This window comes from Staphylococcus sp. HMSC13A10 (genome assembly GCF_001808005.1).
Taxonomy (GTDB): domain Bacteria; phylum Bacillota; class Bacilli; order Staphylococcales; family Staphylococcaceae; genus Staphylococcus; species Staphylococcus pasteuri.
The window spans coordinates 1-57,671 of sequence record NZ_KV791861.1 but is presented as its reverse complement, the minus strand read 5'-3'; the positions used below and the strand labels follow the sequence as shown (position 1 = coordinate 57,671).

At 31.6% G+C, this 57,671-nt stretch carries 64 protein-coding genes, 2 tRNA genes and 1 riboswitch (1 of these 67 running past the window's edge); of the genes, 60 read left to right on the top strand and 6 right to left on the bottom strand.

Annotated features, from left to right (window positions below):
• On the top strand, positions 1-389 hold the end of the coding sequence (locus tag HMPREF3125_RS07905; RefSeq protein ID WP_017636794.1) for an L-aspartate--L-methionine ligase LdmS. It extends 805 nt beyond the left edge of the window; 389 of the gene's 1,194 nt are visible here — the last part of the coding sequence; the start codon falls outside the window, past its left edge; the stop codon is at positions 387-389.
• Positions 390-601: 212 nt separating this feature from the next.
• A complete protein-coding gene (locus tag HMPREF3125_RS07900; protein WP_017636793.1) occupies positions 602-1,267 on the top strand; it encodes a DUF2750 domain-containing protein in 666 nt (221 codons plus the stop codon).
• A 73-nt stretch (positions 1,268-1,340) separates the two neighbouring features.
• Here HMPREF3125_RS07900 and coaW read toward each other — a convergent pair whose 3' ends face one another.
• Positions 1,341-2,150: a type II pantothenate kinase gene (gene coaW, locus HMPREF3125_RS07895; protein ID WP_017636792.1), complete on the bottom strand. Its 810-nt coding sequence runs from the start codon at positions 2,148-2,150 to the stop codon at positions 1,341-1,343.
• Positions 2,151-2,434: 284 nt separating this feature from the next.
• Here coaW and HMPREF3125_RS07890 point away from each other — a divergent pair, with 284 nt between their 5' ends.
• The 3 genes from HMPREF3125_RS07890 to HMPREF3125_RS07880 all read left to right on the top strand — a co-directional run bounded on the left by HMPREF3125_RS07890 (position 2,435) and on the right by HMPREF3125_RS07880 (position 5,845).
• On the top strand, positions 2,435-3,295 hold the full coding sequence (locus HMPREF3125_RS07890; protein ID WP_029056173.1) for a GNAT family N-acetyltransferase: 861 nt from the start codon (positions 2,435-2,437) through the stop codon (positions 3,293-3,295).
• Positions 3,296-3,408: 113 nt separating this feature from the next.
• Positions 3,409-3,936, top strand: coding sequence for a DNA-directed RNA polymerase subunit delta (gene rpoE / locus HMPREF3125_RS07885; RefSeq protein ID WP_070452970.1), 528 nt, complete (start codon positions 3,409-3,411; stop codon positions 3,934-3,936).
• Between the two features lie 301 nt (positions 3,937-4,237).
• Positions 4,238-5,845 (top strand): CTP synthase, encoded by a 1,608-nt coding sequence (locus HMPREF3125_RS07880; protein ID WP_017636789.1) that lies wholly within the window; start codon positions 4,238-4,240, stop codon positions 5,843-5,845.
• Between the two features lie 339 nt (positions 5,846-6,184).
• On the opposite strand, the gene HMPREF3125_RS07875 is transcribed toward HMPREF3125_RS07880, so the two are convergent.
• Entirely contained in the window at positions 6,185-6,706 is a 522-nt protein-coding gene (locus HMPREF3125_RS07875; RefSeq protein ID WP_070452967.1) for a DUF2529 domain-containing protein, read from the bottom strand.
• Positions 6,707-6,923: 217 nt separating this feature from the next.
• On the opposite strand from HMPREF3125_RS07875, the gene fdaB reads away from it, so the two are divergent.
• The 27 genes from fdaB (at position 6,924) to fabZ (ending at position 30,835) form a co-directional block, all read left to right on the top strand.
• On the top strand, positions 6,924-7,784 hold the full coding sequence (fdaB, locus tag HMPREF3125_RS07870) for a class IIb fructose-bisphosphate aldolase FdaB (protein WP_017636787.1): 861 nt from the start codon (positions 6,924-6,926) through the stop codon (positions 7,782-7,784).
• Positions 7,785-8,065: 281 nt separating this feature from the next.
• Entirely contained in the window at positions 8,066-9,325 is a 1,260-nt protein-coding gene (locus tag HMPREF3125_RS07865) for a UDP-N-acetylglucosamine 1-carboxyvinyltransferase (protein WP_017636786.1), read from the top strand.
• A gap of 87 nt (positions 9,326-9,412) precedes the next feature.
• On the top strand, positions 9,413-9,751 hold the full coding sequence (locus HMPREF3125_RS07860; RefSeq protein WP_017636785.1) for a winged helix-turn-helix transcriptional regulator: 339 nt from the start codon (positions 9,413-9,415) through the stop codon (positions 9,749-9,751).
• Positions 9,752-10,090: 339 nt separating this feature from the next.
• Positions 10,091-11,518, top strand: a complete 1,428-nt coding sequence (locus HMPREF3125_RS07855) for an aldehyde dehydrogenase family protein (protein ID WP_029056175.1) — start codon at positions 10,091-10,093, stop codon at positions 11,516-11,518.
• Between the two features lie 249 nt (positions 11,519-11,767).
• Positions 11,768-13,084: a transcription termination factor Rho gene (gene rho / locus HMPREF3125_RS07850; protein WP_017636783.1), complete on the top strand. Its 1,317-nt coding sequence runs from the start codon at positions 11,768-11,770 to the stop codon at positions 13,082-13,084.
• A 112-nt stretch (positions 13,085-13,196) separates the two neighbouring features.
• Positions 13,197-13,454 carry a type B 50S ribosomal protein L31 gene (locus HMPREF3125_RS07845; RefSeq protein WP_017636782.1) on the top strand — a complete coding sequence of 86 codons (258 nt, stop codon included), beginning with the start codon at positions 13,197-13,199 and terminating at the stop codon, positions 13,452-13,454.
• Between the two features lie 291 nt (positions 13,455-13,745).
• Positions 13,746-14,345: a thymidine kinase gene (locus HMPREF3125_RS07840; RefSeq protein WP_017636781.1), complete on the top strand. Its 600-nt coding sequence runs from the start codon at positions 13,746-13,748 to the stop codon at positions 14,343-14,345.
• Positions 14,345-15,421, top strand: coding sequence for a peptide chain release factor 1 (prfA, locus tag HMPREF3125_RS07835; RefSeq protein ID WP_017636780.1), 1,077 nt, complete (start codon positions 14,345-14,347; stop codon positions 15,419-15,421). Before HMPREF3125_RS07840 ends, prfA begins: the two co-directional genes overlap by 1 nt.
• Positions 15,408-16,244, top strand: a complete 837-nt coding sequence (prmC, locus tag HMPREF3125_RS07830) for a peptide chain release factor N(5)-glutamine methyltransferase (RefSeq protein WP_029056177.1) — start codon at positions 15,408-15,410, stop codon at positions 16,242-16,244. Before prfA ends, prmC begins: the two co-directional genes overlap by 14 nt.
• Before the next feature lie 205 nt (positions 16,245-16,449).
• On the top strand, positions 16,450-17,493 hold the full coding sequence (locus HMPREF3125_RS07825; protein ID WP_070453011.1) for an L-threonylcarbamoyladenylate synthase: 1,044 nt from the start codon (positions 16,450-16,452) through the stop codon (positions 17,491-17,493).
• Entirely contained in the window at positions 17,490-17,936 is a 447-nt protein-coding gene (locus HMPREF3125_RS07820; protein ID WP_029056179.1) for a low molecular weight protein arginine phosphatase, read from the top strand. The genes HMPREF3125_RS07825 and HMPREF3125_RS07820 overlap by 4 nt, the downstream gene beginning before the upstream one ends.
• Before the next feature lie 91 nt (positions 17,937-18,027).
• Entirely contained in the window at positions 18,028-18,552 is a 525-nt protein-coding gene (locus HMPREF3125_RS07815; protein WP_017636776.1) for a TIGR01440 family protein, read from the top strand.
• Positions 18,553-18,574: 22 nt separating this feature from the next.
• Entirely contained in the window at positions 18,575-19,813 is a 1,239-nt protein-coding gene (glyA, locus tag HMPREF3125_RS07810) for a serine hydroxymethyltransferase (protein ID WP_070452964.1), read from the top strand.
• A 36-nt stretch (positions 19,814-19,849) separates the two neighbouring features.
• Positions 19,850-20,479 (top strand): uracil phosphoribosyltransferase, encoded by a 630-nt coding sequence (gene upp / locus HMPREF3125_RS07805; RefSeq protein WP_070452962.1) that lies wholly within the window; start codon positions 19,850-19,852, stop codon positions 20,477-20,479.
• Positions 20,480-20,504: 25 nt separating this feature from the next.
• On the top strand, positions 20,505-21,641 hold the full coding sequence (gene wecB / locus HMPREF3125_RS07800; RefSeq protein WP_083279982.1) for a non-hydrolyzing UDP-N-acetylglucosamine 2-epimerase: 1,137 nt from the start codon (positions 20,505-20,507) through the stop codon (positions 21,639-21,641).
• Between the two features lie 161 nt (positions 21,642-21,802).
• Positions 21,803-22,153, top strand: coding sequence for an ATP synthase subunit I (locus HMPREF3125_RS12525; RefSeq protein ID WP_081581205.1), 351 nt, complete (start codon positions 21,803-21,805; stop codon positions 22,151-22,153).
• Positions 22,154-22,178: 25 nt separating this feature from the next.
• Positions 22,179-22,907: a F0F1 ATP synthase subunit A gene (atpB, locus tag HMPREF3125_RS07795; protein ID WP_017636772.1), complete on the top strand. Its 729-nt coding sequence runs from the start codon at positions 22,179-22,181 to the stop codon at positions 22,905-22,907.
• Positions 22,908-22,946: 39 nt separating this feature from the next.
• Complete coding sequence (atpE, locus tag HMPREF3125_RS07790; RefSeq protein ID WP_001048816.1) at positions 22,947-23,159, top strand: F0F1 ATP synthase subunit C; 213 nt, start codon at positions 22,947-22,949, stop codon at positions 23,157-23,159.
• A 95-nt stretch (positions 23,160-23,254) separates the two neighbouring features.
• Complete coding sequence (locus HMPREF3125_RS07785) at positions 23,255-23,776, top strand: F0F1 ATP synthase subunit B (protein ID WP_046466901.1); 522 nt, start codon at positions 23,255-23,257, stop codon at positions 23,774-23,776.
• Positions 23,776-24,315 carry a F0F1 ATP synthase subunit delta gene (locus HMPREF3125_RS07780; protein ID WP_070452959.1) on the top strand — a complete coding sequence of 180 codons (540 nt, stop codon included), beginning with the start codon at positions 23,776-23,778 and terminating at the stop codon, positions 24,313-24,315. Before HMPREF3125_RS07785 ends, HMPREF3125_RS07780 begins: the two co-directional genes overlap by 1 nt.
• Positions 24,316-24,337: 22 nt before the next feature.
• On the top strand, positions 24,338-25,846 hold the full coding sequence (gene atpA, locus HMPREF3125_RS07775; RefSeq protein ID WP_070452956.1) for a F0F1 ATP synthase subunit alpha: 1,509 nt from the start codon (positions 24,338-24,340) through the stop codon (positions 25,844-25,846).
• A gap of 30 nt (positions 25,847-25,876) precedes the next feature.
• Positions 25,877-26,743 carry an ATP synthase F1 subunit gamma gene (gene atpG / locus HMPREF3125_RS07770; RefSeq protein ID WP_017636768.1) on the top strand — a complete coding sequence of 289 codons (867 nt, stop codon included), beginning with the start codon at positions 25,877-25,879 and terminating at the stop codon, positions 26,741-26,743.
• 21 nt (positions 26,744-26,764) lie between these two features.
• Complete coding sequence (atpD, locus tag HMPREF3125_RS07765; RefSeq protein ID WP_017636767.1) at positions 26,765-28,177, top strand: F0F1 ATP synthase subunit beta; 1,413 nt, start codon at positions 26,765-26,767, stop codon at positions 28,175-28,177.
• A gap of 19 nt (positions 28,178-28,196) precedes the next feature.
• Complete coding sequence (locus tag HMPREF3125_RS07760) at positions 28,197-28,598, top strand: F0F1 ATP synthase subunit epsilon (RefSeq protein ID WP_017636766.1); 402 nt, start codon at positions 28,197-28,199, stop codon at positions 28,596-28,598.
• 150 nt (positions 28,599-28,748) lie between these two features.
• Positions 28,749-28,982 (top strand): DUF1146 family protein, encoded by a 234-nt coding sequence (locus HMPREF3125_RS07755; protein ID WP_017636765.1) that lies wholly within the window; start codon positions 28,749-28,751, stop codon positions 28,980-28,982.
• A 111-nt stretch (positions 28,983-29,093) separates the two neighbouring features.
• On the top strand, positions 29,094-30,359 hold the full coding sequence (murA, locus tag HMPREF3125_RS07750) for a UDP-N-acetylglucosamine 1-carboxyvinyltransferase (RefSeq protein WP_017636764.1): 1,266 nt from the start codon (positions 29,094-29,096) through the stop codon (positions 30,357-30,359).
• 35 nt (positions 30,360-30,394) lie between these two features.
• Entirely contained in the window at positions 30,395-30,835 is a 441-nt protein-coding gene (gene fabZ / locus HMPREF3125_RS07745) for a 3-hydroxyacyl-ACP dehydratase FabZ (RefSeq protein ID WP_002451649.1), read from the top strand.
• Between the two features lie 58 nt (positions 30,836-30,893).
• On the opposite strand, the gene HMPREF3125_RS07740 is transcribed toward fabZ, so the two are convergent.
• Positions 30,894-31,334: a YwpF-like family protein gene (locus HMPREF3125_RS07740; protein ID WP_017636763.1), complete on the bottom strand. Its 441-nt coding sequence runs from the start codon at positions 31,332-31,334 to the stop codon at positions 30,894-30,896.
• A gap of 185 nt (positions 31,335-31,519) precedes the next feature.
• Between HMPREF3125_RS07740 and HMPREF3125_RS07735 the strand changes: the two genes are divergently transcribed.
• From HMPREF3125_RS07735 to yidC, 7 genes are all read left to right on the top strand, one after another.
• Complete coding sequence (locus HMPREF3125_RS07735; protein WP_017636762.1) at positions 31,520-31,903, top strand: single-stranded DNA-binding protein; 384 nt, start codon at positions 31,520-31,522, stop codon at positions 31,901-31,903.
• Positions 31,904-32,309: 406 nt separating this feature from the next.
• A complete protein-coding gene (locus HMPREF3125_RS07730; RefSeq protein WP_070452954.1) occupies positions 32,310-33,038 on the top strand; it encodes a transglycosylase family protein in 729 nt (242 codons plus the stop codon).
• Positions 33,039-33,220: 182 nt separating this feature from the next.
• A riboswitch (TPP riboswitch) is annotated at positions 33,221-33,320 on the top strand.
• A gap of 76 nt (positions 33,321-33,396) precedes the next feature.
• The gene (gene tenA, locus HMPREF3125_RS07725; protein WP_017636760.1) at positions 33,397-34,086 is read left to right on the top strand and encodes a thiaminase II; all 690 of its coding nucleotides are present in this window, start codon (positions 33,397-33,399) and stop codon (positions 34,084-34,086) included.
• Positions 34,079-34,900 (top strand): bifunctional hydroxymethylpyrimidine kinase/phosphomethylpyrimidine kinase, encoded by an 822-nt coding sequence (gene thiD, locus HMPREF3125_RS07720; RefSeq protein ID WP_070452952.1) that lies wholly within the window; start codon positions 34,079-34,081, stop codon positions 34,898-34,900. The genes tenA and thiD overlap by 8 nt, the downstream gene beginning before the upstream one ends.
• On the top strand, positions 34,893-35,684 hold the full coding sequence (gene thiM, locus HMPREF3125_RS07715; RefSeq protein WP_070452950.1) for a hydroxyethylthiazole kinase: 792 nt from the start codon (positions 34,893-34,895) through the stop codon (positions 35,682-35,684). The genes thiD and thiM overlap by 8 nt, the downstream gene beginning before the upstream one ends.
• Entirely contained in the window at positions 35,685-36,326 is a 642-nt protein-coding gene (gene thiE / locus HMPREF3125_RS07710) for a thiamine phosphate synthase (RefSeq protein ID WP_017636757.1), read from the top strand.
• A gap of 88 nt (positions 36,327-36,414) precedes the next feature.
• Positions 36,415-37,284, top strand: a complete 870-nt coding sequence (yidC, locus tag HMPREF3125_RS07705; RefSeq protein WP_070452949.1) for a membrane protein insertase YidC — start codon at positions 36,415-36,417, stop codon at positions 37,282-37,284.
• A 39-nt stretch (positions 37,285-37,323) separates the two neighbouring features.
• On the opposite strand, the gene HMPREF3125_RS07700 is transcribed toward yidC, so the two are convergent.
• Positions 37,324-37,968, bottom strand: a complete 645-nt coding sequence (locus tag HMPREF3125_RS07700) for an HD domain-containing protein (RefSeq protein ID WP_017636755.1) — start codon at positions 37,966-37,968, stop codon at positions 37,324-37,326.
• 99 nt (positions 37,969-38,067) lie between these two features.
• Positions 38,068-39,552: a cardiolipin synthase gene (cls, locus tag HMPREF3125_RS07695; RefSeq protein WP_070452947.1), complete on the bottom strand. Its 1,485-nt coding sequence runs from the start codon at positions 39,550-39,552 to the stop codon at positions 38,068-38,070.
• 188 nt (positions 39,553-39,740) lie between these two features.
• Here cls and csoR point away from each other — a divergent pair, with 188 nt between their 5' ends.
• The 3 genes from csoR to HMPREF3125_RS12690 all read left to right on the top strand — a co-directional run bounded on the left by csoR (position 39,741) and on the right by HMPREF3125_RS12690 (position 40,526).
• Positions 39,741-40,034 carry a copper-sensing transcriptional repressor CsoR gene (csoR, locus tag HMPREF3125_RS07690; protein WP_017636753.1) on the top strand — a complete coding sequence of 98 codons (294 nt, stop codon included), beginning with the start codon at positions 39,741-39,743 and terminating at the stop codon, positions 40,032-40,034.
• A 10-nt stretch (positions 40,035-40,044) separates the two neighbouring features.
• On the top strand, positions 40,045-40,251 hold the full coding sequence (locus HMPREF3125_RS07685) for a putative copper chaperone CsoZ (RefSeq protein WP_070452945.1): 207 nt from the start codon (positions 40,045-40,047) through the stop codon (positions 40,249-40,251).
• A gap of 137 nt (positions 40,252-40,388) precedes the next feature.
• Positions 40,389-40,526 (top strand): Lmo0850 family protein, encoded by a 138-nt coding sequence (locus HMPREF3125_RS12690; protein WP_017636751.1) that lies wholly within the window; start codon positions 40,389-40,391, stop codon positions 40,524-40,526.
• Positions 40,527-40,660: 134 nt separating this feature from the next.
• On the opposite strand, the gene HMPREF3125_RS07680 is transcribed toward HMPREF3125_RS12690, so the two are convergent.
• A complete protein-coding gene (locus HMPREF3125_RS07680; RefSeq protein ID WP_046466910.1) occupies positions 40,661-41,851 on the bottom strand; it encodes an FtsW/RodA/SpoVE family cell cycle protein in 1,191 nt (396 codons plus the stop codon).
• A gap of 371 nt (positions 41,852-42,222) precedes the next feature.
• On the opposite strand from HMPREF3125_RS07680, the gene HMPREF3125_RS07675 reads away from it, so the two are divergent.
• The 18 genes from HMPREF3125_RS07675 (at position 42,223) to HMPREF3125_RS07590 (ending at position 57,671) form a co-directional block, all read left to right on the top strand.
• Positions 42,223-43,293, top strand: coding sequence for a D-alanine--D-alanine ligase (locus HMPREF3125_RS07675; protein WP_029056190.1), 1,071 nt, complete (start codon positions 42,223-42,225; stop codon positions 43,291-43,293).
• A 15-nt stretch (positions 43,294-43,308) separates the two neighbouring features.
• Positions 43,309-44,670, top strand: coding sequence for a UDP-N-acetylmuramoyl-tripeptide--D-alanyl-D-alanine ligase (gene murF, locus HMPREF3125_RS07670; protein WP_070452941.1), 1,362 nt, complete (start codon positions 43,309-43,311; stop codon positions 44,668-44,670).
• 300 nt (positions 44,671-44,970) lie between these two features.
• Positions 44,971-46,500, top strand: a complete 1,530-nt coding sequence (locus HMPREF3125_RS07665; RefSeq protein WP_017636747.1) for a degradosome RNA helicase CshA — start codon at positions 44,971-44,973, stop codon at positions 46,498-46,500.
• A gap of 205 nt (positions 46,501-46,705) precedes the next feature.
• A complete protein-coding gene (locus HMPREF3125_RS07660; protein WP_029056193.1) occupies positions 46,706-47,179 on the top strand; it encodes a PH domain-containing protein in 474 nt (157 codons plus the stop codon).
• Positions 47,172-48,704 carry a PH domain-containing protein gene (locus HMPREF3125_RS07655; protein ID WP_070452939.1) on the top strand — a complete coding sequence of 511 codons (1,533 nt, stop codon included), beginning with the start codon at positions 47,172-47,174 and terminating at the stop codon, positions 48,702-48,704. Before HMPREF3125_RS07660 ends, HMPREF3125_RS07655 begins: the two co-directional genes overlap by 8 nt.
• Positions 48,691-49,185, top strand: coding sequence for a PH domain-containing protein (locus HMPREF3125_RS07650; protein WP_070452937.1), 495 nt, complete (start codon positions 48,691-48,693; stop codon positions 49,183-49,185). The genes HMPREF3125_RS07655 and HMPREF3125_RS07650 overlap by 14 nt, the downstream gene beginning before the upstream one ends.
• A gap of 37 nt (positions 49,186-49,222) precedes the next feature.
• Positions 49,223-49,600, top strand: coding sequence for a holo-ACP synthase (gene acpS / locus HMPREF3125_RS07645; RefSeq protein WP_046466914.1), 378 nt, complete (start codon positions 49,223-49,225; stop codon positions 49,598-49,600).
• Positions 49,601-49,648: 48 nt separating this feature from the next.
• Complete coding sequence (gene alr, locus HMPREF3125_RS07640; protein WP_070452934.1) at positions 49,649-50,797, top strand: alanine racemase; 1,149 nt, start codon at positions 49,649-49,651, stop codon at positions 50,795-50,797.
• Positions 50,798-50,888: 91 nt separating this feature from the next.
• Positions 50,889-51,059 carry a type II toxin-antitoxin system antitoxin MazE gene (gene mazE / locus HMPREF3125_RS07635; protein WP_002451626.1) on the top strand — a complete coding sequence of 57 codons (171 nt, stop codon included), beginning with the start codon at positions 50,889-50,891 and terminating at the stop codon, positions 51,057-51,059.
• A complete protein-coding gene (locus HMPREF3125_RS07630; RefSeq protein ID WP_017637331.1) occupies positions 51,056-51,418 on the top strand; it encodes a type II toxin-antitoxin system PemK/MazF family toxin in 363 nt (120 codons plus the stop codon). Before mazE ends, HMPREF3125_RS07630 begins: the two co-directional genes overlap by 4 nt.
• A gap of 323 nt (positions 51,419-51,741) precedes the next feature.
• Entirely contained in the window at positions 51,742-52,743 is a 1,002-nt protein-coding gene (locus HMPREF3125_RS07625) for a SpoIIE family protein phosphatase (RefSeq protein WP_017637330.1), read from the top strand.
• A gap of 94 nt (positions 52,744-52,837) precedes the next feature.
• Positions 52,838-53,164 carry an anti-sigma factor antagonist gene (locus HMPREF3125_RS07620; protein ID WP_029056199.1) on the top strand — a complete coding sequence of 109 codons (327 nt, stop codon included), beginning with the start codon at positions 52,838-52,840 and terminating at the stop codon, positions 53,162-53,164.
• Between the two features lies 1 nt (position 53,165).
• Positions 53,166-53,645, top strand: coding sequence for an anti-sigma B factor RsbW (gene rsbW, locus HMPREF3125_RS07615; protein ID WP_017637328.1), 480 nt, complete (start codon positions 53,166-53,168; stop codon positions 53,643-53,645).
• A complete protein-coding gene (gene sigB / locus HMPREF3125_RS07610) occupies positions 53,620-54,390 on the top strand; it encodes an RNA polymerase sigma factor SigB (protein ID WP_070452932.1) in 771 nt (256 codons plus the stop codon). The genes rsbW and sigB overlap by 26 nt, the downstream gene beginning before the upstream one ends.
• Positions 54,391-54,610: 220 nt before the next feature.
• Positions 54,611-56,761 carry a Tex family protein gene (locus tag HMPREF3125_RS07605; protein ID WP_070452929.1) on the top strand — a complete coding sequence of 717 codons (2,151 nt, stop codon included), beginning with the start codon at positions 54,611-54,613 and terminating at the stop codon, positions 56,759-56,761.
• Entirely contained in the window at positions 56,754-57,212 is a 459-nt protein-coding gene (locus tag HMPREF3125_RS07600) for a SprT family protein (RefSeq protein WP_070452926.1), read from the top strand. The genes HMPREF3125_RS07605 and HMPREF3125_RS07600 overlap by 8 nt, the downstream gene beginning before the upstream one ends.
• Positions 57,213-57,495: 283 nt before the next feature.
• A tRNA-Leu gene (locus tag HMPREF3125_RS07595) sits at positions 57,496-57,581 on the top strand.
• Between the two features lie 16 nt (positions 57,582-57,597).
• Positions 57,598-57,671 (top strand) — tRNA-Gly (locus tag HMPREF3125_RS07590).

Sequence of the window (57,671 nt, the reverse complement as noted above, 5' to 3'; positions counted from 1 at the left end):
GTAGAGAGATTATGTCAATAGGAGTAAGTTTAGGCTTCTTCGGTGTGGCAGGGTTTGACTTGTTATTAGATGAACATAATGATGTTTACGCAATAGATTTAAACTTTAGACAAAATGGTTCTACTAGTATGTTATTACTAGCTGATGAATTAACTAATGGATACCATAAATTTTATAGTTACTTTTCTGATGGTAATAATGACCATTTCTTTAACACTATTCTTAAATACGTGAAAAAAGGAGTATTATATCCATTATCTTATTACGACGGTGACTGGTACGGCGTCAATAAAGTCAATTCAAGATTTGGATGTATATGGCATGGTAAAGATAAAGCATATATTCAACAAATGGAAGAAGCATTTTTAAATGATTTAAAAGTTAAATAAAATAGCGACCCTTGAATTTTAAGTACAATAGCTTAATTTTCAAGGGTATTTTATAAAAAAGAAACACTAATAATATCATTAATTAGTATAAATGATTAATCCAATCAATGAATAAGTACGGTATAGCATCATCGCTCTGTTGACTAACGAAAATGAGTCATTTAATATTTTTATTAAGTGATAAAATATAATATATGAATCGAGGGTGTAAAATGTCTTACAAAGAAGAACCATTTTTCAAAGAAATGTTAATTAATGAACATTTATATTTTGCTTCTAAAAATAAAAAAATAGTACGTTTAACGAAAAATGAACAATTATATGTAACTGTTTGGACTGATGATGAAACGGCGAAACAATATTTAAATGATAATGACATTAGTTATGATAAGATAGTGAAAATAGATTTAGACCGTTTTGTCGCATATGATTTAGATGAATTATTTGATGAAACAGATAAAGTACTCATAGATATAACTAATGAACAGAGTGGAAAACTAGTCAATATTTATGAAATTTCGAGAGAGTTAATGTCTGAACTTGATAAAATTAGAATTAAAGAATTTGTTAAAGATGTTGCTAAATATGACCATGTTTATGGTCTGACAAATAAAAGTGAAAAGAATTTTATCTTAATTGAAGATGATAGAGAAAATAAACCTCAAATTATGCCTGTATGGAGCTTGAAGAAAAGAGCGCAAAAAGTAAAAGAAGAAGATTTTGAAGAATGCGATTTAATTGAGATTGAGACAAGTGTATTTGACGACTGGCTTGATAAATTACGCGATGATGACAAAGCGGTAGGCATAGATTTAAAACCTGGTGTGATTGGTACAGTGGTATCCGCACAAAAACTATCAAATGAAATGACAACCTAATTGAATAGTATATTTGCTAAGATAAAAAGGAGTGAATTGAAATAAATAAGTTTCAATTCACTCCTTTTATGAGTTAATGATCTAATGTTAAATGTAAAGCACCTATAGCTCCAGAGAACGCACCATGCTCAATATAATAAGGTTTAAATCCTCTCAATACAGTATAATCTTCTATGACTTTACGTAATAATGGGTTGTTATTAAATGAAGATCCTATGTAAACTACATTTTCTGTTTGATGTTCTCGAGCAACAGTAATTGCCATTGTGGTAATCACTTCGCCAACAACACCAACTACAGAAGCGAGTTTATTTTCAATTGAAAAATCTTCATTCACATGATGTAAGACATTTCCAAAATTAGCTGCAGTTAAGTCGCCAGGAATAGGGGGTTCACAATCTTTATAGATATGTTTTACTTTCAAGTCTATTGAATCCCTGTCACCATTTTGAGCTAAATCTGTTAATTGTTTATAATCTGTTACTTGGCTTAATAAATAACCTAAACCTTGTATCATTCCGCCACCAGTACCGATACCGCCTACGCGTTGTTGTTGCTCACCGTCATAATAATGAAGAGACGTACCTGTTCCAACATTAGCAAAAATATATTGATTGATGTCATGTCCTTGTTCATTTAGTAGAATTCCAAGCCCTTTTGAAGCAGCATCAAACTCAACATATATTTGTGTTGGTTTGGAGATGTGTTCTGCAATAATACTTGCTTGACCTCCAGTTAAGCTTAAACTTTCAAAATCGATTTCATTTAACCATTTTATTACTTTATCAATATTGACAGTTAATTCAGTGTGATATTCACGTTGGTGTTCAGATTCTTGAACGATTTTGATTAACGTTCCACCAGCATCGATTCCTATTTTCATATTACTCCCACCTCAAATCAAAAATGCATCACCCATAATAGTATAATAAATTAAACGAAATACAAGAGTTTATTTCATATTCAACTTAAAATACAAATTTATCAAACGTATTGCATTATTTATTAAGTTGAAGTTAGGCCTATTAAATGAATTGTTTAATTAAGACAGTTATATTTAAAATGATAATTTAAGTGTAAGTAATTTCGATTAATATGAGAAATAGTATTACAATAGGGTAAAGTAATATATAATAAGTGAGTATTAAATGAATAGGGGATTGACTTATGACTACAAAAAAGCAATTTGAAGATATTACAATTCAAGTTTTTGAAGAGCGATACCGTGAAGATATATTAAATTTTGAATTGAGTGAAAGACAACAAATATATTCTTCCTTGCCTAAATCAGTATTAGAAGAGGCACTTAATGATGAAGACCGAGTTGCTAATATAGCTAAAAATAGCGAAGGGGAAGTTGTCGGTTTCTTTGTTTTACATCAATATTATCAACATGAAGGCTATGATACGCCAGAAAATGTCGTCTATGTACGATCATTATCAGTAAATGAGCGATATCAAGGGCATGGATACGGTACTAAAATGATGATGTATCTACCTCAGTATGTCCAAACACTATTCCCAGATTTTAACCACTTATATTTAGTGGTCGATGCTGAAAATCAATCTGCTTGGAATGTATATGAACGTGCAGGTTTTATGCATGCAGCTACTAAAGAGGAAGGGCCAATTGGAAAAGAACGATTATATTATTTGGACTTGGATTCTAAACATGTATCCTCTTTGAAACTAGAAGAAAATGAGTCTTCAGAAGAGGCGAATATTCATTTAATCAACTTACTTAAAGATGATGAAAAAGTTGGTTTCATAGGTATTGAACAAGTTGAAGACCGTATGCGTATTTCAGGCATTGAAGTAAATAAAACACATCGGAATGAAGGTATTGCTGAAAGCGCGTTAAGACAATTACCAACCTATATACGTAAACATTTTGATAATATTAAAGTATTATCCATTACACTATATGGAGAAAATAACGAATTAAGTCCATTATGTATTAATAGTAATTTTGTAGAAGTAGAACAAGCAGAAGATTATATTTTATTTGAAAAGTATATAAATTATTAACAGAGATTGCGTAAACACCCATTGTCATTTATAATTTATTTTTGTTACTATTAATTAATGAAATTTGACCAACTTATTTAAGATAAAAATCCTTTGAAAGGAAGTATTTTATAATGAAAATTAAAGATTATACAAAAGAAATGGTAGATGAGAAATCATTTATTGATATGGCTTATACGCTTTTAAATGAAAAAGGCGACACAATGAATTTATACGATATTATCGATAAATTTAGAGAATTAGGTAATTATGAATACGATGAAATCGAGAATCGTGTAGTACAATTCTATACTGATTTAAATACAGATGGTCGATTTTTAAATGTTGATGAAAACCAATGGGGTATTCGTGATTGGTACTCAGTAGATGATATTGAAGAAAAAATCGCGCCAACGATTCAAAAATTTGATATTCTTGATGATGATGACGAAGAAGATAAAAACCTTAAATTATTAGGTGAAGATGAAGCGGATGACGATGATGATATTCCAGCAGTCACAGACGATCAAGAAACATTAAATGATCCTGAAGATGAACAAGTTGAAGATGATATTAATGAAAATGATATTGTCATTGACGAAGAAGATGAAGACGAAGATGACTTCGACGATGAGGAAGATGACGAAGAATATCAAAGTTAAATTTCTAATTGACTTTTATCCTAAAAATGATAGAATTTTATTTGGGCTCCTTTAAATAGGACACGTGTATAAATGTAATACGCTCCCCTTACTGATATGTGAGAGGGAGCTTTTTTTATTTTTAATTAAACAAGATTCCAATGAGGTAATTAATATTGTAGAATAAGTATTATTTAAAACGAATGATTAAATAGACTATGATATAAAACGAATCAAAGTAAATCGCACGTATACATCGTTCCTCATAAACTAAATACATACTTAATTTAAATGCTTTATTAAAAATTCAGGAGGTCAAATTATGACAAAGTTTATATTTGTAACAGGTGGCGTAGTTTCGTCTTTAGGTAAAGGAATTACTGCTGCATCATTAGGTAGATTATTAAAAGATAGAGGTCTTGAAGTTACGATTCAAAAATTTGATCCATACTTAAACGTTGATCCAGGTACTATGAGTCCATATCAACATGGTGAAGTATTCGTTACAGATGACGGTGCTGAAACAGATTTAGACTTAGGTCACTATGAACGTTTTATTGATATTAATTTAAATAAATATTCAAACGTAACTGCTGGTAAAGTATATTCTCACGTGCTGAAAAAAGAACGTCGCGGTGATTATTTAGGTGGAACAGTGCAAGTTATTCCACACATTACAAATGAAATTAAAGAACGTTTATTATTAGCTGGAGAAAGTACAAATGCAGATGTAGTTATCACTGAAATTGGTGGTACAACAGGTGATATTGAGTCTCTTCCATTTTTAGAAGCAATTCGTCAAATTAGAAGCGACTTAGGTAGAGAAAATGTAATGTATGTACATTGTACATTATTACCATATATTAAAGCTGCCGGTGAAATGAAAACAAAACCAACACAACATAGTGTTAAAGAATTGCGTGGTTTAGGTATTCAACCAGACTTAATTGTAGTTCGTTCAGAATATGAAATGACTCAAGATTTAAAAGATAAAATTGCATTATTCTGTGATATTAATAAAGAAAGCGTTATTGAGTGTCGTGATGCAGACTCACTTTATGAAATCCCGTTACAATTGAGTAAACAAGATATGGATGACATTGTCATCAAACGTTTACAATTAAATGCTAAATATGAAACTCAATTAGATGAATGGCAGCATTTACTTGATACTGTAAATAGCTTAGATGGTAAAATTACTATCGGTTTAGTAGGTAAATACGTAAGCTTGCAAGATGCTTATTTATCAGTCGTTGAATCACTTAAACATGCAGGCTATCCTTTCAAAAAAGATGTCGTTGTTAAATGGATTGATTCAAGTCTTGTAACAGATGATAATGTTGAGAGTTATTTATCAGATGTAGACGGTATCTTAGTACCAGGTGGATTTGGTTTCCGTGCAAGTGAAGGTAAAATTTCAGCTATTAAATATGCACGTGAAAACAATGTTCCTTATTTTGGTATTTGTTTAGGTATGCAGTTAGCTACAGTAGAATTTGCACGTAATGTATTAGGTTTAGAAGGTGCACATTCAGCAGAGTTAGATCCAAGTACACCACATCCAATCATCGATTTATTACCAGAACAAAAAGATATTGAAGATTTAGGTGGCACATTAAGATTAGGTTTATATCCATGTGCAATTAAAGATGGTACGTTAGCACATTCTATTTACAATGAAAATAATATTGAAGAAAGACATCGTCATAGATACGAATTTAACAATAATTATAGAGAACAATTAGAAGCTAATGGCATGGTATTCTCAGGTACTAGTCCAGATGGTAGATTAATAGAAATGGTAGAAATTCCTGAAAAAGATTTCTTTATTGCTTGTCAATTCCATCCAGAATTCTTATCAAGACCTAACAGACCTCAACCAATATTTAAAGCTTTTGTTGAAGCATCATTAAAACATCAACAAAAATAATACGAAAAACACGCCAGGACATAAATCTCAAAATAAAAGCACTAAGATGATTTATTTTAATCATCTTAGTGCTTTCTTTATACCCAATACTTCGTATTGTATGGCTACACTTTCCGAGGGTACAGTTTCAGCCAGAAATACTACACAGATAAATCTGTGAGAATTTCTAAGGTCTTCAACTAGTACTGTTCCCTCAGGAGTCTTGCCATAAATACTACGTATTTATAAGTAACTTTACATTTAAAATACTAAAAAAGTAATTTCTATATTATTTCAATAGAAATTACCTTTTTTCACTTGTCGAAGAATTTTATGTTCAGCGTTTTTTTGATAAATATTTTATAATTCTAAATCACGTGTCATTTCGATCATTTGTGTATAAATGTCGTAATAAATGTAGTTAAACGCGATAGGGTGAGGTTGAACAATTTTATCGTAGTCTTCAGTGTAAACGATAGGTCTTGGGGTAGATAAATTGATGAAATGCATTAAATGCTCTGGAAAGTCATCGCTTTTTGGGCGATTACATATAAGAACGAAATCAACATCTAAATCAATTAATTGTTGAACATCTTTTTCAACGTCATCGTTGTATGTAGGAGAAAATAAAAATACTCTATCAGTCGTATCTAAATCATTCATATTTTTTAAATCTGCTAATGCACGACTGGATTTTAATTTTTCATTACTATTCAATATAAAGTCTTCGTAAAATTTTAAATCTTCATATCCTTTAATATATACATGACCTTCGCCACCAATAGCTTGGACTAAGCATTGAGCTCCCATTTGTATATCTAAAGACTGTTTTTCGATCCTATCGAAGATGCCAATTAATTGTGTATTGAGTATTTTTGACATAATTAACCTCCATTCTATTCATTAAAATATTTTAAATAAACGTCTCATTGAATGCAATGATTAAAAATAATTTTAATTGTATACGTTTGCAAAATGAGATGTAGTAAGGATTGTGAAAATTGTAAATTTTAAATCATCTATTCGAATGCAATTAAGGATTAAGTTTGTTATAATGAGTTTGAAAAATACGTGCATAAGCACTCAAGGAGGAACTATAATGCCTTTAGTTTCAATGAAAGAAATGTTAATCGATGCAAAAGAAAATGGTTATGCAGTTGGTCAATACAACTTAAATAACCTAGAATTCACTCAAGCAATTTTAGAAGCTTCACAAGAAGAAAATGCACCAGTTATTTTAGGTGTATCTGAAGGTGCTGCTCGTTACATGAGCGGATTCTACACTGTAGTTAAAATGGTAGAAGGATTAATGCATGACTTAAACATCACAGTACCAGTTGCAATCCATTTAGACCACGGTTCAAGCTTTGAAAAATGTAAAGAAGCTATCGACGCTGGATTCACTTCAGTTATGATTGACGCTTCACATAGTGCATTCGAAGAAAATATCGAAATCACTTCTAAAGTGGTTGAATATGCTCACGAAAGAGGCGTATCAGTAGAAGCTGAATTAGGTACTGTTGGAGGACAAGAAGACGATGTAGTAGCTGACGGTGTTATCTACGCAGACCCTAAAGAATGTCAAGAACTAGTTGAAAAAACTGGAATTGATACTTTAGCACCTGCTTTAGGTTCAGTTCACGGTCCATATAAAGGCGAACCTAAATTAGGATTCAAAGAAATGGAAGAAATTGGTGCATCAACTGGATTACCATTAGTATTACATGGTGGTACTGGTATCCCAACTAAAGACATTCAAAAAGCAATTCCTTACGGTACAGCTAAAATTAACGTAAACACTGAAAACCAAATTGCTTCAGCAAAAGCTGTTCGCGATGTATTAAACAATGATTCTGAAGTTTACGATCCACGTAAATATTTAGGACCTGCTCGTGAAGCTATTAAAGCAACAGTTAAAGGTAAAATTAAAGAATTCGGTACTTCAAACCGTGCTAAATAATTAATATCAATGAACAAGCCATTAAACTTAGGTTTAATGGCTTGTTTTTTATGCTATAATTATTACGTATTTTATAAGGCAAACGTCATTTTTAAATAAAAACAAATAAATCGCATGAGGTAAAAGTAAATAACATTTTAATCATATTTATTGGTGTATATTGAATAAAATGGCTATGATGTTTTAATATTTATGAACTATTTTACAAATAAAGTAAAACTATTTTATAATGCAAATAATGTGAAATTTTAATAAACGATAGAAACAAAGGAGATAAAAATATGGCTCAAGAAGTAATCAAAATTAGAGGTGGAAAGAAGCTTAATGGTGAAGTAGAGATAAGTGGTGCGAAAAATAGTGCAGTAGCAATTATTCCGGCTACTTTATTAGCTCAAGGGCAAGTAAATTTAGATGGATTACCACAAATCTCTGATGTAGAAACACTTGTAAGCTTGCTAGAAGATTTAAATATTAAAACTAAATTAAATGGTAAAAAATTAGATATTGATACCACTGAAATAGAAAACGCGCCACTTCCAAATAACAAAGTTGAATCTTTAAGAGCTTCATATTATATGATGGGTGCGATGCTCGGCCGTTTTAAAAAATGCGTTATTGGTCTTCCGGGTGGATGTCCTTTAGGTCCCCGTCCAATTGATCAGCATATAAAAGGATTTAAAGCTTTAGGTGCTGAAATAGATGAATCAAGTAATACATCAATGAAAATTGAAGCTAAACAATTAAAAGGTGCAAATATCTTTTTAGATATGGTAAGTGTTGGTGCCACTATTAATATTATGCTAGCTGCAGTACATGCAGAGGGGCAAACGGTTATAGAAAATGCAGCAAAAGAACCAGAAGTAGTGGATGTAGCTAACTTCTTGATTAGTATGGGAGCACAAATTAAAGGAGCAGGTACAACAACAATTAAAATAACTGGTGTTGATACATTACATGGTACTGAATATCAAGTGATTCCTGACCGTATAGAAGCAGGCTCATATATGTGTATGGCAGCAGCTGCTGGTGAAGAAGTAGTCATCAATAATATAGTTCCAAGACACGTAGAAGCTTTAACTTCTAAATTAAAGGAAATGGGTGTCGATATTGAGTTGAACGACGAAAAGGTTATTATCAGAAAGAATGAACCTTACCAAAGCGTTGATATTAAAACATTAGTATATCCTGGTTTTGCAACGGATTTACAACAACCCATCACACCTTTATTATTTATGACTAAAGGGCCATCTTTTGTAACTGATACGATTTATCCTGAGAGATTTAAGCATGTTGAGGAGTTACAACATATGGGAGCGGACATTAATAAAGATAATGGTACTGCGACGATTAAACCTTCAAAACTTAAAGGAGCAGAAGTATATGCAAGTGACCTAAGAGCAGGGGCTTGCTTAATAGTAGCAGGTTTAATTGCCGAAGGTGTAACGACTATTTATAATGTGAAACATATTTATCGTGGCTATACACAAATCGTTGAGCATTTAAAACAATTAGGTGCAGATATTTGGACTGAAACTATTTAAAAAATGTGGTATAATTAATATACTTAAAATTATAAGCACTTATTTAAGTGCATTAGTATTAAGATATTAGAGTGAGAGGTGAGTATCATGGAAGTTTGTCCTTATTTAGAAGAAACTTTTAAAATTTTAGGACGCAGTTGGAATGGCTTGATTATTAATTATTTATCAAGATGTGAAGATCAATCTGCACATTTTTCCGATTTGAAAAGAGACTTAAAAACAATCACGCCTCGTGCACTAAGTATAAAATTGACTGAATTAGGAGATTGGGGTTTAGTAGAAAAAAGAATAATTTCTACTAGTCCGGTTACTATTATTTATGAACTAACTGATAAAGGACGTTCATTAGCCGCATCTTTAAAACCAATTGAAGAATGGGCTCAAAATAATATAAATCTTGAACCAGAACCTGAAACTGTTAAATAGTACTTATAAATTGTACTACGTATAGTTTCTAAACCATTAAAATACTTAATTGCATATAGTATTTGATGGTGTGATTGATTTTTGAAAGAGATTGGGACATAAACGTTTAGGATTAGAACAACATTATTAAGTGTTTGTTAAAAATCCTGCTTCGGAAAGCATTGATTGTTTGTCTGAAGTGTTGAACTTTTATGTCTCTATCTCTTTTTTTGTTACTTAATTTTAAAAAAAGTGAAAACAAAACAAATCAAGTTCAATTTAATATGATGAGCAGATATGTTTAACTTTTAATAAAAGTGGTTAGAATAGTTGTATAACAATTCTAAGGAGTGAAGTTTGATGAGACAATTCACTAAACAATATATAAATGGTGAATGGGTTGATAGTACTAGCGGTGAAACAATAGATGTAATTAACCCTGCAACTGAAGAAGTTATTGGCTCAGTAGCCAAAGGTAATGAAGAAGATGTTAACAAAGCTGTAGAAGCAGCTGATAATGTATATTTAGATTTCCGTCATAGTACGGTTGAATATAGAAGAGATTTATTAGATAAAATCGTTAAAGAATATGAAAATAGAAAAGAAGATATCATTCAAGCGATTACTGATGAATTAGGTGCACCATTATCAGTTTCTGAAAATGTACACTACCAAATGGGTCTTAACCATTTTACAGCAGCAAGAGACGCTTTAGATAATTTCGAATTTGAAGAACGTCGTGGTGATGATTTAGTTGTTAAAGAAGCGATTGGTGTGTCAGGATTAGTAACACCTTGGAACTTCCCTACAAACCAAACATCACTTAAACTAGCTGCAGCTTTTGCAGCAGGTAGTCCAGTAGTGTTGAAACCATCTGAAGAAACACCATTCGCAGCCGTAATTTTAGCTGAAATTTTCGATAAAGTAGGTATGCCAAAAGGCGTATTTAACTTAGTAAATGGTGATGGTGAAGGTGTAGGTAATCCACTTAGTGAACATCCAAAAGTAAGAATGATGTCATTTACTGGTTCTGGTCCTACAGGTTCAAAAATTATGGAAAAAGCAGCTAAAGACTTCAAAAAAGTATCACTAGAACTTGGTGGTAAATCACCATATATCGTATTAGACGATGTAGATATTGAAGCCGCAGCTAAAGCAACTACTGGTAAAGTTGTTAATAATACAGGACAAGTTTGTACTGCAGGTACACGTGTTTTAGTACCTAATAGTATTAAAGAAGACTTCTTAAAAGCGGTTAAAGAACAATTCAGTTCTGTTAAAGTAGGTAACCCTAGAGAAGAAGGTACTCAAGTTGGTCCTATTATTAGTAAAAAACAATTTGATCAAGTTCAATCATATATTGATAAAGGTATTGAAGAAGGTGCTGAATTATTCTATGGTGGTCCTGGTAAACCAGAAGGATTAGAAAAAGGATATTTCGCACGTCCAACTATTTTCATCAATGTAGATAATAATATGACTATAGCTCAAGAAGAAATCTTTGGACCAGTAATGTCAGTTATCACTTATAACGATTTAGACGAAGCTATTGAAATTGCAAATGATACTAAATATGGTTTAGCTGGATATGTTATTGGTAACGACAAAGACACATTACACAAAGTGGCTCGTTCAATTGAAGCTGGTACAGTGGAAATTAACGAAGCAGGTCGTAAACCAGATCTACCATTCGGTGGTTATAAACAATCTGGATTAGGTCGTGAATGGGGCGACTATGGTATCGAAGAATTCTTAGAAGTTAAATCAATCGCAGGTTATTATAAATAAATAAAGTTTAATCTGAAAAAAGTTTAATATCAATTACGCCAATGTACAATATTGAAGAATATTTGTGCATTGGCATTTTTATATTAACTTTTCAAAAAATCATTTTGTATTTAAATTAAAAATTTGCTATAGTTATTCTAGTATTTAGAAGGTAATGAATTACATTAACGAAAAACTTTGAAATCATTTTCGTTCACTGTTCTATCATCATCTTTTTACCACAAAAAATAAGGAAATGGGTGCAAGTCTATGCCTGAAAGAGAACGAACATCTCCTCAATATGAATCTTTCCACGAACTATACAAGAACAACACTACAAAAGAACTCACTCAAAAAGCGAAATCTTTAAAATTAACTAATTACAGCAAATTAAATAAGAAAGAACTTGTACTAGCTATCATGGAAGCTCAAATGGAGAAAGATGGCAATTATTATATGGAGGGTATTTTAGATGATATCCAACCCGATGGTTATGGTTTCTTAAGAACTGTAAACTATTCTAAGGGTGAAAAAGACATCTACATTTCAGCAAGTCAAATTCGTCGATTTGAAATAAAAAGAGGCGATAAAGTAACAGGAAAAGTCCGTAAGCCAAAAGATAATGAAAAATATTATGGTTTGTTACAGGTCGACTTTGTAAACGATCATAATGCTGAAGAAGTAAAAAAACGTCCTCACTTCCAAGCGTTGACGCCTTTGTATCCAGATGAAAGAATTTTACTAGAAACAGAACCTAAGAATTATTCCACACGAATTATGGATTTAGTTACGCCTATTGGTTTAGGTCAACGTGGTCTTATTGTAGCGCCACCAAAAGCTGGTAAAACATCCTTACTAAAAGAAATAGCTAACGCAATTATTACAAATAAACCAGATGCTAAATTATTTGTTTTATTAGTAGGTGAAAGACCCGAAGAGGTTACAGATATTGAACGTTCTGTAGAATCTGCAGAAGTTGTACATTCAACGTTTGATGAACCACCTCAACATCATGTTAAAGTTGCAGAGCTATTATTAGAAAGAGCAAAGCGTCTAGTAGAAATTGGTGAAGATGTTATTATTTTAATGGATTCTATCACACGTTTAGCTAGAGCTTATAACTTAGTTATTCCTCCAAGTGGTCGTACTTTATCTGGTGGTCTTGATCCAGCTTCACTACACAAACCTAAAGCCTTTTTTGGTGCAGCTAGAAATATCGAAGCGGGTGGTAGTTTAACTATTTTAGCTACAGCACTAGTAGATACAGGTTCACGAATGGACGATATGATTTATGAAGAGTTCAAAGGAACTGGAAATATGGAATTACATCTAGACCGTAAATTATCTGAACGTCGTATTTTCCCTGCCATTGATATTGGTAGAAGCTCAACTCGTAAAGAAGAATTATTAATTAGCAAAGCAGAACTAGATACATTATGGCAACTTCGAAATCTATTTACTGATTCTACTGATTTTACAGAAAGATTTATTCGTAAGTTAAAACGTTCAAAAAATAATAAAGATTTCTTTGAACAATTACAAAAATCAGCTGAAGAAAGTACGAAAACAGGTAAACCTATTATTTAATGTTACAAAGGGTTGCGTTTTACATTAAATACTATTATAATTACACAGTATTGGGTAAAAAACTCACAAATAACTCTGTTCCAGATGGTTCAGGGCAAAGGAGCTGAAAACAATGAAACAAGGAATTCATCCTGAGTATCATAAAGTTATCTTTTTAGATACTACTACAGATTTTAAATTTTTAAGTGGTTCTACTAAAACATCTTCAGAAACAATGGAGTGGGAAGATGGAAATGAATACCCAGTTATTCGTTTAGATATTTCTTCTGATTCACATCCATTCTATACTGGACGTCAAAAATTCGCTGCTGCGGATGGTCGTGTGGAACGCTTCAACAAAAAATTTGGTCTTAAATCAAATAATAACTAATTTAAGTTTAGACTGTCTACGCCATTGTAATGGATTTGTAGGCAGTTTTTTTATTTTATAGTGAGAAATCAATCATGTTAATAATGCATTTTTACCGTAATTAATATATAACTTAAAGTGAGTGAAAAAGTATGATTGTTAATATAACATTTAAATAAGCCAGTCCAGTAAATAAGTTATAAGCAAATTTTCAAAAATGATTTAACGAATCAATTGTTAAAATAGCATTTATGAAATTTCAAAATATGATATAATTAAGCGATTATGTTTTGAAAAAAGGTGGAACGTTTAATGTATGAAACTTATCATTCCGGATGGATCGAATGTATTACCGGAAGTATGTTTAGTGGTAAATCAGAAGAACTTATTCGTCGTTTAAGACGAGGTATTTATGCTAAACAGAAAGTCATTGTTTTTAAACCAGCTATAGATGATCGTTATCATAAAGAAAAGGTAGTTTCACATAATGGAAATGCTATTGAAGCAATCAATATTGCAACAGCTAGAGAAATACTCATTCATGATGTATCACACGTAGATGTTATAGGGATTGATGAAGTTCAATTTTTCGATGAAAATATTGTAAGTATCATACAACAACTTGCAGATAATGGTCACAGGGTTATTGTAGCCGGATTAGATATGGATTTTAGAGGAGAACCCTTTGAACCTATACCTAAATTATTATCTTTAAGTGAGCACGTGACTAAATTACAAGCTGTTTGTGCAGTATGTGGTAGCCCTTCAAGTAGAACGCAAAGACTCATAGATGGGCAACCGGCTAAAGCAGATGATCCAATAATTCTAGTCGGTGCAAATGAAAGTTACGAACCTAGATGTAGAGCACATCACATAGTGGCTCCAAGTGAAAATGAGAAGGAGGAAATGTAGTGTTTGATCAATTAGAAATTGTAGAGGAAAGATATGAACAATTAAATGAAATGTTAAGTGACCCTGATGTCGTTAATGATTCAGATAAATTACGTAAATATTCTAAAGAACAAGCAGATTTACAAAAAACTGTAGATGTTTACAGAAGCTACAAAAGCAAAAAAGAAGAATTAAGTGATATTGAAGAAATGTTGAATGAAACTTCGGATAAAGAAGAAGTTGAAATGTTAAAAGAAGAAAGTGCAACATTGAAAAATGAATTACCAGAAATGGAAGAACAACTTAAATTATTACTAATTCCTAAAGACCCTAATGATGAGAAAGATGTTATCGTTGAGATTAGAGCAGCAGCTGGTGGGGATGAAGCGGCAATTTTTGCTGGTGATTTAATGAGAATGTATTCTAAGTACGCAGAAATGCATAACTTCAAAACTGAAATTGTTGAAGCTTCTGAAAGTGATCATGGCGGTTATAAAGAAGTTAGTTTTTCAGTATCAGGTAATGGTGCGTATAGTAAATTAAAATTTGAAAATGGCGCACACCGTGTTCAACGTGTACCTGAAACAGAATCAGGTGGTAGAATTCATACTTCCACAGCAACCGTTGCAGTATTGCCAGAAGTAGAAGATGTTGAAATTGAAGTTAGAAATGAAGATTTGAAAATTGATACGTATCGTTCTAGTGGTGCAGGTGGACAACACGTCAATACTACCGATTCAGCAGTACGTATTACTCACTTACCAACAGGTATTATAGCTACTTCTTCAGAAAAATCACAAATACAAAACAGAGAAAAAGCTTTAAAAGTATTAAAAGCAAGATTATATGACATGAAGTTACAAGAAGAACAACAAAAATATGCTTCACAAAGAAAATCAGCAGTAGGTACAGGAGATCGTTCAGAACGTATCAGAACATATAACTATCCTCAAAGCCGTGTAACTGACCATAGAATTGGCTTAACTTTACAAAAATTAAGTCAAATCATGGAAGGAAATTTAGATGAAGTTATTGATGCTTTAACATTGTCTGAACAAACAGATAAATTGAAAGAATTAAACAATGGTGAGTTATAAAGATTATTTGGCAAACGCTATTTCTTTAGCAAAAGAGAAGGGTTTTGAACAGACACGAGCTGAGTGGTTATTATTAGATACATTTAATTGGACACGAACAGATTATCTCATACATATGAATGATGAGATGTCTGAGGCTGATAAAGCTAAATTCGGATTGAATTTACAAAGGATGTTATTAGGTGAACCAATACAATATATTGTTGGTTTTCAATCATTTTATGGACAACGTTTTAAAGTTTCTGATCAATGTTTAATCCCAAGACCAGAAACAGAAGAAGTCATGCTACACTTTTTAAATTTATGTCAAAATGACGATACTATAGCTGATATTGGTACTGGTAGTGGTGTTATAGCCATTAGTTTGAAAATGTTAAAGCCTTCTTTAAAAGTTATCGCTACAGATTTATATGAGGATGCATTAGATGTAGCACGCAGTAACTCAGAACAATTTGATGTGTATATTAATTTAATGCAGGGAAATGCTTTAAAACCGTTGATTGAACAAAACATTAAACTAAACGGCCTTATTTCTAATCCACCATACATCGATGTGAAAGATGTAAAAGATATGTCTAAAACAGTTGTCGATTATGAACCGCATCAAGCTTTATTTGCTAAAAGTGAAGGTTATGCGATTTATAAGTCTATATTAGAAGATTTACCTAAAGTGTTACTTCCAAAGGCACATGTTGTTTTTGAAATTGGCTATAACCAAGGGCAAAATTTAAAAGAAATCGTTCATAACATGTATCCTGATAAAGAAGTAGCAGTTTATCAAGATATCAATCAACTTGATAGAATTTTAGAAATAAAATGGTAAATAAAAGTGATAATAGATAAGTTTCGTTGTTATTTTTATTCGTTTTAATATAAATATGCAAGGTTAATCAAAACTTGATGTATATTAAACGTCGTTATTAATGGGGTGGGAATGAGCATTCTTTCATGTATAAAATGAAAGACATAAAGCTATCCCACTCCTTTTTATTTTTAATTTAACTATGGGAAAGAGGTGTGATTTGAAATTGGAAACTAAGATATGGGATTTAAGAGAATATAGTAAAAATATCGAACAATATCCATATATAAAAGAGATCAAAGATGTCGTGTTAAATGGTGGTCTTGTAGCACTACCAACAGAGACAGTATATGGTTTAGGTGCTGATGCTACTAATCAAGAAGCGGTTAGTAAAATATATCAAGCTAAAGGAAGACCATCAGATAATCCGTTAATTGTACACATACATGATATTTCTCAAATGGATCGTTTCATTGATAAATTAGACCCAAAAGTACGACAATTAATGGATGCTTTTTGGCCGGGACCTATATCATTTATCTTACCTCTAAAATCAGGATATTTATGTGAAAAAGTAACAGGAGGTTTAAATTCTATTGCTGTAAGAATGCCTAGCCACTTAATTGGTAGGGAGTTATTACAATTAATTGATAAGCCTATAGCTGCACCAAGTGCAAATATTAGTGGCAGACCATCTCCTACAACCTTTGATCATGTATACAATGATTTAAATGGAAGAATTGATGGCATTATAAATGGTGATCAAAGTGAAGAAGGATTAGAAAGCACTGTATTAGATTGTACACAGTATCCTTTTAGAATTGCACGTCCAGGATCAGTTACACAATCTATGATTGAAACAATTATACCTCATAGTATTGCACAATCAGATTTTAATGAAAGTGCTAAACCTATCGCGCCTGGTATGAAATATAAACACTATTCACCAGATACTCCGGTAACTATTCTTGAAGGATTAAGCCAGAAAATTTCAGATAATGATAAATGGAATCAAACAGCTTTCGTTGTGCCTAAAAGTTTACGTCATTATTTACCTAAAGAATCTATTTTTATTAAATTATGTGAAGATAAAGATGATATCAAACAAGCAAATCATTTATTATATAGTATTTTACATGATATAGATCAGCGGAATGATATTGTTCAAGCATATATTTTTGGTTTTGAAAAAAGTGATAACACTGAAGCTATCATGAATAGAATGTTAAAAGCTGCTGGAAATCAAATTGTTAATGAGGTGTCTTTATGAAATTAATATTTGTATGTACTGGTAATACTTGTCGTAGTCCCATGGCTGAAAGTATTGCGCAATCAGTTTTTAATAAATTAGACATTACCATTGAGTCAAGAGGCATATTTGCTATGGAACAACAACCTATTTCAAAGTTATCTGAAGAAATATTAAATGAAAATGATTTGCCTCAACCTTCATTAACACAGAGTTTTTCTAGAGAAGATATAGATGCTAATATTATTCTAACAATGTCTAAATCGCATAAGGACATTATATTGTCTCAATATGGTACTGATGCTCTTCCAAATGTATTTACTTTGAGTGAATTTGTAGGGGAAGTAGATGATATTTATGATCCTTATGGTGGAGACAAGTTTACTTATCAACAAACATTTAACCAAATTTATGACTTAATTATGAAAATCGACCCAAAAGTTCTGTTAGAGAATTATATATAATTAGTATATGTTACGCTTTAAATACGTTATAATAAGGGAGTATAGCAATTTTGCTATGTTCCTTTTTATTTTTTTAGGGGGTGGGTTTCAAATGCAAGATTTTTCAATGTTGTTAGACGAATTAAAAGCAATGTCCTTTTTTAATGAAAATGAGATATGCTTGATTGGTTGTTCAACTTCTGAAGTTATTGGTCAGCGAATTGGTTCTGTTGGATCAATGGAAGTGGCTGAATCAATATTTAAAGAGTTAGAAAAAGTGAAACAACAGACAGGTGTTTCATTCGCATTTCAAGGGTGTGAGCATATTAATAGAGCAATCACTATTGAAAGATCCGATTTTAATCCACTAACAATGGAAGAAGTTACAGTTGTACCAGATGTTCATGCAGGTGGTAGCTTAGCTACATACGCATATCAACATATGGAAGACCCAGTTGTTGTTGAACATATTTCAGTTCCGAAAGGTATAGATATTGGTCAAACATTAATAGGCATGCACATTAAACATGTTTGTGTGCCAGTTAGAACTAGTATTAAGCAAGTGGGGGAAGCAATCGTTACTATTGCTACATCAAGACCTAAAAAAATTGGTGGCGAACGTGCAAAATATAATTAATTAGTTGAAAGAAGGGGATTATATGTCTTACATCGAAAAGCAAGATAAAGTGATTTTTGAAGCTATTGAGAAAGAGTTTAATAGACAAAATAATAATATTGAGTTAATTGCATCTGAAAACTTTGTTTCAGAAGCTGTTATGGAAGCACAAGGATCTATATTAACTAATAAATATGCGGAAGGTTATCCAGGCCGTCGTTATTATGGTGGCTGTGAATTTGTAGACGTTACAGAATCAGTAGCAATCGACCGTGCTAAAGCATTATTTGGAGCAGAACATGTTAATGTTCAGCCTCACTCTGGTTCTCAAGCTAATATGGCAGTTTATTTAGTAGCATTAGAATATGGAGATACTGTTTTAGGCATGAATTTAAGTCACGGTGGTCATTTAACTCATGGTTCACCAGTTAATTTTAGTGGTAAATCTTATAATTTTGTCGAATATGGTGTAGATAAAGATACAGAACTTATTAATTATGACGAAGTACGTAGATTAGCAATTGAACATAAACCTAAATTAATTGTCGCAGGTGCATCTGCTTATTCACGTCAAATTGATTTCAAAAAATTTAAAGAAATAGCTGATGAAGTTGGCGCTAAATTAATGGTGGATATGGCTCATATTGCTGGCTTAGTCGCTGCAGGTTTACACCAAAGCCCAGTTGAATATGCTGACTTTGTTACTACAACAACACATAAAACATTACGTGGACCACGTGGTGGCATGATTTTATGTAAAGAAGAATACAAAAAGGCAATTGATAAAACGATTTTCCCTGGTATTCAAGGTGGGCCTTTAGAACATGTTATCGCAGCAAAAGCAGTAGCATTTGGTGAAGCTTTAGACAATAATTTTAAAGTTTATCAAAAGCAAGTGATTAAAAATGCACAAACATTAGCGGATACCCTTTCAAAAGAAGGATTTAGAATCGTTTCAGGTGGTACAGATAATCACTTAGTAGCTGTAGACGTTAAAGGTTCTGTAAATATTACTGGTAAAGTTGCAGAAGAAACACTTGATAGCGTTGGCATTACTTGCAATAAAAATACTATTCCATTTGATCAAGAAAAGCCATTTGTTACAAGTGGTATTAGATTAGGAACACCAGCGGCCACTACTCGTGGTTTTGATGAAAAAGCATTTGAAGAAGTAGCAAAAATTATTGGTTTAGCTTTGAAAAATCATGAAGATGAAGCTAAATTAAAAGAAGCAAAAACGCGTGTTTTAGCGTTAACTGAAAAATATCCTTTATATCAATAAAATACAAGGATATACAGAATATTGGAGGAAATGAAAATGAGTAAAGTACATGTATTTGATCATCCATTAATTCAACACAAATTGAGTTACATTCGTGATGCTCGTACTGGAACTAAAGAGTTTAGAGAACTAGTAGATGAAGTTGGTATGCTTATGGCATACGAAGTTACAAGAGATCTAGAGTTACAAGATGTTGAAATTGAAACTCCAGTAACTAAAATGACAGCTAAACGCTTAGCAGGTAAAAAATTAGCAATTGTACCTATTTTAAGAGCTGGACTAGGCATGACTGAAGGTATTTTAAGTTTAGTTCCTGCAGCAAGAGTAGGGCACATCGGTTTATATCGTGATCCTGAAACACTTAAAGCAGTAGAATACTTCTCTAAAATGCCTCAAGATATTGATGAACGAGAAATCATCGTTGTGGATCCGATGTTGGCAACAGGAGCATCTGCAATTGAAGCTATTACTTCATTGAAAAACAAAGGTGCTAAAAATATTCGTTTCATGTGCTTAATTGCTGCCCCAGAAGGTGTTGAAAAAATGAAAGAAGCTCATGATGATATTGATATTTATATTGCAGCATTAGATGAGAAACTTAATGACAAAGCTTATATTACACCTGGATTAGGTGACGCAGGAGATCGATTATTCGGTACGAAATAGATATTGAAAACGGAGATAGATACGTTTGAAGAAAAAAATTATGACTATATTTGGAACTAGGCCGGAAGCTATTAAAATGGCGCCACTAGTTAAAGCAATTGAAAACGATGAGCAGTTGGAAGTATGTGTGGTTGTTACGGCTCAACATAGAGAAATGCTAGACGCTGTATTAAAAACTTTTGATATTGTTCCTGATTATGATTTGAATATTATGAAAGAAGGACAGACACTTTCAGAAATAACTTCAAAATCAATGATTGAATTGGAATCTATCATCAAACATGTTAAACCTAATATGGTATTGGTACACGGAGATACAGCGACTACATTTTCAGGAAGTCTAGCAGCGTTTTATAATCAAGTACCAATAGGTCACGTTGAGGCTGGATTACGAAGTTATGATAAATATTCACCTTATCCAGAAGAAATGAATAGACAAATGGTAGGCGTACTAACTGACATTCATTTTGCACCGACTTTCAATGCTAGGAAACATTTGCTTGACGAAGGTAAGGATATAAACTCAGTTGTGGTAACTGGTAATACAGCGATTGACGCATTAAATTATACAGTTAATGACGATTATCATTCTGACATTTTAAATAGACATAAGAATAAAAGAATATTGTTATTAACTGCACATCGTCGCGAAAACATTGGTGAACCAATGGAACATATTTTTAAAGCTGTTAGAAAGCTTGTAGATGAAGATGAGTCACTCGTATTTGTTTATCCAGTGCATATGAATCCTAAAGTTCGTGATATTGCACAACATATTTTAGGCAACCATGACAGAATAGAACTTATTGAACCTTTAGATGTTTTAGATTTTCACAATTTTGCTAAACAAGCGCATCTCATTTTGACAGACTCTGGAGGGATTCAAGAAGAAGCCCCTTCATTACACAAACCAGTATTAGTATTAAGAGATAATACTGAGAGACCTGAAGGTGTTGAAGCTGGTACATTAAAAGTAGTTGGTACTTCGATGAATAATGTCTATAAAGAAACCAAAAAATTGTTAGAAGATAAAAACCTTTACAAGAGTATGAGTGAGGCAAATAATCCATATGGAGATGGAAGCGCTTCTGATAGAATTGTAAATCATATCAAATATTATTTTGATTTAATAAGTGAAAAACCAAAAGATTTTAAACAATAAAAGATGTATACCGTTTAAATGTGGCTAATTTGTGACAATTTTAGCTTAAAATTCAACAACAATTTGAATAGAATTGACACCGTTGTAGGCGCTATATTATCATTTAGATTGTATGAGTGGAACGGTTTACATGATTGTATAAGACACTCGGAGGCAAACAAATGGGTCGTTTCTACATCATTTTCAAACAATATATACAATATTATCTCTATTTATTGATATTATTAGGTATATTGTATCTCTTTTCACCCCATCCTTTTTTATTAGGTTTGATTATTGGTACATGTGGATCTTTAGTTAATACATACATCTTTGAGATTTATTTATTTCATGCACAAAAAGCTGAGTCAAACCATATATCAACAGGAAATATGTGGAGATATTTAGTGGCTATTGTCGTGTGTATAATATGGTTTTTCTTTAAAGATCACATCAATATCATTGGGGTGTTAATAGGGCTAATGATTTCTTATATCGTAATCATCTGTCGCCCTCTACTTAATAGGGAGTAAAATTTAAAACGAAAGAGGTGAGAATATGGATCATAAAGACCCGAAAGTAAGTTTGGATATTTTCGGTTTTGACCTTGTATTTAACATGGCAAGTGTAATGATGGTGTTAATTACAGCAGTTCTCGTTTTTTTACTAGCAATTATTTGTACACGTAATTTAAAGAAACGACCAACTGGTAAACAGAACTTTATTGAATGGGTTTTTGACTTTGTTAGAGGCATCATCGAAGGTAATATGGCATGGAAAAAAGGTGGACATTTTCACTTCTTAGCAGTGACATTAATTTTATACATCTTCATTTCTAATATGTTAGGTTTACCATTTGCAATAGTAACTAAAGATCACTACTTATGGTGGAAATCACCTACCGCAGATGCAACAGTTACATTGACATTGTCAACTACTGTTATTCTATTAACACATTATTATGGTATTAAAATGCGTGGTACAAAGAATTATTTCAAAGGTTATGTTCAACCGTTTTGGCCACTTGCAATTATAAACGTGTTTGAAGAGTTTACTTCAACATTAACACTTGGACTACGTTTATATGGTAATATCTTTGCAGGTGAACTATTACTAAGCTTATTAGCTGGATTATTCTTCCAAGAACCAGCATGGGGTTGGATAATTAGTATACCTGGTTTAATTGTTTGGCAAGGATTCTCAATCTTTGTAGGTACAATACAAGCATATATCTTCATTATGCTTTCAATGGTTTACATGTCACACAAAGTGGCAGATGGACACTAAATTTAAAAATTATATACAATCTTAGGAGGAAAATTTATTATGAATTTAATCGCAGCGGCAATCGCAATTGGTTTATCAGCATTAGGTGCAGGTATCGGTAACGGTCTTATCGTATCTAGAACAGTAGAAGGTGTAGCACGTCAACCAGAAGCTCGTGGTCAATTAATGGGTATTATGTTCATTGGTGTTGGTTTAGTTGAGGCTTTACCTATCATCGGTGTTGTAATTGCATTCATGACATTTGCTGGATAAGACATTTATTTAAGGCGAAGTCTAATAGACTCTCGCCGTTCGTTTTATTTTTTATTGCTTAATGATTATTTTGACGAAAGGAGTGTCATGATCCCGTGACTGCAACAGCTAATATGTTCGTTATCGGTGCAGCTTCAGGCGTTGAATGGGGAACAGTGATAGTTCAAATTGTTACTTTCATTATCCTATTAGCGTTATTGAAAAAATTTGCTTGGGGTCCATTAAAAGAAATAATGGATAAACGTGAACGTGATATCAACAAAGATATCGACGATGCGGAACAAGCTAAGTTAAATGCACAAAAACTTGAAGAAGAAAATAAACAGACACTTAAAGAAACTCAAGATGAAGTTCAAAAAATTCTAGAAGATGCGAAAGTTCAAGCACGTAAACAACATGAAGAAATCATTCATGAAGCAAACGTTAGAGCTAATGGCATGATTGAAACTGCTCAAAGCGAAATTAATAGTCAAAAAGAACGTGCCATTGCAGATATTAATAACCAAGTATCTGAATTATCAGTTCTTATTGCTTCTAAAGTTCTTAGAAAAGAAATTTCAGAGCAAGATCAAAAAGAATTAGTTGAAAAGTATCTAAAAGAGGCAGGCGATAAATAATGACAAAAATCGCTGACAAATACGCAAAAGCATTGTTTGATGTTTCTGCAGATACAAATCAATTGGATAGCATTTATGAAGAATTAGAAACAATTAGCCATTCTTCATTCGATTACATTAATGATTTAAAAGCCATTGATAGCAATCCTAAACTTACATTACAAAAGCGTCAAAACTTTGTAGATGAGGTTTATGGTAATGCTAATCAGTACATTGTTAATATGTTGAAAGTGCTAGCGGAAAATCGTCATCTTTCACACATTGAAGATGTCTTTAAAGCTTTTCAATCACAGTATAATCAACATAACAATCAAGATTTCGCATTAATAGAATCAACATATGATTTAAATGATGAAGAAATATCAAAAATCGTTGAACTAGTTAAACAACAAACAAACTTATCTAAAGTAATTGTTAGTACTAAAATTAATCAAGATTTAATTGGTGGTTTTAGAGTTAAGGTCGGCACGACTGTTATGGATGGCAGTGTTAAAAATGATCTTATTCAATTACACCGTAAATTTAAAAGAGCAAACTAATTAATAAAGAGGAGTGACATAGATGGCCATAAAAGCTGAAGAAATCAGTGCATTACTTCGCTCACAAATTGAGAATTATGAGTCAGAAATGTCCGTAACAGATGTTGGTACAGTATTACAAATTGGTGATGGTATCGCATTAATTCACGGATTAAATGACGTTATGGCTGGTGAGCTAGTAGAATTCCAAAACGGCGTGCTCGGTTTAGCACAAAACCTTGAAGAATCTAATGTTGGTGTGGTTATCTTAGGACCATACACAGATATTAGTGAAGGTGACGAAGTTAAACGTACAGGACGTATTATGGAAGTACCTGTAGGTGACGAACTAATTGGACGAGTAGTAAATCCATTAGGTCAACCTATCGATGGACAAGGTCCTATCAACGCAACAAAAACAAGACCGGTTGAGAAAAAAGCAACTGGAGTAATGGATCGTAAATCAGTTGATGAACCATTACAAACTGGTATTAAAGCTATCGATGCATTAGTTCCAATTGGACGTGGTCAACGTGAGTTAATCATTGGTGACCGTCAAACAGGTAAAACAACTGTTGCAATTGATACAATCTTAAACCAAAAAAATGAAGATACAATTTGTATCTATGTAGCTATTGGTCAAAAAGATTCAACTGTAAGAGCCAATGTAGAAAAATTAAGACAAGCTGGCGCTTTAGATTATACAATCGTTGTATCTGCATCAGCAGCTGAACCAGCGCCATTATTATATATCGCTCCATATTCAGGTGTAACAATGGGCGAAGAGTTCATGTTTAACGGTAAACATGTTTTAATCGTTTATGATGATTTAACTAAACAAGCATCAGCTTACCGTGAACTTTCATTATTATTACATAGACCTCCAGGCCGTGAAGCATACCCTGGTGATGTGTTCTATCTACATAGTAGATTACTTGAAAGAGCAGCTAAGTTAAATGATGATTTAGGTGGCGGATCTATTACTGCGTTACCAATCATTGAAACTCAAGCAGGAGACATTTCAGCTTATGTTCCAACAAACGTTATTTCAATTACTGATGGACAAATTTTCTTACAATCTGATTTATTCTTCTCAGGTGTAAGACCTGCGATTAACGCTGGACAATCAGTATCACGTGTTGGTGGTTCTGCTCAAATTAAAGCGATGAAAAAAGTAGCAGGTACTTTACGTTTAGACCTTGCTTCTTATAGAGAATTAGAATCATTTGCTCAATTTGGTTCTGATTTAGATGAATTCACAGCTAAAAAATTAGAACGTGGTAAACGTACTGTTGAAATCTTAAAACAAGATCAAAATAAACCACTTCCTGTAGAAAACCAAGTATTAATTATCTTTGCATTAACTAAAGGATATTTAGACGATATTCCTGTTGAAGATATTACTCGTTTTGAGGATGAATTAAACCACTGGGCAGCTTCAAATGCGACAGAATTACTTTCTGAAATCAGAGAAACTGGTGCTTTACCAGATGCTGATAAATTTGATTCTGCAATTACCGAATTCAAAAAAAGCTTTAGTAAATCAGAATAATAAAGAATAGTAATTAAAGGTGGTGAGATAGTGGCTTCTCTAAAAGAAATAGATACACGTATAAAATCAACCAAAAAGATGAAACAAATCACTAAGGCGATGAACATGGTTTCAAGTTCTAAATTACGTAGAGCTGAAAACAATACTAAACAATTCAAGCCTTATATGGATAAAATGCAAGATGCTATTACAGCAGTAGCTGGTTCTAACAAGAATTCAAACCATCCTATGCTTCGTCAAAGAGATGTAAAACGTAGTGGTTATCTTGTCATAACAAGTGATAAAGGATTAGCGGGTGCTTATAGTGCCAACGTTCTTAAAAAATTAATAAGTGACATCAAAGAAAAGCATAATGATAGTAGTGAATATAGCATTGTTGTTTTAGGTCAACAAGGTGTTGACTTCCTTAAAACACGAGGCTACGAAATAGAAAATTCATTAGTTGAACTACCAGACCAACCTTCATTTAAATCTGTTCAAGCGCTAGCAAAACACGCAATTGATTTATATAGTGAAGAAAATATTGATGAATTGAATATTTACTATAGTCATTATGTCAGTGTATTAGAAAATAAACCTACTACTAAAAAGGTTCTTCCATTATCTCAAGAAGATTCAAGTCAAGGTCATGGTCATATGTCTACATATGAATTTGAACCCGATAAAGAATCTATCTTAAGCGTCATCTTACCGCAATATGTTGAAAGTTTAATATATGGTACGATTTTAGATGCTAAAGCAAGTGAGCATGCGTCACGTATGACTGCAATGAAAAATGCTTCTGATAATGCTACAGAACTTATTGATGACTTATCATTAGAATATAACAGAGCTAGACAAGCAGCAATCACACAACAAATCACTGAAATTGTTGGTGGTTCGGCAGCACTTGAATAAAATTAAAAGGAGGAAAATAGCATGGGAATTGGCCGTGTAACTCAAGTTATGGGTCCTGTCATTGATGTTCGTTTTGAACATAACGAAGTCCCTGATATTAATAATGCCCTTATTATTGAAGTTCCAAAAGAAGAAGGAACAGTTAGCTTAACACTAGAAGTTGCACTACAATTAGGTGATGACGTTGTTCGTACAATCGCAATGGATTCAACTGATGGTGTTCAAAGAGGCATGGATGTTAAAGATACAGGTAAAGACATTAGTGTACCTGTTGGTGACGAAACACTAGGAAGAGTGTTTAACGTACTAGGCGACACGATTGACTTAGAAGAAAAACTTGATGATTCAGTTCGTCGTGATCCTATTCATAGACAATCACCTGGATTTGATGAATTATCTACTGAAGTAGAAATTCTTGAAACAGGTATTAAAGTTGTAGATTTATTAGCACCTTACATTAAAGGTGGTAAAGTTGGATTATTCGGTGGTGCCGGAGTAGGTAAAACAGTATTAATTCAAGAATTAATTAACAATATTGCTCAAGAACATGGTGGTATTTCAGTATTCGCGGGTGTTGGTGAACGTACTCGTGAAGGTAATGATTTATACTATGAAATGAGCGATAGTGGCGTAATTAAGAAAACAGCAATGGTATTTGGTCAAATGAACGAACCACCTGGCGCACGTATGCGTGTTGCTTTATCTGGTTTAACAATGGCAGAATACTTCCGTGATGAACAAGGACAAGACGTTTTATTATTCATTGATAACATTTTCAGATTTACGCAAGCAGGTTCAGAGGTATCAGCGTTATTAGGTCGTATGCCTTCAGCCGTTGGTTACCAACCTACACTTGCTACAGAAATGGGTCAATTACAAGAACGTATTACGTCTACAAATAAAGGTTCTGTAACATCTATTCAAGCAGTGTTCGTACCAGCCGATGACTATACTGACCCAGCACCAGCAACAGCATTTGCTCACTTAGATTCAACTACAAACTTAGAGCGTAAATTAACAGAAATGGGTATCTACCCAGCTGTTGACCCATTAGCTTCAACTTCTAGAGCATTAGAACCTTCAATAGTTGGACAAGAGCATTATGAAGTTGCACGTGATGTACAATCTACATTACAAAAATACAGAGAATTACAAGATATTATTGCGATTCTAGGTATGGATGAATTATCTGAAGAAGATAGACAAACAGTAGAACGTGCACGTAGAATTCAATTCTTCTTATCACAAAACTTCCACGTTGCTGAACAATTTACTGGTCAAAAAGGATCTTATGTTCCAGTTAAAACAACTGTAGCTGATTTCAAAGATATCTTAGAAGGTAAATATGATCATATTCCTGAAGATGCATTCCGTTTAGTAGGTAGCATGCAAGATGTAATTGCGAAGGCTAAAGACATGGGTGTTGAAGTCTAATAATTAGGAGGTATGGATAATGAATACATTAAGCCTAGAAATTGTCACTCCTAATGGTTCTATCTATGAACGAGATGATGTAGAACTAGCTGTTTTACAAACTACAGCTGGCGAAATGGGTGTGATGAATGGACACATTCCAACCGTTTCTGCATTAAAAACTGGCTACGTAAAAGTGAATTTTCATAATGGAAATGAATATGTAGCTGTTAGTGATGGGTTTGTAGAAGTTAGACAACATCAACTATCAATTATTGTCCAAACAGCTGAAACTGCTACTGAAATCGATGTTGAAAGAGCTAAATTAGCGAAAGCAAGAGCAGAATCACATTTAGATAATGATGATAATAGTGACATAAATAGAGCCAAAAGAGCGTTAGAACGTGCAAATAACCGTTTACGTGTGGCTGAACTTAAATAAATTATAAAAGGCTTGGAAATTCACCATTTAAGGTATTTCCAAGCCTTTTAATATACATACAAATCTTCTGTTTTTGCAGTTAATAGTAGTATCATTATTATGTTATTTCATGTACAATGTTATACAGTAATCAATTCTAAGGAGTAAAATATGGATTATCTAGGACAATTTGCGATAATACATTTAATTTTACATGTGATATGTATATGTATAGCTTACTGGGCATTAAATGCAATTCGCCTCGATCAATTTTTTAAAAAAGGTTATACGAAACAAATTCAAATATGCATGATATTTTTTGCTATATTATTAGGTACTAGTGTTAGTAATTTTATAATTGATTTGTTACAGTTTTCCACTCAATTAAAATATATAATGAAATAGTTCTTTTTTAGTTTTTTCATAATGAAAAACGGATATAATATATTATTGAATGATAAATTTTATATAGTAGGGAAATGTAAATAACTAGGAGATTTAAGTGGAGGATTTAAGATGGATAAAATAGTAATTAATGGTGGTAACCAACTAAAAGGTGAAGTTAAAGTAGAAGGTGCTAAAAATGCAGTTTTACCTGTATTAACAGCTTCATTATTAGCTTCAGAAGGTACTAGTAAATTAGTAAATGTACCAGCATTAAGCGATGTAGAAACTATAAACAACGTATTATCAACTTTAAATGCTGATGTTACGTATAAAAAAGAAGAAAATGCGGTAGTAGTTGATGCTACTAATACATTAAATGAAGAAGCACCATATGAATATGTGAGTAAAATGCGTGCAAGTATCTTAGTAATGGGACCTTTATTAGCTCGTTTAGGCCATGCAATAGTGGCTTTACCAGGTGGATGTGCAATTGGAAGTCGTCCAATTGAACAACATATTAAAGGATTCGAGGCATTAGGTGCAGAAATTCATTTAGAAAATGGAAATATTTATGCAAATGCTAAAGATGGTTTAAAAGGTGCTTCTATACATTTAGATTTTCCAAGTGTAGGCGGTACTCAAAACCTAATCATGGCTGCTTCATTAGCTTCAGGAAAAACAGTATTAGAAAATGCTGCAAAAGAACCAGAAATTGTTGACTTAGCTAATTATATCAATGAAATGGGCGGTAAAATCACTGGAGCAGGTACTGATACGATTACAATTCATGGTGTCGATCATTTAACTGGTGTAGAACATTCTATTATTCCAGATAGAATTGAAGCAGGTACATTATTAATCGCTGGCGCAATCACTCGTGGAGACATCATTGTACGTGACGCAATCAAAGAACACATGTCTAGTTTAGTTTATAAACTTGAAGAAATGGGAGTTAACTTAGAATATTTAGAAGATGGTATCCGAGTATCTGCTGATGGAGATTTAAACCCAGTAGATGTTAAAACATTACCACATCCAGGATTCCCTACAGATATGCAATCTCAAATGATGGCTTTACTATTGACTGCAAATGGTCACAAAGTAATCACAGAAACAGTGTTTGAAAATAGATTTATGCACGTTGCTGAGTTTCGTAGAATGAATGCAAACATCGATGTAGAAGGTAGAAGTGCTAAAATTGAAGGTAAAAGCAATCTTCAAGGTGCACAAGTTAAAGCGACTGATTTAAGAGCGGCTGCTGCATTAATTTTAGCTGGTTTAGTTGCAGAAGGAACAACACAAGTAACTGAATTAAAACACTTAGACAGAGGCTATGTAGACTTACATGGTAAATTAAAATCATTAGGTGCAGATATCGAACGCATTAATGATTAATTAATTTTTCATTCAAATATGGAGGTTTAAACATCATGGAAACAATTTTCGATTATAATCAAATAAAACAAATCATCCCTCATAGACAACCATTTTTATTAATAGATAGAGTAGTTGAATACGAAGAAGGTAAACGTTGCGTTGGATTAAAACAAGTTTCAGGTAATGAACCATTCTTCCAAGGGCATTTTCCAGATTACGCTGTTATGCCTGGTGTATTAATTACTGAAGCATTAGCTCAAACTGGTGCAGTAGCAATGTTAAACAGTGAAGAAAATAAAGGTAAAATAGCTTTATTCGCAGGTATTGATAAATGTCGATTTAAAAGACAGGTTACACCAGGAGATACACTAATGTTAGAAGTAGAAATAACTAAAATTAAAGGACCAATTGGTAAAGGAACTGCAAAAGCAACTGTAGATGGCCAATTGGCTTGTAGTTGTGAACTAACATTTGCAATACAAGATGCAAAATAAATCATAAACTAAAGCCTACAATCAGGATATTCTGACTGTAGGCTTTTAATATGCGTCATTATCTTTCAAATTTTTCATCTTTAAGTTTAGGTTTAGATTGCATCATACGGTTGAATGTTTTTTTCAATTCTTCACCAGTTAATCCATCATCGACAAGTTCTTCTAATAAACTTTCGGCATAAACTTGACGTAAAGTATAGATATGGCATTCAAATACGACTGACATTGTTTTATCAAATTGCTTAACACTTTTAACAGTGGCATCAAATAATGCAGGATCATTTGCAGGTCTAGTAATTACGACACGAATATCTAATAATTTATCATTATCTATATAGTCTTTAAACGTGTGATAATGTTCATTTGAAATTACAATTTCTAGTAACCAACCAGTGCCACTACCTTCTTTATTAATAATGACACCATCTTCTAACTCATATTCAGTCACACCACCGTTTTCACTTACGATTTGAAAACGTACAGCTTTAAATGTCTTCATAAAGTCACTTCCCATTTGTTTTATATTTACAAAAAATGATTTATTTTTAATTGGAGTATACAATTTTTGATTATTTTCTTTAAATATATCAAAAATTAAGGGTAAATAGCTATATATTTTGAAAAAATAGCATTTTGACGGTAATGAGAGAAATAATTATTATAATAGGTAAGAGGAGGTGACACATGTTAAACAAAATAGTTATAGTTGGCAGACTTACTAAAGATGCCCAAATTTATGAAAAGGAGGACGGTAATAAAGTAGCAACTTTTTGTGTAGCTACTGAAAGAAATTATAAAGATCAAAATAATGAGATTGCATGCGATTATCTATATTGTAAAGCTTTTGGCAAAACTGCAAGTAACATTGAAAAATATACACATCAAGGTTCACTAGTAGGAATAACTGGTCAAATGCGATCGCGAAAATATGAAAAAGATAACCAGACTCATTTTGTAACAGAACTATATGTAGAAACAATTAAATTTATGTCCTCTAAGGCAAAAGAATCCAATATCCTCTCTAACGAATATGATGAAGAGTCAAATGAACTCTTTAATATAGGTTAGACATCCATTAATTATTCAATAACTCCCAATTATTTATACTTTATCCTATCTTAATATAAATTATCATCTTTCAATTATACTCGAGCGACCTTTTTTAAATTAATATTAAAAAAGGTCGTTTATTTATTAGTTTATACAGGAAAATTGATTCAATTCACGTCAGAATTATCTGATAGATTTCAATTGTATTACAAACACATCACAGACACATGTATTATATAAACTGTCATGGCAGTTTTCATAAAGGATAAAATTTAAAATTACACTAAAATATAATGTAATTCGCACGTAAAAAACTAGCTTTCATTTTTATTTGGCTGTAACCTGCAAGGAATTTATGGATGTTACAGTAGTATTTGTAAATTAGTTAAAGAAAACAAATCACTTTTAGGAGGATTTTTTAATAATGAAAAAAACAATTATTGCATCATCACTAGCTGTAGGATTAGGCGTTGTAGCAGGTAATGCTGGACACGACGCACACGCAAGCGAAGCAAATATTAATGAAGCAGAATTAGCTCAAAAAGCTCAATCAAACGATCAAACATTAAACGAAAGCCCTATCCAAGAAGGTGCTTATAACTATACATTCGATTACAATGGTTTCACTTATCACTTTGAATCAGATGGTACAAACTTCTCATGGGGTTATCACCAATCTGGTCAATCAACTGAAGCTTCAAATACTCAAGCTCAACCACAACAAGATGTAAGTGAACAAGCTTCAGCATCAACTAACGAAACTTCTGCACAAGAAGTAAGCAATCAACAACAATCAAAATCAGCTCAACCTGAACAAGTTTCAGCACCACAAACTGAGCAAACTCAACAACCACAACAAGAAACTACTTCAAATAATCAATCAAGCTCAAGCGAAGCTTCAAGTGGTTCATCAGTAAACGTAAATGATCACTTAAAACAAATCGCTCAACGTGAATCAGGTGGCGACATTCATGCTACAAACCCATCAACTGGTGCTTCAGGTAAGTATCAATTCTTACAATCAACTTGGGATTCAGTAGCTCCATCTGAATATCAAGGTCAACCAGCTTCAAGTGCTCCTGAACATGTTCAAGACGCTGCAGCTCAAAAATTATATGATACAGCTGGCCCAAGCCAATGGGTAACTGCATAATATAAGATATTTCTTTCACCCTATTTTGATAGGGTGAATTTTTTTATCATAAAAATGACTTAGTTTAAAAACGTGGAAATTTCAATTGTCTATGAATTGTTATTAAATTAATAAATGAAACTTTTAGATAATTGATTTCATGTATTTATTTTGCTAATGTTATATATGACAGTAATTAAAAAGAAAACTACTAGGGGAGCCTTATGGCTGAGATGAATTTTATTCAGACCCTTACAACCTGATTTGGTTAGCACCAACGTAGGAAAGTAGTATTTATTATTAAAGGCGCATATTAACCTTGATATTAACTACTTTCCTATTTGGGAAGTAGTTTTTTATTTCAAGGAGGCAATTTGTGATGAGTTTTTCTAAAGAATTAAGGGTAGCTGCAGAACCAATTATTGAAGATATTTACAACGATGGTTTTATTCAAGATTTATTGCATGGTGAATTATCGAAACAAGCCGTTCGACAGTATTTACGTGCAGATGCTTCGTATTTAAAGGAATTTGCTAATTTATATGCATTATTGATACCTAAAATGTCAGAATTAGAAGATGTGAAATTTTTAGTTGATCAAATAGAATTTATGTTAGAAGGTGAAGTGGCCGCTCATGAATCTTTAGCTGCTTTCATAAATGAACCATATGATGAAATTGTTAAAGAAAAAGTATGGCCACCAAGTGGAGATCACTACATCAAACATATGTATTATAATGCTTATGCACATGAAAACGCTGCTTATACGATTGCTGCAATGGCGCCATGCCCTTATGTTTATGCCGTTATTGCTAAAAGAGCAATGCAAGATCAAAATTTAAATCGTGATGAAAAAACAGTTGATTGGTTTGAATTTTATAGTACAGAAATGGATGAATTAGTCCGTGTCTTTGATGACTTGATGGATCGTTTAACTCAACAATGTACTGAAAATGAAAAAAATGAAATTAAAGAGAACTTCTTGCAAAGTACACTACATGAGAGAAACTTTTTCAATATGGCTTATATAGATGAAAAATGGAATTATCGAGGTGATAAATATGAATAAGCCTAAAATAGCTTTAACAATTGCTGGTACAGACCCAACAGGTGGAGCAGGTGTTATGGCAGATCTTAAGTCATTCCATTCTTGTGGTGTGTATGGCATGGCGTCAATAACTAGTATTGTCGCTCAAAATACATTAGGGGTTCAGCATATTCATAATCTTGAGACATCATGGGTAAAAGAACAATTAGAAAGTATATTTAATGATGAGTTACCTCATGCAATTAAAACAGGAATGATTGCAACTGAAGATACAATGCATTTAGTACAAAGTTACTTACGACAATATCCCGAAATTCCATATGTTATTGATCCAGTTATGCTTGCTAAAAGTGGAGACTCTCTTATGGATGATGAAACCAAACAAAAACTTCAAGATACTTTATTGCCATTAGCAGATGTCGTTACTCCAAATATACCAGAAGCTGAAGAAATAACTGGTATCAAGATTGATACAGAAGAAAATATACGTAAAGCAGGTAATATCTTTCTTAATGAAATTGGAAGTAAGGGCGTAGTTATTAAAGGCGGGCATTCTGCAGATTTAAATAATGCTAAAGATTTTCTGTTTACGCAAGATGGTGTTTATACATTTGAAGATGAACGTTTTGACACTAAACATACACATGGTACTGGTTGTACATTTTCAGCAGTAATAACAGCAGAATTAGCCAAAGGTCGCTCTATATATGAAGCGGTAGAAAAAGCTAAAAAATTTATTTCATTAAGTATCAAATACACACCAGAGATAGGTAAAGGTCGTGGCCCTGTTAATCACTTCGCATATCTTAAGAAAGAAGGGTTAGATGATGAATAATTTAGAAAAACTTAGAAATGAAAATCCACTAATCGTTTGTTATACCAATGATGTTGTAAAAAATTTTACTGCTAATGGGTTATTAAGTATAGGTGCAAGTCCAGCAATGAGTGAAGCACCTGAAGAAGCGAGAGATTTCTATCAAGTTGCGGGTGGTTTGCTCATAAATATTGGGACTCTTACACATAATAATGAAGATGATTTAATAAAAATTGGTAAAATTGCTAACGAATTAGAAACTCCTATTGTTTTTGATCCAGTCGCAGTTGGAGCATCACAGTATAGAAAAGATTTTTGTAAACGCTTTTTAGACGAAGTGGATGTATCTGTAATCAAAGGAAATGCTTCTGAAATTTTAACACTAGTCGATTCAAATACAACAATGAAAGGTACAGATGGAGACAGTGAATTAAATGTATTAGACATTGCAAATGATGCATATAAAAAATATCAAACTGCTATAGTAATTACAGGTGAACATGATATTGTGATGCAAGATAATAAAATGACAAAACTTTCAAATGGCTCATCTATGTCAGCTAAAATTACAGGTGCAGGTTGTTTATTAGGTGGTATCATTGCGAGTTTCTTATTCAGAAATACTAAACCTAAACATGAAACGCTTGTCGAAGCAGTAAGCTTTTATAATATAGCAGGTGAAATTGCTGCAAGTGAAGATAAAGTAAAAGGTCCGGGTTCATTTTTACCTGAATTATTAGATCAAATGTATTTACTCGATTATAAGACTTGTGAAAAATATGTTAAAAAAGAAGAGGTTGATTAGGTGGAATTTAAAGCGTCACAATTAAAAATATATTTTATCTGTGGAACTCAAGATATACCTGAACAAAAATCAATAAAAACTGTTTTAACCCAAGCACTTGAGGCTGGAATAACTATGTTTCAGTTTCGAGAAAAGGGCGAGAATGCTTTGAAAGATAATGAAAAAGAGAAATTAGCAAAAGAATTACAATCATTATGTCAATCTTATCATGTACCTTTTATTGTTAATGATGATGTATCACTAGCAAAAAAAATTAATGCTGATGGTATACATGTAGGACAAGATGATGAAGACGTGAAAGCTTTTGCCTATGACTTTCAAGACAAAATTATCGGACTTAGTGTTGGTAATATAAGTGAATATGAAACGTCTGATTTAACAAATGTTGATTACATAGGTGTAGGTCCTATGTTTAATACACCTTCAAAAAGTGATGCAAGTGAACCAGTTGGTCCAGAGATGATTAAACAGTTAAGACAAAGAATTGGTGCATTTCCAATAGTTGCAATTGGTGGCATTACTGAGGAAAATGTTAAGTCTATTGCAGATGCTAATGCAGACGGTATATCAATTATTTCAGCTATAAGTAGAAGCCAGAATATTGACAACACTGTTAATGAATTTAAGAAATATTTCAATTAATCATTAATTTTTTCCACTTTTTGTTTTATACCATGGTATGAGTATGATAGAATAAAACCTATGTGAATATTACAATAGAGGTGGAAAAATGAAGAAAAAAGCGTTGCTACCTTTGTTTTTAGGTTTAATGGTCTTTTTAGCAGGCTGTGACTATTCTAAACCTGGAGCTCGTAGTGGATTTTTCTATAATACGTTCGTTGAACCTATGAAACACTTATTACAGTGGTTAGGTAACGATGTTTTAAACAATGATTATGGTTTAGCTATTATCATTTTAGTACTAGTTATACGTTTAGTGTTACTACCATTCATGTTATCAAACTATAAAAATAGTCATATGATGCGTGAAAAAATGAAAGTTGCAAAACCTGAAGTAGATGGTATTCAGGAAAAAGTTAAGCGTGCTCGTACTCAAGAAGAGAAAATGGCTGCTAACCAAGAATTAATGGAAGTTTATAAAAAATATGATATGAATCCAATGAAGAGTATGCTTGGTTGTTTACCAATGCTCATTCAAATGCCGATTATCATGGGATTATACTTTGTTCTAAAAGATAAATTAGTTAGTGGTTTATCAGTACATCCACATTTCTTATGGTTTAATTTAACTAAACCAGATATTTGGATTACTATTATTGCAGGTGTTTTATACTTTATCCAAGCTTATGTATCAAGTAAAACAATGCCTCAAGAACAACGTCAAATGGGATACATGATGATGATTGTGTCACCAATTATGATTATTTGGATTTCATTAAGTTCTGCTTCAGCATTAGGTTTATATTGGTCAGTCAGTGCGGCATTCTTAGTTGTGCAAACACACTTTGCTAATATGTACTATTCTAAACTTGCTAAAAAAGAAGTTGAACCTTTACTACAAAAATTTGATCAAGACGGTAAGTCATCAAATAAAAAAGGTAAAAATACTCAAGTAGTATCCAAAAAAAATAAAAAATAATAATAAAAAGCGACAAATCAATGATTTGTCGCTTTTTTTCTATAATTGATGCCACTCGGATAAGAATTGTGAAACAAAATGTTCCATAAAATCATGACGTTGAATAGCGATTTGTTTAGCAGTATTCGTGTGCATTAAATCTTTTAATTTAAATAATTTTTCGTAAAAATGTTTAATTGCTGAAGGTGATAAAGTGGATAAAGTATCATCATTAAAATTTTTGGGTAATTTAGATTCAGTCCACATTGGTTCTTTAAAGTGGCCTGCAAATTGAAAAGTTCTAGCTATACCTATGGCACCAATAGCATCTAAACGATCAGCATCTCTAACAACTTGTCCTTCTACTGTTAATTCAACATGATTGTTAGCACCATTTTTATAACTCATATTTTCAATGATATGAAGAATATGAGATTGATCTGAATGAGTTATTTCAAGTTTATCTAAAAATTGATTTAAATGTTGTTTAGCCGACGTTGTATCTACTAATTTTGCATCAATAGTATCATGTAAAAGACTGGCTAATTCGATTATTAAAGTGTTGCTGATAGCTTCATTGTAAGCAATATGTTTTGCCATTGAATGTACTCTATAAACATGTGCAATGTCATGACCGCTATAGTCAGTTTTATGAAATGATTCCATATACTGGCTAGCTAGACTGATTCGTTCTTCATCTTTCATACAGACATCCTTTCCTTTTCATAATGAAACCTGAGACTTTCACACTTTTACGTCTCAGGTTAACTTTGATTATGATCTATCTTTAGGGCTAAATACCTCCTATAAAATTGGAGACAATAATTGAGAAATACCTTCTTTAAACTTAATCCATAAACTACGTTGTTCATAAATTTCTTTTGTTAATTGATCTGATACCTTTAAATCTTCAATAAAAGCTTGTTTTAGTGATCTAGCTATACCTTCATCATATATAAAGGCATTTACCTCGAAATTAAGTGTGAAACTTCTATGATCCATATTTGCAGTACCAACACTAGCAACTTCATCGTCAATAATTAATGTTTTTGAATGTAAAAATCCATTATTATACTGATAAACGTTAACACCAGCTTCGAGTAGTGATGCTACATTTTTTAAAGTTGCCCAAAAAACAAAGGGATGATCTGGCATATTAGGTATCATAATATTTACTTCAACGCCACCTAAGGCAGCAATTTTTATAGAGTCTAAAAATGCTTGATCAGGTATAAAATACGGTGATTGAATATATATAGATTTTTTGGCTGAAGAAATCATTTTGAGATAGCCATATTTAATTTGTTCCCACTCCTCATCAGGTCCACTAGAGGCAATTTGTATACCTATAGTTCCACCTGAATTAACATCGGGGAAGTAGCGTTCTTCATACGTAATATTGTCACGTGTAGATTGTGAATTCCAATCAAGTATAAATCTTAATTGTAGTGCATTAACTGCGTCACCTTCGACACGGAGATGAGTATCTCTCCAATAACCAAATTTTTTGGATTTACCTAAATATTCATCACCAACATTAAATCCGCCTACATAACCTATTTTGCCATCTATAACAACTATTTTACGGTGATTACGATTATTCATACGCAAGTTGATTAAGGGAAGTTTAGAAGGGAAAAATGCTTCTACATGGCCACCTTTTTCTCTGAAAGACTTTAAATCTTTCTTTCTTAAATCTCTTGACCCCATATCGTCATACAGCATTTTAACTTCAATGCCAGATTCAACTTTATCTTCTAATGCTTTTAAAATCGTTTTACCTAATTCATCACTGTGAAAAATATAGTATTGTATATGTATATAGTCTTTAGCATTTTTAATATCTTCTAGTAGATCATCAAATTTTTGATTACCATCTGTATAAATTTCAACTTCATTATCTGTCGTTAAGAATGCGGCATTATTGTATAACAACATTTGAACCATTTCTTTAAATTTAACGATTTGGTGATTTCCTTTTGAAAAATCTTTATCTTTAATCGCTTCAAGTTGTTCATCCACAATCATTTCAAGTCCGACTTTATCTTCTTTATCTAATGTGAAAATATGGTCTCTTTGAATTTGACGTCCAAACAATAGATATAATATGAAACCTAATAGAGGCAAAAATACTAGAACTAATAACCAAGCCCATATTGAATTAGCAGTGCGTCTTTCCATAAATATAATTGTAAAAGCGAAGGCCAAATTTAATACAAATGCACCAATCAAAACAATATTAATAATGAGGTTAGATTGAGCAAGTGTCATAGTGAATATTTCGAACATAAAATGCCTCCTTATTGTTTTATATTTTTAGTAAAAATAAAATCTTTTAAAAAAGTTTTTAACTATATAATTGTACCATGAAGTCATATATTTATCATTATACTGTTGAGAGATTTGAAAGGGCTACAATTGACTAATTTGTTATAGAGAAGTAGGATAAAATGGAAATCATTTAAGAGGTGACGAAAGTGACAGAACAAGATCATGCACATCACTCAGAACAAATTAAAACAAATTTGAAATCAAGATTAAATAGAATTGAAGGACAAGTTCGTGCTATCAACCGAATGATAGAAGAAGATGTTTATTGTGATGATGTTTTAACACAAATTAGAGCAACACGTTCAGCTTTAAATAGTGTAGCTACTAAATTATTAGAACAACATATGAAGAGTTGTATAACTGAAAAAGTCAATAATGGTCATCAAGAAGAAGCCATGGAAGAGTTACTTGTAACTTTTCAAAAATTAATGAAAGATTGAGGGAAATAAAGTGCAACAAAAAATCGTTTATACTTCAGGAATCAAAACGACTGAACAAGGTAACAAAATGGAAACAATATTAAAGGAAATGATAGGTGTATATGATGCAAATGTAGATTTAAGCAATGGTCACATTTCAGTTGAATTTGAGACACCTGCTAATTTAAATAGTATCGAAAAAGAAATTTATGATTCTGGATTTAAAGTGCTTTATTAATCATTAGTATTATATATTAATATGACTAAGTTTAAGTTATAAAAGTTAAAGATTATAATAAATTTTTAAAATCATGTAGTAAAGTGATGTTGTTTGGGGTATGATGTATATGAAGTCAACCAAACGAGGTGTTATTAGTGAAGAATTCAGAGAAAATTCAAAATGTGGTTAATTTATTATCATCGTTAGGTGTAAATATTAAAAAAACTAAATCTCGTTTAGACATTATTAATACATTGCCTGCAACAAAACAAATCAGTCACGAATGTAAATAAGTGAATTGGATTTAGGTCAGTAAGCGCATTTTAATTGTGAGATGAAGTCGTCATTGAAAAATGGCGTCTTTTTTTATTTAAAAATAGAGTCAGTCCTTGTTTATAGGATTTGACTCTATTTTTTGTGTATTCTGTTACTTTTCAATAGATTGGTATTTTTTAGGTTCATGGTAATAGATAGCTAAAATAACACCAATACCTGTCATTAAACTCCAAAGTGAGCTACCACCATAACTTATAAATGGTAATGGGATACCAGTTATTGGAAGTAATTGAACCGTCATACCAATATTTTGTAATATATGGAATACGATTAAAGATACATATCCAATAATAAATACTTTGTTATATTGGTCATTAATTCGGCTAGCTAATCTAATTAAATGAAAAATTAACACTAAGAATAATAATATAAGTACAACTGAACCAATAAAGCCCATTTCTTCTCCAATTACTGAAAAAATAAAATCGGTATGGTTTTCAGGAATATAGACTTCACCATGATTATAACCTTTACCAAATAATTGACCTGAACCAATAGCTTTTAACGATTCAGTTAAATGATAACCATCTCCACTACTATATGAATAGGGATCTAACCATGAATTAATACGTCCCATTTGATACATCTTTATACCTAATAAATTTTCTATTAAAGAAGGTTTAAATATAATAGCAAGAATTATAGAAGCACCAATAACTATTGCTGAAATAAAGATAGGCGCTAGCAATCTCCAAGTGATTCCACTGACTAACATGATGCCTGCAATAATTGCACAAATAACTAAAGTTGTACCTAAGTCATTTTGTAATAAAATCAATGCCATAGGAATAATCGATACACCTATGATTTTGAAAAATAACATTAAATCAGATTGAAATGACTTGTTAAACGTAAATTGGTTATGACGTGCTACTACTTTTGATAATGCTAATATAAGAATAATTTTCATGAATTCTGATGGTTGGATACTTATAGGTCCTAAACTATACCAACTTTTAGCGCCATTAATCACAGGTGTTATAGCTGTTTCGGGTAATATTAATAGACCTACCAGTAAAATACAGAAAATTGTGTAAAGCAAATATGTATAATTTCTTATTTTTTTAGGTGAAATGAACATAATGATAATGGCCATTATAGTACCTAAAATATAGTACATGATTTGTCTGATACTAAAGTTAGCACTATACTGTCCGCCGCCCATGGCAGAACTAATTAATACGACACTAAATATTGCTAACAATGTAATAATTGCTACTAATATCCAGTCTACTTTAAGTAGCCAATGTTTGTTAGGCTCTTGACGGGATGAATATTTCATATTTTACTCCTTTTATAACACGTTATAAGATAATTATTTTTGTCTCATCTAAGATGTAGGCATCAATATTTTATCCATATTTATATAACGATTTTACATGACTTTTTTGAAATTTGCTAGAATATCAAGTTTGAAAACGATTCCTTATTTTTGAAAAGTTAATGTGAAGTTTAGTTCAAGGTTTAGAAAGGTTATTTAATTCGTCAGAGATACTCGTTACATTATTATATTATAAAATGCAAAAGTCATAGCAAATATGATAATATTAAGTTTCAGAGAAGTGCATGTATAGACTAAATACATATAATTAAATAGTGAAAATTTTAAAATGATATAACGCTGAAGATGAGCGTTTATTGGAGGAAAACGAAATGACAAAAGAGAATATTTGTATCGTTTATGGAGGAAAAAGTGCAGAACATGATGTTTCTATTTTAACTGCCCAAAATGTATTAAATGCAATAGATAAAAATGAATATCAAGTAGATATTATTTATATAACAAATGATGGCGAATGGAAAAAACAAGATAATATTACTCATCATATTGAATCAACTGATGAATTACGTATTAATGACATTCCAACAGGAGAAATTTCACAATTGTTAAGCAATGGTAGTTTAGGCAAATCATACGATGCTGTATTCCCATTATTACATGGACCTAATGGTGAAGATGGTACAATCCAAGGTTTATTTGAAGTACTGGATATTCCATATGTAGGTAATGGGGTATTAGCAGCTTCAAGTTCAATGGATAAATTAGTAATGAAACAATTATTTGAACATAGAGGTTTACCTCAATTACCATATATAAGTTTCTTAAGAAGTGAATACGAAAAATATGAAAATAATATTCTTAAATTAGTTAATGACAAATTAACTTACCCAGTATTTGTTAAGCCTGCAAACTTAGGATCAAGTGTTGGTATAAGCAAATGTAATAATGAAGAAGAATTAAAATCAGGTATTGAAGAAGCTTTCCAATTCGACCGTAAGTTAGTTATTGAACAAGGAATAGACGCAAGAGAAATTGAAGTAGCTGTTTTAGGTAATGACTATCCAGAAACTACTTGGCCTGGTGAAGTAGTTAAAGATGTTGCATTCTATGATTACAAATCAAAATACAAAGACGGTAAAATTCAATTACAAATCCCTGCTGACTTAGATCAAGATGTTCAAATGACATTAAGAAATATGGCTTTAGAAGCTTTTAAAGCAACTGATTGTTCAGGGTTAGTACGTGCGGATTTCTTTGTTACAAAAGACAATCAAATTTATATTAACGAAACAAACGCTATGCCAGGCTTTACTTCATTTAGTATGTATCCAAGTTTATGGGAGAATATGGGCTTATCTTATGCTGATTTAATTTCTAAATTAATAAGCTTAGCTAAAGAACGACACGAAGATAAAAAGAAAAATAAATATAAAATCGATTAAACGGAGTTGCTTTAGATGATAAACGTAACGTTAAAACAAATTAAAGAATGGATTGATTGTGATATAGATGAACAATATCTTGATCATTCCATTCATGGTGTCACTATAGATTCCAGAGCGATAAAAGAAGGTATGCTCTTTATACCTTTTAAAGGCGAAAATGTAGACGGTCATCGTTTCGTTGAACAAGCACTTAATGATGGTGCAGGTGCATCATTTTATCAAAAAGATGTTACACCGCCTGAACAAGTAAATGGCCCAATTATTTGGGTTGAAGATACATTAAATGCATTACAAGATTTGGCTAAAGCTTATTTAAAACATGTAAATCCAAAAGTAATTGCAGTTACTGGTTCAAATGGTAAAACGACAACTAAAGACATGATAGAGAGTGTTTTAAATACAGAATATAAAGTGAAAAAGACACAAGGAAACTATAATAATGAAATTGGAATGCCTTTAACCATTTTAGATTTAGATATAGATACTGAAATTTCAATCTTAGAAATGGGCATGTCAGGTTTCCATGAAATAGAATTATTGTCTTCAATTGCAGAACCGGATATCGCAGTAATTACTAATATTGGGGAATCACATATGCAAGATTTAGGTTCTCGTGAAGGTATTGCTCAAGCTAAATCAGAAATTACTATTGGTCTTAAAGCACAAGGCACATTTATATATGATGGCGATGAACCGCTTTTAAAACCTCATGTTGATAAAATTAAACAAGCTAAATGTATAAGTATTGGTTTAGAACAAGATAATACATTAGTGTGTCAAGTTGATGATAACGTTTCAACTGAAGGTATTGCTTTTACAATAAATCAAGAACAACATTATGAATTACCCATTTTAGGTATTCATAATATGAAAAATGCAGCTATAGCAATTGCTGTAGGACAAGAGTTAGGTTTATCCTATAACGTCATTCAAAACAATATAAAAAACGTTAAGTTAACTGGTATGAGAATGGAACGACATGAAACTGAGAACCATATAACTGTTATCAATGATGCTTATAATGCTAGCCCGACTAGTATGAAAGCAGCAATAGATACATTAAGTAATATGGAAGGCCGCAAATTGTTAGTACTAGGTGATGTTCTAGAATTAGGAGACAATAGTAAACAAATGCACGAAGAAGTTGGAAATTATTTACACGATAAAGATGTCAACCAATTATTTACGTTTGGTAAAGAAGCGGCATTTGTTCATAGTGCAGGCAAACAATTTGTGGGCGAGGCTTATCATTATGAAGATAAAAATAAACTTATTTCTCATATTACTGATATCGTTCAACCAAATGATAAAGTTTTAATTAAAGGCTCAAGAGGCATGAAATTAGAAGATGTAGTCGATGCACTAATTAAATAAAAAGTATTACATTCCAATAGTAAGACATATGTTAATTTCTAAGTTAAATGGGAATAACATAGTAGTCTTACTATTTTTATTTAAAAAATAAAATATATTTATGGAACGCTTTCAATATATGCACGTCACCATTTTAAAAGGAAATGTTTCATAATTAAGAGTCATTATTCACCACTATATACCAACTGCTTTATTGCTATAATAAATGTTAGGTGGTACTATTAAGAAGTTGATAAAACATAAATGAACATATATGCAAATAAGTATATTGAGAAATAAACAGGTAAAAGGAGAATTATTTTGCAAAATTTTAAAGAACTAGGGATTTCGGATAAAACGGTTCAAACACTTGAATCAATGGGGTTTAAAGAGCCAACTCCTATCCAAAAAGATAGTATCCCTTATGCGTTAGAAGGATACGACATCCTTGGACAAGCCCAAACAGGTACTGGTAAAACGGGTGCGTTTGGAATACCTTTAATTGAAAAGGTAGTTGGAGAACAAGGTGTTCAATCATTAATTCTAGCGCCTACTAGAGAATTAGCGATGCAAGTTGCAGAGCAATTAAAAGTATTTAGTAAAGGTCAAAATGTACAAGTCGTTACAGTATTTGGTGGTATGCCAATCGAACGTCAAATTAAAGCACTAAAAAAAGGTCCACAAATTGTTGTTGGTACTCCAGGACGTGTTATTGACCATTTAAATAGACGTACATTAAAAACTAATGATATTCATACACTTATTTTGGATGAAGCTGATGAAATGATGAACATGGGATTCATCGACGATATGAGATTTATTATGGATAAAATTCCAGCTGAGCAACGTCAAACGATGCTATTCTCAGCAACAATGCCTAAAGCTATCCAAACTTTAGTACAACAATTTATGAAAACACCTAAAATTATTAAAACAATGAATAATGAAATGTCAGATCCTCAAATCGACGAATATTATACAATTGTTAAAGAATTAGAAAAATTCGATACTTTCACAAACTTCCTAGATGTACATCAACCAGAATTGGCAATTGTATTTGGACGTACAAAACGCCGTGTTGATGAATTAACAAGTGCATTATTATCTAAAGGATATAAAGCTGAAGGTTTACATGGTGATATTACTCAAGCTAAACGTTTAGAAGTATTGAAAAAATTCAAAAATGATCAAATCGACATCTTAGTTGCAACAGACGTAGCAGCGAGAGGATTAGATATTTCAGGCGTAAGTCACGTTTATAACTTCGATATTCCACAAGATACTGAAAGCTATACTCATAGAATCGGTCGTACAGGTCGTGCCGGAAAAGAAGGTATCGCTGTTACTTTTGTGAATCCAATTGAAATGGATTATATTCGTCAAATCGAAGATGCTAACAATAGAAGAATGAATGCTTTAAGACCACCCCATCGTAAAGAAGTCTTAAAAGCACGTGAAGATGACATCAAAGAAAAAGTTCAAAACTGGATGTCTAAAGAAAACGAACCACGTTTACAACGAATTTCAAGTGAATTACTTGAAGAGTATAACGATGTTGAACTAGTTGCATCATTATTACAAGAATTAGTTGAAGCAAACGATGAAGTAGAAGTTCAATTAACATTCGAAAAACCATTATCACGTAAAGGACGTAACTCTAAAGGAAATAATAATTCTAGAAGAGGCAATAATAAACGTGGTGGCGGTAAATTCGATAATAAAAATAGACGTTCATCAAAAGGTTTCTCTTCAAAGAAAAATAATAATAAAAAGTTTGATCGTAAAGATAAATCATCTCAAAACTCAAACAAAACAATGAAAGGTCGCACATTCGCTGACCATCAAAAATAAAAATTTATCAATACTCAATATATAATTTGTTTTCTAAAGAAGCACACAATTAATTTAAATTAATTGTGTGCTTCTTACTTTTGTCTTGGCGAATAGAAAATAAAAGTAATTTTTAAGTGATGAACGTTAATAAAAATGAAGCGACATTTAGAAGAAAAATTGACTATGCTATAATGTGGTTAAAAATTATAAAGGAGCTAAATTAATGAATAGTACATTTCATAAAAGTCCAAAAAATGCTTTAACATACTACTTCTTAACAGCGGGACTCAGTTTTATTATTGAAATAATTATCTATGCTATTCTTTTTTATCTTTGGTATCAATTTAATTGGTGGCACTTTATTATATACATATACATAGTGTTATGGATCGTAAGTTTAATTAGATTGATTTCAAGTCCTTTACTTAAATACAATTATTTATTTTATAGAATTCAAAATAATGTCATAGAAGTTAAGTCAACTTTTTTCTTTAAACATCAAGATATTTCTAAAATTGAAAGACTACAATTTTTACAAATAAATACTAATCCTTTAGCGAGAAAGTTTAAAATTAATGAAATAACATTTGTTTCTGCTGGTCATAGTTTTGAACTTCCATTTGTATCCGAAGAAGAAGCAGAATTTATACAAGAACAGATATTTAGTCAATTGAGAGGAGCAGAATATGATGTATAGTCCGCAAAAATTGCATCCGATATCATATGTTTCCGGATTGATAGAAGCTTTCAAACAAAATTTTATAGTTATCATTATCTTTTTAGTTTTTAATTTTAAAGATTTTGATTTTACTAATTTACGTGAATATATTGTTCCCGCATTATTAACTATCTTTTTCTTAATATCGTTTATTGGTCAAATTTTAAAAGTATATAATACTCGGTATTGGATAGAGAACAATCATTTCATATTGACTACAGGAATATTTAATAAAGAACGTAAAGAATTAGATATAAGTCGTATTCAATCTGTAGACACTTCTCAAGATATAATTAATCAGATTGTTGGTGGTGTGCAGTTACAGATAAAAACACCTAGTGATGGTTTAGAACTTTCAACCATCTCAAAAACACAAAGTATTGAAATAGAAAACACAATTAAAGACATACAAAATCAATTAAGTAATAATGATGAAAAGGATGTTAATCTTGTTTCTTATTTAAATGTGGATTCAAGCGTCGATAACATTCAAGGGAATTTTGAAAATGATATGCCAGGTCAACGAAAACGCGTGTTTAAATTATCATTTAAAAATTTAATATTAATGTCTTTATCAAGCGGAGCTATAGGAGTTGCATTAGCGACTATTTCACCAATTGTAGGTAGTTTTTCTAATCTTATTCCATGGAATAGAATTACAAATGAATTATTCAGTTTTGCTAATGCTATAGCGATTGTAATAAGCATAGTAGTAGGATTGATTTTGATATTAAGTTACATAGTGGGGGCATTAATCAATTTAATTAGATATTATGGTTACACCATGACACAAGAAGGACATCAATTAAAAATTCAATATGGATTATTAACAAAAAAGAATATAACTGTACCTACAAATCGCATACAAGCTGTTATTGAACGTCAATCTTATATTAGAAAATTATTCGGTTTTACAGCTATACACGTATTAATAACTAGTGATATTGATGAAAAACTTGAAGACGACACTAGTAGTGATGGTGAAATAATGATCATTCCTTTTATAAAGCGCAAAATGGCTTATGAGATTATTCATGATTTAATACCTGAAATGGCGTTTAAAACTGCAAATTTAGGTATGCCATGGAAAGGATTTCATAGACATTTCTTAATTCCATCTATCATATTAGTTATCATTGGGATAATAGGCAGTTACTTTTGGTCTGCATGGTCATTTTTCTTTATAGGTATTATCATTATAGCTTTAATTATACAAGCTTTAATTTATATTAAATTATCAGGCTTAAAGCTTAAAAATGATGAATTAACAATTCAAAAATCAAATTTATTCAGTATCAAAAGATATTATGTAAAATATGACAAAATCATAGGTATGGAAATTGATGCACATCCACTTTTAATTAGAAATCAACTTGGCAATTTTGCATTTTTAATTGCAAAAGGAGCCAGTCATCAATCAATAGGGTTAAAATTTAAGGATGAAAAAACAATTAAATATCTAAAATCTTGGTATGTAGGAGGTGACCAACATGTCGAATTATAATTATATGGATGATAAAGCTAAAAAAGTGATGATAATGGCTAATCTAATATGGTTAAGTATACTCTTTGTTATTCTCATTATTACTTTAGTTTTAAACTGGAAATTCTTTCATATATCAGACTCTTGGTCACTAATAATTGGAGAAATTGTATTGTTTATTATATGCTGTGTTTTAGCATTGATAATCATTCCTATATTTAGATATAAAAACTTTAGATATAAAATTGATGAAAATGAAATCCATGTTAGAACAGGTATATTTTTCATAAATACGAATATCATTCCTTTCTTTAGAATTCAGAATATTGATGTTAATGAAGGTTTAATAATGAGGAAATATAACCTTGCAACAATTACTTTATCAACAGCTGGTGGCAATTCTGAAATGTCTTTAATAAATATTAAGAATGCTCAGCAAATAAAACGATTAATTAAAGAAAGACGAAATAATCAAAATAATAATCAATATGATGTAAAATAAAAAAGTAATGTAGCATCTAAAATAATGAGGCGGAAAAATGATATATGGAATAGGTGTAGATTTAATAGAGATAGAAAGAATTAGAAAAGTATATAATAAACAAAAGATGAAATTTGTGGAAAGAATTCTTTCAGAAGATGAATTAATGACGTTTAATCAATTCACACAGGAAAAACGTAAAATAGAATATTTAGCTGGAAGATTTTCAACTAAAGAAGCGTTTAGTAAAGCGCTAGGAACTGGTTTAGGGAAAACAATAGCTTTTAATGATATCAATTGTTATAACAATAACTTAGGTAAACCGTGTATTGATTACAAGGGTTTTCGAGTTCATGTCAGTATTACTCACACTGATAATTATGCAATGAGCCAAGTGTTATTAGAACAATTAGATGATAATAAACAATTCAAATAGGTGAAGTTTTGAAATGAGTTGTTAGGCTTTAAAGGAGGAAATAAGATTATGTCAGAAAAATTTTATAGATCGACATATTTAAATATAGACTTGAATGCAATCTTATCCAATTATCAGACTTTTGATAAATTGCATGCTAATAAAACTGTTATCTCAGTAATTAAAGCTAATGGATATGGTTTAGGAAGTGTTAAAATCGCTCAACATTTAATGGAGCATGGTGCTTCTTTCTTTGCAGTAGCAACCTTAGATGAAGCAATCGAACTACGTATGCATGGTATTAAAGCTAAAATCTTAATATTAGGGGTTATTCCACCTACAGATATTAATAAAGCTATACAACATCGTGTTGCATTGACTGTTCCAACGAAAGCATGGTTAAAAGAATCAATTAAGAATATTTCTGATGAAAATGACAAAGCGTTATGGCTGCATTTAAAACTTGATACTGGTATGGGCAGATTAGGAATGAAAGATGTAGAAGAGTATCAAGAAGTCGTAGATATTATTAGTAAATATGAAGATTTAGTGTTCGAAGGCGTTTATACACATTTTGCTAGTGCTGATGAACCTGGTGATTCTATGGCTAACCAATACCAACTGTTTCAAAATATAGTTAATCAGGTCGACAAACCACCATATATTCATGCTCAAAATTCTGCTGGTTCATTATTAATGGATGGACAATTTTGTAACGCCATTCGTCTAGGTATATCACTTTATGGATACTATCCATCCGAATATGTAAGTCAAAATGTTAAAGTTCATCTAAAGCCAAGTACACAATTAGTCAGTGAAATTGTTCAAACAAAAATATTAAATGAAGGTGAATCTGTTAGTTACGGCAGCACATTTACTGCAACCGAGCCAACAAGAATTGCTATTTTACCTATAGGATATGCAGATGGTTATTTACGTTCAATGCAAGGAGCTTTCGTCAACGTTAATGGGAATCAATGTGAAGTGATTGGTAGAGTCTGTATGGATCAAACAATTGTAAAAGTCCCAGACACAGTTAAAGTTGGTGATAAAGTTATATTATTAGATAATCATTCAGATACGAATCAATCTGTTGAAGCATTAGCTAAGAAACAAGATACGATTAATTATGAAGTCTTATGTAATTTATCAAGAAGATTGCCACGTATTTATTATGAAAATGATAATACTGAGATAACTAATGAATTATTAAAATAAGTATAGTCACTGTTTTCAAAATTTGTTATTATTAAGATAAATCAATAAACCTTAAAAAACGCTACTTTTGAAACCAATGGAGGTTCTTTGTATGTTATCTTTTAATCAAAATAGAAGTTACAGTTTAGAGCAATCTTTAAAAGAAGGTTATGCACAAATGGCTGATTTAAATCTCTCCCTAGCAACCGAAGCTTTTCCAATTGAATGTGAAGCGTGCGATTGCAATGAAACATATTTAACTTCTAACGCTAAGAATGAATGATTAGAAGAGGAGATGTTTATCTAGCAGATTTATCACCTGTTCAAGGGTCCGAACAAGGGGGAGTAAGACCCGTCGTTATTATTCAAAATGACACAGGTAATAAATATAGTCCAACAGTAATTGTTGCAGCAATTACTGGAAGGATTAACAAAGCTAAGATACCCACACATGTAGAAATAGAAAAGAAGAAGTATAAACTTGATAAAGATTCTGTAATCTTACTTGAACAAATTCGAACGTTAGATAAAAATCGTTTGAAAGAAAAGCTCACATATTTGTCAGAAAACAAAATGAAAGAAGTAGATTACGCCCTAGACATCAGTCTAGGTTTACATAATTTTAATCATCCAAAGACTTAAATTATTGTATGTATTTAACAAATACAAATAAAATAATGAAATAAAAGACAATAACTTTATAATAATTATAACTGCATGAATGTTTAACTAATTAATTTATTTTAATTGTTAAACCATGCATTTTTAACATATTAAGAGCAATGATAGTTATTTCGAAGGACTATTTATTATAAAAGGATGTCTTAAGTTTAGTTATATGGCTTTAGGTATTCCACTCCTAAAGTCTTTTTTAGATAGTTAACAAAACTGTGTAATGCTATTAAAAAACATAAATGTAGCGATTGGGAAACAAGTATTAATGTTGTAGTTAGGAGGCAAAAATCGTGGAAGAATTTAAAAAAGATTATAAAAAATTGATAGATGAAAGCTTAAGCACGAATAACAAAACACAATTAATAAAGAAGTGTGAAGAATTCACTAATGAAGTTATAAAAAAAGATATTTTGCCAGAAGATATTGTTGAAATACATAAAAATTATATTTCTTCATTAGACATAGCTGAACATGAGGCACTTAACACATTAGATGTTTTACAGGAAGTTGTTAAAGGATTTGGATATAGTTATAGAGACTATCAAAAATTAGTCAATAAACTACAATACCACGATAAAGAAATTGATTTAGCTTCTAGACTACAACAAACTATGTTAAAAACAGATATTCCTCAGTTTGATAGTATACAAATTGGCGTTATTTCAGTTGCTGCTCAAAAAGTAAGTGGAGATTATTTTAACTTAATTGATCATAATGATGGAACTATGAGTTTTGCCGTTGCAGATGTCATTGGGAAGGGAATTCCAGCTGCATTAGCTATGAGTATGATTAAATTTGGTATGGATTCTTATGGACATTCACAATTACCAAGTGAAGGTTTAAAGCGACTTAACCGTGTTGTTGAAAAAAACGTAAATCAAAATATGTTCGTTACAATGTTCTATGGTTTATATGAAGAAATGAACCATTTATTATATTGTAGTTCAGCTGGACATGAACCTGGATACGTTTATCGTGCTGAAACTGAAGAATTTCAAGAAATAGAAGTAAGAGGACGCGTGTTAGGTATTAGTCAACAAACACGGTATAGCCAACAAGAAATTCCTATTTATATTGATGATTTAGTAATAATTCTTACGGATGGCGTAACTGAAGCTAGAAATAAAGAAGGCGAATTTATAAAAAAAGAGACATTATTGAATCTTATTAAAAAATATAAGCATATGCACCCACAGGACATAGTTCAAATTATTTATGAAGCTATTTTAAAAGTACAAAATCCTCATAAAAAAGATGATATGACCATATTGATTATAAAACGAGTGAATTAAACTTTAATTTATGATTAAGGAATTATGACAATGGGTATAATTATTCTTGAATAGTAAACTAGAAGAATCGAAATACAATTAGGAGTGTAATTAAATGAATCTTAATATTGAAACTGTCACACATGATACATATTATGAAGTTAAAGTTGGCGGAGAACTTGATGTTTATACAGTACCTGAACTAGAAGAGGTACTTGTGCCAATGAGACAAGAAGGTACACATGACATCCATGTAAATTTAGCAAATGTAAGCTATATGGACTCAACAGGTTTAGGTCTATTTGTAGGAACGCTAAAAGCATTAAATCAAAACGATAAAGAGCTTTATATCTTAGGAGTGTCTGACCGTATTGGAAGACTCTTTGATATTACTGGATTAAAAGATTTAATGCATGTTAATGAAGGAACGGAGGTAGAGTAACATGCAATCTAAACAAGATTATATTGAAATGCGGTTACCAGCTTCTGCCGAATATGTAAGTTTAATTAGATTAACACTGTCTGGTGTGTTTACCAGAGCAGGTGCATCATATGATGATATAGAAGATTCAAAAATTGCGGTTAGTGAAGCTGTAACTAATGCAGTAAAACATGCTTATAAACATAATCCTGAAACAGGCATGATTAATTTGTGCTTTGAAGTATTTGACGATAAAATTAAAATTGTTATTTCAGATCAAGGTGAAAGTTTTGATTATGAAACTACTAAGTCTAACTTAGGACCATACGATAATAACGAAAATGTAGATTTCTTACGTGAAGGCGGATTAGGTTTATTCTTAATTGAATCCCTTATGGATGAGGTTACTGTTTACAAAGAATCTGGTGTTACGATAAGTATGACTAAGTATATTAAAAAAGAGCAGGTGCGAAATAATGACGAAAGAGTCGAAATCAGTTAATGATGTATCACCTGAACAGATTAACCAATGGATTAAAGAACACCAAGAAGACCAAAGTAGTGGCGCTCAAGATAAATTAGTTCGTCATTACCGAAAACTAATTGAATCATTAGCTTATAAATACTCTAAAGGTCAATCACATCATGAAGATTTAGTTCAAGTGGGAATGGTTGGTTTAATAGGTGCTATAAATAGATTTGATTTGTCATTTGATCGAAAATTTGAAGCATTCCTAGTGCCAACAGTTATTGGTGAAATTAAAAGATATTTGAGAGACAAAACATGGAGTGTTCATGTTCCAAGACGTATAAAAGAAATTGGTCCTCGTATAAAGAAGGTTAGTGATGAACTTACAAATGAATTAGAACGCTCACCATCAATTAGTGAGATTGCTGAACGTTTAGAAGTTACTGATGAAGAAGTTCTTGAAGCTATGGAAATGGGCCAAAGTTATAATGCGCTAAGTGTAGATCATTCAATCGAAGCAGATAAAGATGGTTCAACAGTTACATTGTTGGATATTATGGGTCAACAAGATGATAATTATGACCTTACTGAAAAACGAATGATTCTAGAAAGAATTCTACCAATATTATCATATAGAGAAAAAGAAATCATACAATGTACGTTTATCGAAGGTCTTAGTCAAAAAGAAACTGGTGAACGTATAGGTCTGAGCCAAATGCATGTATCACGATTACAACGTACTGCAATCAAAAAGTTGCAAGAAGCAGCTAATCAGTAAATAATTAAATTTAAAATATTATAACAAAAATGAGGTTATTATTTTTTCAGTAAAATGTAGATACTAAATGAGTACTATATTTATGAAGAAGTAGTAATCTCATTTTAATTTAAACAAGGTTTTAAAAAGAATTTTATTAATGAAACCTATCTAAGCAATATGAAATTAACGGATTATGTTAAAATAAAAAAATAAATTAAAGAAAAAGTGTGGTAGAACAATGGACAATCATTTAATTAAATCAATCATCGAAAAGTACAATTTTTCTGAAAAACAAATTACATCAGTACTAAAATTATTAGAGGATAAAAATACTGTTCCTTTCATAGCAAGATACCGTAAAGAACAAACAGGTGGCTTGGATGAAGTTGAAATCAAACAAATTTCAGATGAATATCAATACATGGTTAACTTACAAAAGAGAAAAGAAGAAGTCATTCATAGTATCGAACAACAAGGCATGCTATCTGATGAACTGAAAAATGATATTCTAAAACAAACAAAATTGCAACGTGTAGAAGATTTATATAGACCATATAAACAAAAGAAAAAAACACGTGCTACTGAAGCTAAAAGTAAAGGATTGGAACCTTTTGCTACTTGGCTTTTACAACCTCAACTTGACGAAGCGGTTGAAGCTAAAGCTAAAATTTACATTAATGAAGAAGTTGAAAGTATTGACGAGGCAATTCAAGGGGCACAAGATATTATTGCTGAACAAATTTCTGACAACCCCAAATATCGTTCAAGAATCTTGAAAAATGTTTATCACCAAGGTCAAATAGTTACTACTAAGAAGAAAAAAGCTGAAGATGAAAAAGAAATTTTCGCTATGTACTATGATTATGCTGAACCTATTAAAAAAATGGCTAATCATAGGGTATTAGCAGTTAATAGAGGCGAGAAAGAAAAAGTATTAACTGTAAAAATTGAATTTGATACTACGCAAGTAGAAAAAGATATCGAAAAACAAGAAATTAAAAAAGAAACTGAAGCTACATATATTGTTAAAGATGCAATCAAAGATAGCTTAAAAAGGTTAATTATGCCTTCGATAGAAAGAGAAATAAGAGGCGATTTAACTGAAAAGGCTGAAAATCATGCCATTGATGTGTTTAGTGAAAATTTAAGAAATTTACTTTTACAACCACCTATGAAAGGTAAACAAATATTAGGTGTGGATCCAGCGTTTAGAACTGGTTGTAAATTAGCGGTGATTAACCCTTATGGTACTTTTGTAGCTAAAAATGTGATATACCCACACCCACCTGTAAATAAATTAGATAATGCTGAAAAAGTAATCGTTAAGATGATTAATGATTATAGTGTTCAACTTATTGCAATTGGAAATGGTACAGCTAGTAGAGAAACAGAACAATTTATAGCTAATGTTATACAAAAATATAAATTGAATGTTCAATTCATAATAGTAAATGAAGCGGGTGCATCAGTTTATTCTGCTTCTGAAATTGCAAGAGCTGAATTTCCTGATTTCCAAGTTGAAGAAAGAAGTGCAGTATCAATCGGAAGAAGGGTTCAAGATCCGTTAAGTGAACTTGTTAAAATTGACCCTAAATCAATTGGTGTAGGTCAGTATCAACACGATGTTAACCAAAAAGAACTAGAAAAAGCATTAACATTTGTAGTAGAAACAGCGGTTAACCAAGTAGGAGTGGATGTAAATACAGCATCTCGTTCATTATTACAATATGTATCTGGTCTGACTTCACAAATAGCACAAAATATTATTGAATATAGAGAAGAAAATGGAGCTATCAAGCACCATAAAGAGATTGCAAAAGTAAAAAGACTAGGCGCAAAAACTTTAGAACAAAGTATTGGATTTTTGAGAATAGTTGATGGTACAGAACCGTTAGATAATACATCTATTCACCCTGAAAGCTACAATGCAACATATGAGTTACTTAAACAATTAAATCTAAAAGTTAAGGATTTAGGTAACGATACATTAAAAAATAAACTAGATTCGGTTAATATAAAAGAATTGGCTGAAGAACTTAATATAGGTGAGCCAACACTCGAAGATATTATAAATTCTCTAAAAGCACCTAATAGAGATCCACGTGATGAATTTGAAACACCAATATTAAAATCCGATGTACTATCTATTGAAGACTTAAAAGAAGGTATGAAACTTAGTGGTACCGTTAGGAATGTTGTGGATTTTGGAGCATTTGTAGATATTGGAGTAAAACAGGATGGACTCGTTCACGTTTCAAAACTATCTAAAAGGTTTGTAAAAAATCCTATGGATATAGTTAGTGTTGGGGATATAGTTGAAGTTTGGATATTGAGCATTGATAAACAAAAGGATAAAGTTGCATTGACAATGATTAACCCAAATGAATAATCAAGAACTAAAAAACTTAGTGTGTGAAATATCCATTGAATATTTTAAAATTCCTTTTCAACATGATGCATACTTTAATAGTCGACTAAGAACTACTGGCGGCAGATATATGTTAAAATCTCATAACATTGAAGTTAATCCTAAGCAATATGAAAAATATGGAAAGAAAGCAATTATTGATATAATAAAACATGAATTATGCCATTATCATTTACATTTAACTGGAAAAGGTTATAAACATAGAGATAGTGACTTTAAAGTTTTGAGTAGTAAAGTAGGGGCACCAAGATTTTGTACACCTACAAAATTTTATAAAGAAAGAGCTAATTATATATATTCATGTAAAAATTGTTTTACAAAATATTTAAGAATTAGGAAAGTAGATGTAAATAAAATGAGATGTGGAAAATGTGGAGGAAAATTAAAACTATCTGATCACATTTCTAAATGAGTTACAAATATCTAAATGCAAATTAATAGTATCAAATATAACAAGGAGTACTATGGTTAATATATTGCTATAGTACTCTTTTTGAAATTTTAATAATTTTTATTATTGACATAGTCTTTACAATGATTTATTATAAATAACGTTGCGTTAACAAAACACATCACTTTATAAGTTAATTAAGATTATTAATTTAATATTAAAAACTTGTTGACATAACATTTCAAATGTTTTACAATATATTATGCTATTAAAAAGTAGTTCGATATTTTAAAGCGTTTTGCCAGCGGTCGTGGCGGAATGGCAGACGCGCTAGGTTGAGGGCCTAGTGGGAGAAATCCCGTGGAGGTTCAAGTCCTCTCGGCCGCACCAAATAACTTAATTACATGCGGGTGTAGTTTAATGGCAAAACCTCAGCCTTCCAAGCTGATGTTGTGGGTTCGATTCCCATCACCCGCTCCA

Excerpts from the sequence above, each read along its gene's own strand:
- HMPREF3125_RS07900 (WP_017636793.1), top strand. The coding sequence starts at position 602 with ATGTCTTACAAAGAAGAACCATTTTTCAAAGAAATGTTAATTAATGAA.
- coaW (WP_017636792.1), bottom strand. The coding sequence starts at position 2,150 with ATGAAAATAGGAATCGATGCTGGTGGAACGTTAATCAAAATCGTTCAA.
- HMPREF3125_RS07890 (WP_029056173.1), top strand. The coding sequence starts at position 2,435 with ATGACTACAAAAAAGCAATTTGAAGATATTACAATTCAAGTTTTTGAA.
- rpoE (WP_070452970.1), top strand. The coding sequence starts at position 3,409 with ATGAAAATTAAAGATTATACAAAAGAAATGGTAGATGAGAAATCATTT.
- HMPREF3125_RS07880 (WP_017636789.1), top strand. The coding sequence starts at position 4,238 with ATGACAAAGTTTATATTTGTAACAGGTGGCGTAGTTTCGTCTTTAGGT.
- HMPREF3125_RS07875 (WP_070452967.1), bottom strand. The coding sequence starts at position 6,706 with ATGTCAAAAATACTCAATACACAATTAATTGGCATCTTCGATAGGATC.
- fdaB (WP_017636787.1), top strand. The coding sequence starts at position 6,924 with ATGCCTTTAGTTTCAATGAAAGAAATGTTAATCGATGCAAAAGAAAAT.
- HMPREF3125_RS07865 (WP_017636786.1), top strand. The coding sequence starts at position 8,066 with ATGGCTCAAGAAGTAATCAAAATTAGAGGTGGAAAGAAGCTTAATGGT.
- HMPREF3125_RS07860 (WP_017636785.1), top strand. The coding sequence starts at position 9,413 with ATGGAAGTTTGTCCTTATTTAGAAGAAACTTTTAAAATTTTAGGACGC.
- HMPREF3125_RS07855 (WP_029056175.1), top strand. The coding sequence starts at position 10,091 with ATGAGACAATTCACTAAACAATATATAAATGGTGAATGGGTTGATAGT.
- rho (WP_017636783.1), top strand. The coding sequence starts at position 11,768 with ATGCCTGAAAGAGAACGAACATCTCCTCAATATGAATCTTTCCACGAA.
- HMPREF3125_RS07845 (WP_017636782.1), top strand. The coding sequence starts at position 13,197 with ATGAAACAAGGAATTCATCCTGAGTATCATAAAGTTATCTTTTTAGAT.
- HMPREF3125_RS07840 (WP_017636781.1), top strand. The coding sequence starts at position 13,746 with ATGTATGAAACTTATCATTCCGGATGGATCGAATGTATTACCGGAAGT.
- prmC (WP_029056177.1), top strand. The coding sequence starts at position 15,408 with ATGGTGAGTTATAAAGATTATTTGGCAAACGCTATTTCTTTAGCAAAA.
- HMPREF3125_RS07820 (WP_029056179.1), top strand. The coding sequence starts at position 17,490 with ATGAAATTAATATTTGTATGTACTGGTAATACTTGTCGTAGTCCCATG.
- HMPREF3125_RS07815 (WP_017636776.1), top strand. The coding sequence starts at position 18,028 with ATGCAAGATTTTTCAATGTTGTTAGACGAATTAAAAGCAATGTCCTTT.
- glyA (WP_070452964.1), top strand. The coding sequence starts at position 18,575 with ATGTCTTACATCGAAAAGCAAGATAAAGTGATTTTTGAAGCTATTGAG.
- upp (WP_070452962.1), top strand. The coding sequence starts at position 19,850 with ATGAGTAAAGTACATGTATTTGATCATCCATTAATTCAACACAAATTG.
- HMPREF3125_RS12525 (WP_081581205.1), top strand. The coding sequence starts at position 21,803 with ATGGGTCGTTTCTACATCATTTTCAAACAATATATACAATATTATCTC.
- atpB (WP_017636772.1), top strand. The coding sequence starts at position 22,179 with ATGGATCATAAAGACCCGAAAGTAAGTTTGGATATTTTCGGTTTTGAC.
- atpE (WP_001048816.1), top strand. The coding sequence starts at position 22,947 with ATGAATTTAATCGCAGCGGCAATCGCAATTGGTTTATCAGCATTAGGT.
- HMPREF3125_RS07780 (WP_070452959.1), top strand. The coding sequence starts at position 23,776 with ATGACAAAAATCGCTGACAAATACGCAAAAGCATTGTTTGATGTTTCT.
- atpA (WP_070452956.1), top strand. The coding sequence starts at position 24,338 with ATGGCCATAAAAGCTGAAGAAATCAGTGCATTACTTCGCTCACAAATT.
- atpD (WP_017636767.1), top strand. The coding sequence starts at position 26,765 with ATGGGAATTGGCCGTGTAACTCAAGTTATGGGTCCTGTCATTGATGTT.
- HMPREF3125_RS07760 (WP_017636766.1), top strand. The coding sequence starts at position 28,197 with ATGAATACATTAAGCCTAGAAATTGTCACTCCTAATGGTTCTATCTAT.
- HMPREF3125_RS07755 (WP_017636765.1), top strand. The coding sequence starts at position 28,749 with ATGGATTATCTAGGACAATTTGCGATAATACATTTAATTTTACATGTG.
- murA (WP_017636764.1), top strand. The coding sequence starts at position 29,094 with ATGGATAAAATAGTAATTAATGGTGGTAACCAACTAAAAGGTGAAGTT.
- fabZ (WP_002451649.1), top strand. The coding sequence starts at position 30,395 with ATGGAAACAATTTTCGATTATAATCAAATAAAACAAATCATCCCTCAT.
- HMPREF3125_RS07740 (WP_017636763.1), bottom strand. The coding sequence starts at position 31,334 with ATGAAGACATTTAAAGCTGTACGTTTTCAAATCGTAAGTGAAAACGGT.
- HMPREF3125_RS07735 (WP_017636762.1), top strand. The coding sequence starts at position 31,520 with ATGTTAAACAAAATAGTTATAGTTGGCAGACTTACTAAAGATGCCCAA.
- HMPREF3125_RS07730 (WP_070452954.1), top strand. The coding sequence starts at position 32,310 with ATGAAAAAAACAATTATTGCATCATCACTAGCTGTAGGATTAGGCGTT.
- tenA (WP_017636760.1), top strand. The coding sequence starts at position 33,397 with ATGAGTTTTTCTAAAGAATTAAGGGTAGCTGCAGAACCAATTATTGAA.
- thiD (WP_070452952.1), top strand. The coding sequence starts at position 34,079 with ATGAATAAGCCTAAAATAGCTTTAACAATTGCTGGTACAGACCCAACA.
- thiM (WP_070452950.1), top strand. The coding sequence starts at position 34,893 with ATGAATAATTTAGAAAAACTTAGAAATGAAAATCCACTAATCGTTTGT.
- yidC (WP_070452949.1), top strand. The coding sequence starts at position 36,415 with ATGAAGAAAAAAGCGTTGCTACCTTTGTTTTTAGGTTTAATGGTCTTT.
- HMPREF3125_RS07700 (WP_017636755.1), bottom strand. The coding sequence starts at position 37,968 with ATGAAAGATGAAGAACGAATCAGTCTAGCTAGCCAGTATATGGAATCA.
- cls (WP_070452947.1), bottom strand. The coding sequence starts at position 39,552 with ATGTTCGAAATATTCACTATGACACTTGCTCAATCTAACCTCATTATT.
- HMPREF3125_RS07680 (WP_046466910.1), bottom strand. The coding sequence starts at position 41,851 with ATGAAATATTCATCCCGTCAAGAGCCTAACAAACATTGGCTACTTAAA.
- HMPREF3125_RS07675 (WP_029056190.1), top strand. The coding sequence starts at position 42,223 with ATGACAAAAGAGAATATTTGTATCGTTTATGGAGGAAAAAGTGCAGAA.
- murF (WP_070452941.1), top strand. The coding sequence starts at position 43,309 with ATGATAAACGTAACGTTAAAACAAATTAAAGAATGGATTGATTGTGAT.
- HMPREF3125_RS07660 (WP_029056193.1), top strand. The coding sequence starts at position 46,706 with ATGAATAGTACATTTCATAAAAGTCCAAAAAATGCTTTAACATACTAC.
- HMPREF3125_RS07655 (WP_070452939.1), top strand. The coding sequence starts at position 47,172 with ATGTATAGTCCGCAAAAATTGCATCCGATATCATATGTTTCCGGATTG.
- HMPREF3125_RS07650 (WP_070452937.1), top strand. The coding sequence starts at position 48,691 with ATGTCGAATTATAATTATATGGATGATAAAGCTAAAAAAGTGATGATA.
- acpS (WP_046466914.1), top strand. The coding sequence starts at position 49,223 with ATGATATATGGAATAGGTGTAGATTTAATAGAGATAGAAAGAATTAGA.
- alr (WP_070452934.1), top strand. The coding sequence starts at position 49,649 with ATGTCAGAAAAATTTTATAGATCGACATATTTAAATATAGACTTGAAT.
- mazE (WP_002451626.1), top strand. The coding sequence starts at position 50,889 with ATGTTATCTTTTAATCAAAATAGAAGTTACAGTTTAGAGCAATCTTTA.
- HMPREF3125_RS07630 (WP_017637331.1), top strand. The coding sequence starts at position 51,056 with ATGATTAGAAGAGGAGATGTTTATCTAGCAGATTTATCACCTGTTCAA.
- HMPREF3125_RS07620 (WP_029056199.1), top strand. The coding sequence starts at position 52,838 with ATGAATCTTAATATTGAAACTGTCACACATGATACATATTATGAAGTT.
- rsbW (WP_017637328.1), top strand. The coding sequence starts at position 53,166 with ATGCAATCTAAACAAGATTATATTGAAATGCGGTTACCAGCTTCTGCC.
- sigB (WP_070452932.1), top strand. The coding sequence starts at position 53,620 with ATGACGAAAGAGTCGAAATCAGTTAATGATGTATCACCTGAACAGATT.
- HMPREF3125_RS07605 (WP_070452929.1), top strand. The coding sequence starts at position 54,611 with ATGGACAATCATTTAATTAAATCAATCATCGAAAAGTACAATTTTTCT.
- HMPREF3125_RS07600 (WP_070452926.1), top strand. The coding sequence starts at position 56,754 with ATGAATAATCAAGAACTAAAAAACTTAGTGTGTGAAATATCCATTGAA.